The sequence below is a fragment of the Collinsella sp. AM16-21 genome (genome assembly GCF_003471905.1).
GTDB lineage: Bacteria > Actinomycetota > Coriobacteriia > Coriobacteriales > Coriobacteriaceae > Collinsella.
In genome coordinates, this window is sequence record NZ_QRKJ01000003.1 from 115,343 (window position 1) to 161,248 (window position 45,906).

35 protein-coding genes (1 of these 35 running past the window's edge) are annotated in these 45,906 nt (G+C 60.4%); 26 read left to right on the forward strand and 9 right to left on the reverse strand.

Annotation, left to right across the window (positions count from 1 at the left end):
• The 13 genes from DW180_RS02860 to DW180_RS02920 form a co-directional block, all read left to right on the forward strand.
• Positions 1 to 1,262, forward strand: partial view of an L-fucose/L-arabinose isomerase family protein gene (locus tag DW180_RS02860; RefSeq protein ID WP_118237339.1) — the 3' portion only. It extends 139 nt beyond the left edge of the window; only the last 1,262 of its 1,401 coding nucleotides appear in the window; the start codon falls outside the window, past its left edge; the stop codon is at positions 1,260 to 1,262.
• Between the two features lie 2 nt (positions 1,263 to 1,264).
• A complete protein-coding gene (locus DW180_RS02865) occupies positions 1,265 to 2,101 on the forward strand; it encodes a transketolase (protein WP_197736868.1) in 837 nt (278 codons plus the stop codon).
• Positions 2,094 to 3,032, forward strand: a complete 939-nt coding sequence (locus tag DW180_RS02870; RefSeq protein WP_117800087.1) for a transketolase family protein — start codon at positions 2,094 to 2,096, stop codon at positions 3,030 to 3,032. Before DW180_RS02865 ends, DW180_RS02870 begins: the two co-directional genes overlap by 8 nt.
• 171 nt (positions 3,033 to 3,203) lie before the next feature.
• Positions 3,204 to 4,694: a glycerol kinase GlpK gene (locus tag DW180_RS02875; RefSeq protein WP_118237341.1), complete on the forward strand. Its 1,491-nt coding sequence runs from the start codon at positions 3,204 to 3,206 to the stop codon at positions 4,692 to 4,694.
• A gap of 152 nt (positions 4,695 to 4,846) precedes the next feature.
• Positions 4,847 to 5,335, forward strand: a complete 489-nt coding sequence (locus DW180_RS02880; protein WP_117770240.1) for an S-ribosylhomocysteine lyase — start codon at positions 4,847 to 4,849, stop codon at positions 5,333 to 5,335.
• A gap of 200 nt (positions 5,336 to 5,535) precedes the next feature.
• Positions 5,536 to 6,375 carry a PRD domain-containing protein gene (locus tag DW180_RS02885; protein WP_118237343.1) on the forward strand — a complete coding sequence of 280 codons (840 nt, stop codon included), beginning with the start codon at positions 5,536 to 5,538 and terminating at the stop codon, positions 6,373 to 6,375.
• Between the two features lie 68 nt (positions 6,376 to 6,443).
• Positions 6,444 to 7,814 (forward strand): PTS transporter subunit EIIC, encoded by a 1,371-nt coding sequence (locus DW180_RS02890; protein WP_158565462.1) that lies wholly within the window; start codon positions 6,444 to 6,446, stop codon positions 7,812 to 7,814.
• 105 nt (positions 7,815 to 7,919) lie between these two features.
• Positions 7,920 to 8,900, forward strand: coding sequence for an alpha/beta hydrolase (locus tag DW180_RS02895; protein ID WP_118237345.1), 981 nt, complete (start codon positions 7,920 to 7,922; stop codon positions 8,898 to 8,900).
• 123 nt (positions 8,901 to 9,023) lie between these two features.
• Positions 9,024 to 9,668 carry a DUF4867 family protein gene (locus DW180_RS02900; RefSeq protein ID WP_118237347.1) on the forward strand — a complete coding sequence of 215 codons (645 nt, stop codon included), beginning with the start codon at positions 9,024 to 9,026 and terminating at the stop codon, positions 9,666 to 9,668.
• Between the two features lie 351 nt (positions 9,669 to 10,019).
• A complete protein-coding gene (locus DW180_RS02905; RefSeq protein WP_089573537.1) occupies positions 10,020 to 11,450 on the forward strand; it encodes a 6-phospho-beta-glucosidase in 1,431 nt (476 codons plus the stop codon).
• A 425-nt stretch (positions 11,451 to 11,875) separates the two neighbouring features.
• Positions 11,876 to 13,675, forward strand: coding sequence for a histidine kinase N-terminal 7TM domain-containing protein (locus DW180_RS02910; RefSeq protein ID WP_233545159.1), 1,800 nt, complete (start codon positions 11,876 to 11,878; stop codon positions 13,673 to 13,675).
• A gap of 2 nt (positions 13,676 to 13,677) precedes the next feature.
• On the forward strand, positions 13,678 to 15,171 hold the full coding sequence (locus tag DW180_RS02915) for a sensor histidine kinase (RefSeq protein WP_118237351.1): 1,494 nt from the start codon (positions 13,678 to 13,680) through the stop codon (positions 15,169 to 15,171).
• On the forward strand, positions 15,168 to 15,791 hold the full coding sequence (locus tag DW180_RS02920; RefSeq protein ID WP_055252147.1) for a response regulator transcription factor: 624 nt from the start codon (positions 15,168 to 15,170) through the stop codon (positions 15,789 to 15,791). Before DW180_RS02915 ends, DW180_RS02920 begins: the two co-directional genes overlap by 4 nt.
• 191 nt (positions 15,792 to 15,982) lie before the next feature.
• Here DW180_RS02920 and DW180_RS02925 read toward each other — a convergent pair whose 3' ends face one another.
• The 6 genes from DW180_RS02925 to DW180_RS02950 all read right to left on the reverse strand — a co-directional run bounded on the left by DW180_RS02925 (position 15,983) and on the right by DW180_RS02950 (position 23,728).
• Complete coding sequence (locus tag DW180_RS02925) at positions 15,983 to 16,825, reverse strand: hypothetical protein (RefSeq protein WP_118237353.1); 843 nt, start codon at positions 16,823 to 16,825, stop codon at positions 15,983 to 15,985.
• 80 nt (positions 16,826 to 16,905) lie between these two features.
• Positions 16,906 to 18,147 carry an SPFH domain-containing protein gene (locus DW180_RS02930; protein ID WP_089573532.1) on the reverse strand — a complete coding sequence of 414 codons (1,242 nt, stop codon included), beginning with the start codon at positions 18,145 to 18,147 and terminating at the stop codon, positions 16,906 to 16,908.
• Between the two features lie 48 nt (positions 18,148 to 18,195).
• Positions 18,196 to 19,518 (reverse strand): hypothetical protein, encoded by a 1,323-nt coding sequence (locus DW180_RS02935; protein WP_118237355.1) that lies wholly within the window; start codon positions 19,516 to 19,518, stop codon positions 18,196 to 18,198.
• Positions 19,519 to 19,542: 24 nt separating this feature from the next.
• Positions 19,543 to 20,280 (reverse strand): DUF4428 domain-containing protein, encoded by a 738-nt coding sequence (locus DW180_RS02940; RefSeq protein WP_022094560.1) that lies wholly within the window; start codon positions 20,278 to 20,280, stop codon positions 19,543 to 19,545.
• Positions 20,281 to 20,611: 331 nt separating this feature from the next.
• The gene (locus DW180_RS02945) at positions 20,612 to 22,102 is read right to left on the reverse strand and encodes a nucleoside hydrolase-like domain-containing protein (protein ID WP_233545160.1); all 1,491 of its coding nucleotides are present in this window, start codon (positions 22,100 to 22,102) and stop codon (positions 20,612 to 20,614) included.
• Between the two features lie 288 nt (positions 22,103 to 22,390).
• Positions 22,391 to 23,728 carry a prolyl oligopeptidase family serine peptidase gene (locus tag DW180_RS02950; RefSeq protein ID WP_118237359.1) on the reverse strand — a complete coding sequence of 446 codons (1,338 nt, stop codon included), beginning with the start codon at positions 23,726 to 23,728 and terminating at the stop codon, positions 22,391 to 22,393.
• A 490-nt stretch (positions 23,729 to 24,218) separates the two neighbouring features.
• Between DW180_RS02950 and DW180_RS02955 the strand changes: the two genes are divergently transcribed.
• From DW180_RS02955 to DW180_RS02985, 7 genes are all read left to right on the forward strand, one after another.
• Positions 24,219 to 25,646, forward strand: a complete 1,428-nt coding sequence (locus DW180_RS02955) for a PTS transporter subunit EIIC (protein ID WP_117736925.1) — start codon at positions 24,219 to 24,221, stop codon at positions 25,644 to 25,646.
• A gap of 209 nt (positions 25,647 to 25,855) precedes the next feature.
• Positions 25,856 to 27,169, forward strand: a complete 1,314-nt coding sequence (locus tag DW180_RS02960) for a DUF4038 domain-containing protein (protein WP_117637213.1) — start codon at positions 25,856 to 25,858, stop codon at positions 27,167 to 27,169.
• Between the two features lie 338 nt (positions 27,170 to 27,507).
• Complete coding sequence (locus tag DW180_RS02965; RefSeq protein ID WP_233545161.1) at positions 27,508 to 29,052, forward strand: helix-turn-helix transcriptional regulator; 1,545 nt, start codon at positions 27,508 to 27,510, stop codon at positions 29,050 to 29,052.
• A gap of 145 nt (positions 29,053 to 29,197) precedes the next feature.
• Positions 29,198 to 29,647: a hypothetical protein gene (locus tag DW180_RS02970; RefSeq protein WP_117806556.1), complete on the forward strand. Its 450-nt coding sequence runs from the start codon at positions 29,198 to 29,200 to the stop codon at positions 29,645 to 29,647.
• A gap of 20 nt (positions 29,648 to 29,667) precedes the next feature.
• The gene (locus DW180_RS02975) at positions 29,668 to 31,227 is read left to right on the forward strand and encodes a zinc ribbon domain-containing protein (protein WP_147357369.1); all 1,560 of its coding nucleotides are present in this window, start codon (positions 29,668 to 29,670) and stop codon (positions 31,225 to 31,227) included.
• Positions 31,228 to 31,303: 76 nt separating this feature from the next.
• The gene (locus DW180_RS02980; RefSeq protein WP_118237365.1) at positions 31,304 to 32,041 is read left to right on the forward strand and encodes a hypothetical protein; all 738 of its coding nucleotides are present in this window, start codon (positions 31,304 to 31,306) and stop codon (positions 32,039 to 32,041) included.
• 35 nt (positions 32,042 to 32,076) lie between these two features.
• Entirely contained in the window at positions 32,077 to 32,763 is a 687-nt protein-coding gene (locus DW180_RS02985) for a hypothetical protein (protein WP_118237367.1), read from the forward strand.
• A gap of 79 nt (positions 32,764 to 32,842) precedes the next feature.
• Here DW180_RS02985 and mgtA read toward each other — a convergent pair whose 3' ends face one another.
• A complete protein-coding gene (gene mgtA, locus DW180_RS02990) occupies positions 32,843 to 35,611 on the reverse strand; it encodes a magnesium-translocating P-type ATPase (RefSeq protein ID WP_118237369.1) in 2,769 nt (922 codons plus the stop codon).
• A gap of 435 nt (positions 35,612 to 36,046) precedes the next feature.
• On the opposite strand from mgtA, the gene pyrE reads away from it, so the two are divergent.
• Positions 36,047 to 36,730, forward strand: coding sequence for an orotate phosphoribosyltransferase (gene pyrE, locus DW180_RS02995; RefSeq protein ID WP_006236284.1), 684 nt, complete (start codon positions 36,047 to 36,049; stop codon positions 36,728 to 36,730).
• A gap of 367 nt (positions 36,731 to 37,097) precedes the next feature.
• Positions 37,098 to 37,718, forward strand: coding sequence for a helix-turn-helix domain-containing protein (locus tag DW180_RS03000; RefSeq protein ID WP_055250846.1), 621 nt, complete (start codon positions 37,098 to 37,100; stop codon positions 37,716 to 37,718).
• A 142-nt stretch (positions 37,719 to 37,860) separates the two neighbouring features.
• Here DW180_RS03000 and DW180_RS03005 read toward each other — a convergent pair whose 3' ends face one another.
• Both DW180_RS03005 and DW180_RS03010 read right to left on the reverse strand, forming a co-directional pair.
• The gene (locus DW180_RS03005) at positions 37,861 to 38,715 is read right to left on the reverse strand and encodes a MurR/RpiR family transcriptional regulator (protein WP_117797330.1); all 855 of its coding nucleotides are present in this window, start codon (positions 38,713 to 38,715) and stop codon (positions 37,861 to 37,863) included.
• A gap of 99 nt (positions 38,716 to 38,814) precedes the next feature.
• Positions 38,815 to 41,406 (reverse strand): glycoside hydrolase family 2, encoded by a 2,592-nt coding sequence (locus tag DW180_RS03010; protein ID WP_117797328.1) that lies wholly within the window; start codon positions 41,404 to 41,406, stop codon positions 38,815 to 38,817.
• 114 nt (positions 41,407 to 41,520) lie between these two features.
• Between DW180_RS03010 and DW180_RS03015 the strand changes: the two genes are divergently transcribed.
• The 4 genes from DW180_RS03015 (at position 41,521) to DW180_RS03030 (ending at position 45,610) form a co-directional block, all read left to right on the forward strand.
• Complete coding sequence (locus DW180_RS03015) at positions 41,521 to 42,513, forward strand: helix-turn-helix domain-containing protein (protein WP_117797326.1); 993 nt, start codon at positions 41,521 to 41,523, stop codon at positions 42,511 to 42,513.
• A 167-nt stretch (positions 42,514 to 42,680) separates the two neighbouring features.
• Positions 42,681 to 44,129 (forward strand): glycoside hydrolase family 1 protein, encoded by a 1,449-nt coding sequence (locus DW180_RS03020; RefSeq protein ID WP_118237371.1) that lies wholly within the window; start codon positions 42,681 to 42,683, stop codon positions 44,127 to 44,129.
• Positions 44,130 to 44,280: 151 nt separating this feature from the next.
• Complete coding sequence (locus DW180_RS03025; RefSeq protein ID WP_117634515.1) at positions 44,281 to 44,817, forward strand: PTS glucose transporter subunit IIA; 537 nt, start codon at positions 44,281 to 44,283, stop codon at positions 44,815 to 44,817.
• Between the two features lie 235 nt (positions 44,818 to 45,052).
• Positions 45,053 to 45,610 (forward strand): hypothetical protein, encoded by a 558-nt coding sequence (locus tag DW180_RS03030; RefSeq protein WP_117634513.1) that lies wholly within the window; start codon positions 45,053 to 45,055, stop codon positions 45,608 to 45,610.
• The last annotated feature ends 296 nt before the right edge of the window (positions 45,611 to 45,906 follow it).

A 45,906-nucleotide genomic window follows, 5' to 3' on the forward strand; every position in this document is an offset into this window, starting at 1 on the left:
ACGAGGGCCTGCTGTTCGACGACAGCCATATCGCGCCTATCGTCGAGAAGTTCCGCGCCGAGGGCGTCGACGGCATCATGCTCTGCCACGCCAACTTCGGTACCGAGTATGTTTGCGCCCGCCTTGCCCGCGAGCTCGGCCTGCCCGTGCTGCTGTGGGGTCCGCGTGACGAGCGCCCCGAGCCCGACGGCACCCGTCTGCGCGATAGCCAGTGCGGCCTGTTCGCCACCGGCAAGGTCCTGCGCCGCTTCCAGGTTCCCTTCACCTACATGACCAACTGCCGTCTGACCGATCCCGAGTTCGAGCGCGGCGTCTGGGACTTTTTGGCCGTGTGCAACGTGGTCAAGACCTTCAAGCACACCCGCATCCTGCAGATGGCCACCCGTCCGTTCGATTTCTGGTCGACCATGTGCAACGAGGGCGAGCTGCTCGAGAAGTTCAACATCCAGCTTTCGCCCATCCCCATGACCGAGCTTGTCCAGGCCGTGCGCGACGCCCAGGCTGACGAGCAGGCCATGGCAGCCATGCTCGCCCACATTGGTGACAGCTTTGAGATCTGCATCCCCGAGGACAAGGTTCCTGCGGTCGCAGGACTCGCCATTGCCATGAAGCGCCTGGTCGAGAAGTACGGCTGCAACGCCGGCGCCATCCAGTGCTGGAACGCCCTGCAGGACGAGCTGGGCATTATGCCCTGCGCCGCCAACGCCATCCTCAACGAGATGGGTATCCCCGTCGTGTGCGAGACCGATATCCACGGCGCCATCACCGCGCTGATGGTCGAGGCGGCCGACCTGGGCCGTCACCGCGGCATGTTCGCCGACTGGACCGTGCGCCATCCCGATAACGAGAACGGCGAGCTGCTGCAGCACTGCGGCCCCTGGCCCTGCAGCTGTGCGGCCGTCAAGCCTAAGCTCACCTACCCGCTGGCCTTCGATCACCCCGGCGCGCTGACGGCCGAGGCCAAGCACGGCGACCTCACCCTTGCCCGCTTTGACGGCGACAACGGCGAGTACTCGCTGCTGCTGGGCAACGCCCGCGGCATCGACGGCCCGGCCGGCATGGGCACCTACCTGTGGGTCGAGGTCGACAACCTCAAGCGCCTCGAGGCCAAGATCGTCGAGGGTCCCTACATCCACCACTGCGTCGCCATTCACGCCAACGTGGTGCCGGTGCTCTACGAGGCGTGCAAGTACATCGGCATTGTCCCCGACCTGTACGACCCCATCGAAGAAGACGTCAAAGCTTACCTGCGAGGAGAGTAGAAATGGCAACTATCGAAGAGCTTGAATCCCTGCGTTGGGACCTTCGCCGCGATTGCGTCGATATCATCATGGCTGGCGCCGGCGGGCACATCGGCGGCGACATGTCGGTCATCGATGCGCTGATGACCCTCTACGCCAACCACCTCAACATTTCGCCCGAGACCGTCGACGATCCCAACCGCGATCGCTTCGTGCTCTCCAAGGGCCACGCCATGGAGGCCTACTACGCGGTGCTCTGCCACGAGGGCTATCTGGACCTCGACGACGTCAAGGCCCGCTTCTCTAAGTTCGGCAGCCCCTACATCGGCCACCCCAACAACAAGCTCAAGGGCATCGAGATGAACTCGGGCTCGCTGGGCCATGGCTTGCCCGTGGCCGTCGGGATGGCGCTTGCCGGCAAGATGGATGGCCGCGACTACCGCGTCTACACCATCATGGGCGACGGCGAGCTTGCCGAGGGCTCGGTCTGGGAGGGCGCCATGAGCGGCGGCAACTACCAGCTCGATAACCTGTGCGCGCTCGTGGACCGCAACCGCCTGCAGATCAGCGGCAGCACCGAGGACGTCATGAAGCAGGATTCGCAGGAGGAGCGCTGGGCCGCCTTCGGTTGGAACGTGCTGTCCATTCCGGGCAACGACGTCCAGGCCATCGACGCCGCGCTGACGCTGGCCGCCGAGACCAAGGGTAAGCCCACGGTCATCATCCTCAACACAGTGAAGGGCTATGGCTCGCCCGTTATGGAGGACAAGGCCGCCTGGCATCATCACCTGCCCAACGACGAGGAATATGCCCAGATCATCGCCGATTTCGCTGCCCATAAGGAGGCCATCAATGGCTAACAAGATCGCCAACCGCAAGGTTATCTGCGACACGCTGCTCGAGGCCGCCGAGACCGATAAGGACATCGTCGTCCTGTGCTCCGACTCCCGCGGCTCCGCATCGCTCACGCCGTTCTTCGATCAGTATCCCCAGCAGTCCATTGAGGTCGGCATCGCCGAGCAGGACCTGGTGAGTATCGCCGCCGGCATGGCTTCGTGCGGCAAGAAGGCCTGGGCCGCCTCGCCGGCGTCCTTTGTGACCACGCGCTCGTATGAGCAGTGCAAGGTCGATGTCTCGTACTCCAACACCAACGTCAAGCTTATCGGTATCTCGGGCGGCGTGTCCTACGGCGCCTTGGGCATGAGCCATCACTCCGCACAGGATATCGCTGCCATGAGCGCGATTCCCAACATGCGCGTATATCTGCCGAGCGATCGTTTCCAGACCGCCGAGCTCGTGCGCGCCCTGGTTGCCGACAACAAGCCGGCCTACATCCGCGTGGGTCGCAACCCGGTCGAGGACGTGTATACCGAGGACGAGTGCCCGTTCCAGATGGACCGTGCCACCTGGGTACGTCGCGGCACCGATGTGACGATTGTCGCCACCGGCGAGATGGTCCGCCATGCCGTGGACGCCGCCGATCTGTTGGCCGAGCAGGGAATCTCGGCAACGGTGCTCGACATGTACTGCGTCAAGCCGCTCGACGCCGAGGCCGTGATCGAGGCCGCCGGCGCCACGCGCGCCGTCGTGACCGTCGAGGAGCACAGCCCCTTCGGCGGCCTGGGCTCCATGGTCGCGCAGGTTGTGGGCGAGCATTGCCCGCGTCCGGTTAAGTGCCTAAGCCTGCCCGACGCGCCGGTCATCACCGGCACGAGTCCCGAGGTCTTTGCGCACTACGGCCTGACGGGTGCCGGAATTGCAAAGACGGTCGCCGAGTTCCTTGGCAACTAGTAGAAACAGACGCTGCGCGGCCGCCAAGCACCGCACCTTGCCGTTCAAACCGTCGCTTGCGTACACAGAGTACGCGGCGCTCCTCTTTCACGGCAATCTGTGGCACTTGACGGCCGCTCGCTCCTTGTCCGCCAGGTTATCTTCGATTTGACGGAAGGAATGGGAGAGTACATGAGTAAATACATCATCGGTATCGATCAATCCACGCAGGGCACCAAGGCGCTGCTGGTGGACGAGGGCGGCCACCTGATTCATCGTGCCGATCGCTCGCATCGCCAGATTGTCAACGAGGCCGGTTGGGTGAGCCATGATCCAGCCGAGATCGCCGCTAACGTGCTGGCCGTGGCGCGTGCCGTGGTGGAGGAGACCGGGGTCGACCCGGCCGACGTCGCCGGCATCGGCATCTCCAACCAGCGCGAGACCACCGTTGCCTGGAACCGCACAACGGGCGAGCCGCTGTGCGACGCCGTGGTGTGGCAGTGCGCCCGCGCCCGCGAGCTGTGCGACAAGCTGGCCGCGCGCGAGGGTGTGGCCGAGCTGGTGCGTGATACGACGGGTCTGGTGCTCTCGCCCTACTATCCGGCGGGCAAGATGGCTTGGATCCTCGCGAACGTTCCGGCGGCTGCCGAGGCCGCGGCGGCGGGCGAGCTGTGTCTGGGCACCATCGATGCTTGGGTGGTCTGGACGCTCACGGGCGGCGCGGAGTTCCGCTGCGACTGGTCCAATGCCAGCCGCACGCAGCTCTTCGACCTGCGCCGTGGCTGCTGGAGCGAGCCGGTGTGCGAGGCTTTTGGCATCGATCCGGCCTGCCTGCCGCAGGTGACCGATTCCGACGGTCTCTTTGGCACGACGGACCTGGACGGCTTTTTGCCGGCACCCGTGCCCATTCACGGCGTGCTCGGCGACAGCCATGCCGCCTTGTTTGCGCAGGGCTGCCATAGCCGCGGCATGGCCAAGGCGACCTATGGCACCGGCAGCTCGGTCATGATGAACGTCGGCGACGAGTTCGTCGCCAGCTCGCACGGGCTTTCGAGCTCGCTCGCATGGCGCATGGACGGCGTGACCGAGTACGTGCTCGAGGGCAACGTGAGCTACGCCGGCGCCGTCAAGACGTGGCTGCGCGACGATCTGGAGCTCATCAATAACCCCGAGGAAGTTACCGACCTGTGCTACGCCGCCAATCCGGCGAGCCGCGTCTACTTTGTGCCGGCGTTTACCGGTCTGGGCGCGCCGCACTGGGCGAGTGACGCCGAGGGCTGCGTCTTTGGCATGACGCGCACCACGGGTCGCGCGGAGTTCGTGAAGGCCGCCGACGAGTCGATCGCCTATCAGATCTTTGACGTGATTGATGCGATGGTCGAGGATTCGGGCGCGGCGCTGGCCGAACTTCGTGTTGACGGCGGTCCCACGCGCGATGCGTACCTGATGCAGTTTGAGAGCGACTTGGTTGGCTCGCCCATTCGCATCGCGAGCAACGACGAGATGAGCGGTCTGGGCGCGGCCTGGGCCTGCGGCATTGCGCTGGGCATGTACACGCGCGACGTCGTCGACGTCTACGGCGCCCGCGGCATCGTGGAGTCCACCATGTCCGCCGACGAGCGCGCCAAAAAGATCGCCGGCTGGCGCCATGCCGTGAAATCTACAATCGCGTACACCGCCTAGCATGATTATTCTGAGACGGGGATTAAAAACTCATTGATCCCCGTCCCGGGCAGCTCATTTGGGACGGGGCTTTTTTGACTGGTATGATTGGTGCGACCATTCGAACCAGCTAAAAGAGCCCCGTCCCAAATTGACTACCGAGAGGAACTGCCATGGAGCGCATTGCAAGTTTTTCCGTTGACCATCTGCTGCTTGAGCCCGGCGTGTATGTGAGCCGCATCGACCGCGATCCGGCGACCGGCGCCGCCGTCACCACCTTTGACCTGCGCCTGACCACGCCCAACAAGGAGCCAGTCATGAACACGGCCGAGTGCCACACCATTGAGCATCTGGGCGCCACCTTCCTTCGCAACCATGCCGAGTGGTCGAGCCGTATCGTCTACTTTGGGCCCATGGGCTGCCGCACGGGCTTTTACCTCGTCGTGTTTGGCGAGGTGACGAGCGAGGAGATCCTGCCGCTCGTGCGTGAGCTGTTCGAGTTTGTCGCCGGCTTTGAGGGCGATGTTCCCGGTGCCGCTCCCGAGGAGTGCGGCAACTACCTGGACCAGAACCTCCCCATGGCCAACTGGCTTGCGCGTCGTTATCTCGACCGCGACCTGGCCGATATCGACGAGAAGCACCTGCACTATCAGCAGGCATAGGGCCGCCCTCTGCCTCCAAACCGTTCACACGGAGATATCGACCGTTTAACTGTTTAGAAGTGTTTATTCGAGGTCATTAGCACTAGCTCGCTTAAACTAGTCCTCAGAGTGATATTCAGGCAAGGCTCCTGAAGCAGCATCTGTCGACATTGATTGTCGGATTCTGCTTCGGGAGCCTTGTTCTGTTTAGGGGGGGACACATGGAAATTGTTAAACGAATTAATACCAGCGCTGTCCTCTGCGTCGATGGAAATGGCAGACAGTTGGTTGCATTCGGCCGTGGTCTGGGGTTTAAGAATGTCGAAGACGAGGTCCCTCTTTCGGAGATTCAACGAACGTTTTATAACGTTAGCTCTCGCTACATCGCTCTCGTTGACGAGGTCCCCGACGAGCTTCTCGAGCTTACCTCGGATGTTATTGATATGTCGACAGGTTTGCTGTCTTATGAGGTGAGCCCTAATTTGCCGTTTATCCTTGCGGACCATATCGCGTATGCGGTTAAGCGCAAAGAGCAAAATATCGTTGTCCGCATGCCTTTATCGTTTGATGTCCGCCAACAATATCCCGTCGAATTTAGAATCGGCGAGTATGCACTTAAGATAATCAGGAAACGTCTTAACGTTAGGCTTCCAGCTCATGAGGCAGTTGGAATTGCCATGGCGTTTATCAATAACATGGCCGATTCGGACTCATGCGAAGTAGTTAAAGAGTTTAGCGCGGATATCTACGATCGTGTTCTGGAGGAGTCAACCGTTGCTGTTGAAAATCGGCTTGGCATTCAAGTTGATCGGGAAGGTTTCGATTACGCAAGGTTCGCAACCCATCTTCAGTACTTATTCAATAGGTTGAACTCTGGCGAAAGCATCGTGAGCGACAACCGCAAGATGTACCTCTCGCTCAAAAAAGAATATCCGGTGGCATCAATGTGCGCCGATGATATTGCTTCTGTTCTCAGCCGACTGACGGGGCGGGAACTTATAGACGAAGAAAGACTCTACCTCATGATGCACATCAATCGAATTGCATCGAAAACAAGGTAATTAGTTGGCAAAGGCGCGCGCTTTGCTGATGGTTACATATAAAACTCAACATGGGAGAAATGGTATTTATGGCAGATACAACCAAGCTCGCTGCCGAGATTCTCGAGATGGTGGGCGGCGCAGACAACGTTACATTTGTAGCTCACTGCATGACTCGTTTAAGGTTCAACCTTAAGGACGAAAGCATCGTAGACGATGCAAAAGTCAAGGCGATTGATGGCGTGATCGACATTCGCCATTCCGCGGGGCAATATCAGGTGATTGTGGGACCTAAGGTCGATAAGGTCTATGAAATCGTTGCCAAGGAAACCGGGATTGATGCCGGAGATTCCGAGGCAAGCGAAGGAGAGACTAAGGGCTTTCTGGGAAAGCTAATGAAGCTCATCAGCGGCATCATGATGCCCGTTCTTCCTGCCTTGATCGCATGCGGAATGATAAACGCCGTCCTTAGTATTCTGACGACGGCGGGTGCTGTTTCCGCCGAGAGCGGAATATACACTCTGCTGTACGGCATGGGAAATGCCTGCATGTATTTTCTGCCCGTTCTTGTCGGATCATCTGCTGCTCAGTTCTTTGGAACCGATCGATATATCGGTGCGGTACTCGGTGCAATCCTGATTTATCCGACTTTCGTTGCTGCGGCCGGAGCGGGCGATGCGCTGGATTTGCTCGGCATGAAGTTCACAATGGTGAGCTATTCCTCCACGGTGTTTCCTGCTATCGTGGCGGCTTGGTTCGCATCCGTTCTTAATAAGTGGCTGCGGGCGGTTCTTCCCGATGTTGTGGCATTTGCGCTCGTCCCGTTCCTGACGGTTGCTGTTGCCGCCCCCGTCTCGCTCCTTGTGATCGGCCCCGTTATTCAGCAGGCGAGCTCTTTGCTTGCGACTGCAGTGCTGGCGGTCTATCAGTTCAGCCCCGTCCTTTGCGGCGTTATTCTCGGGCCGATATTCGGTCTCGTTATGATCCCCCTTGGACTCCATTGGGCCCTGATCGTGCTTTCCATCAACAATATTATGACCGTCGGCTCCGATCCTATCCTTGGACTTCTCTGCTGCAGCATGGGTGTTGTCGGCGCTTGTTTGGCGTTTGCCCTCCGCTCGAAGGACCCGAGTGAAAAGAGTCTTGGGTTCAGCTGTGCCATTACGGGCTTTTTCGGGATTACGGAACCGGCGCTGTACGGCATCATCTTGGAGCACAAGAAGATCATTATCGCTTCCATGGTCGCCGGAGCAATCAGTGCTGTTATCCCGGCGATTTTCAACACCTGTACGTTCGTTATGACGTCGAGCGGCATTTTTAGCTTCCCCGGTTATATGGATCCTTCTGGTGATATGAGCAGCCTCATCGGCGCAATTCTTTGCAATGTCGTCGGTTTAATTCTTAACTTCGTTCTCGTTTACATCCTGTATCGCCCTGATGAAGAGGCAGTAGTGGAGTAGACAATTATTTGGGATGTAAGCTGCCGAAAACCCCGCGGCAGATTGCATGTGGTGGGCTTGCCGTTGATTCACGCGAGCCCACCCTCATTTTTGGAGTGACTAGCTATGACAATTACAGCCGATATGACGTTTGGCGAAATCGCGCTCCTTCCTGAGTTCGCTGGCTTTGGCGAGCACCTTATGCTTTGCCGGCCTTCAACTTGGGAGCGCATGTGGAATAAACCCATCGCGTCTCATATGAATTCTGATGCTAATCCATATGAAACTACTCGCGTTTTGCGTGGATTGAATCGGATTGTCGAGCTCGTGGATGACGGGAGGCAAGTTGCCTACGATATATGGGATGAAGCCGACTGCATCCGTGATCCGACTCGACGCAACACGAAACTGTTCTTCTTTCCCGGGAGACCCGGGGCTCCCTTTATCATTGCGGTTTCGGGCGGAGGTTATCAGAGCGTTTGTCATCAAATGGAAGGCTTTCCCGTTGCCCCCGAGCTCAACGATGCGGGCTATAACGTGTTCGTGCTGTCATACAGGGTGAGGGTCGAGCCTTTGATGCCGCGTCCAATCGACGATTTAAATCGAGCTGTCCGTTTTGTCTTTGAGAATTCAGCGAAATTAAATGTCGCAAAAAGTTATGCAGTTATCGGCTTTTCTGCTGGTGCGCATTTAACTGCCGAGTGGGGGACGGACAACAAGGGATTTGCGTCCTACGGATGCGAGGCACCCAAAGCCTTGGTCCTGTGTTATGCACCGATTGATCTTCGTGGCTTTGAGAACGCATCAGACAATAGATTTCTTGATTCGGTGTGCGGCGGGGCTGGTCGCGACTCGCTCGATGATTTCTGTATTAATCAGCATGTGTGGGAGCGGTATCCTCCGACATATCTTTGGCAATGCGCTGACGATGATATTGTATCGCCCGACAATTATGAAAAGATGGTCGATGCTCTGGATGCAGCTGGAGTACACCATGAGGGAGTCATGTATTCAGAAGGGGGGCACGCATTGATGAAGCCCCATGCGCCGGAGACCGACTACTGGTGTATGAGCGTTATTGAGTTTCTTAAAGATTATCTCGACTAGGAAGCTGCATGTCGCTTTTTGAGCGGGTGATTTCGTCATGCAATGTTTTCGGTATTGATCGTGGTCGTGGATGAATGATGTTCTAGAATGTTCATACTGTCACATAAACGAACAGGAGCGAACATGCATATCTACTCTGTATCAGATCCCGAGTTCAAATCCTATGGTCGCGTGTGGGACGACGTGCCGTCCAACCTGACCGCCCCGCTTGTCGAGGCGCTTGCGGCTACTCCCATTCCCGAGGGCACCAAGTACGTGGCCTCCGCACCCGAGCTCGAGCAGGTTGAGGGTGTCGACACGCTCGGCCTGCTCATGTACGGCGGCCGTCCGTTCCAGCCGGGCTGGTGCAACGGCCACAACACGCGCCTCAACTGTCTGGAGTATCACCGTGCCAGTGAGTTTAATTTGGGTGCGCGCGACTTTATTCTGCTGCTGGCCAAGCGCGAGCAAATTGTCGACGGCAAGCTCGACACCGCTCAGGTCAAGGCCTTTCGCGCGCCCGCCGGCACGCTCGTCGAGGTTTACGCCACCACGCTTCACTACACGCCCTGCATGGTCGACGACGGCGGCTTTCAGGTGATGGTGGCGCTGCCGGCGGGCACCAACGGCCCGCGCCCCGAGGCTGCAGCCGACATGCCTGCCGTCGGTGACAGCTACTGCTACTGGAAGGCCGACAAGTGGGTCCTCTGCCACGCCGACAGCCCCAAGGCGGCCGAGGGCGGTTACGTGGGCCTCATCGGCAAAAACCTCGACATCACCTGCGACTAGGGGCTTCCTGTTTGTCTCGATCTGTAACATCTAGCGGGCTAAATCGTCTCTACCTGTTACAGATTTAGACAAACCGTAGAGGGCTGCCCGAAAGATCTCGATCTGTAACACCAGGCCCGGTTTTGGCGGCCTACCTGTTACAGATCGAGACAAACCGGGCCCAAACCACCACAAAGGTGCCTGTCCCCTTTGTGGTGGTTTGGGGCGGCGGTATCAAAAAGTGTCAGACGGGGGCGGCTGCGGGGCGCCTGTGCGCGAAAAGAAGTGTCGGCCTGCGCCGCTGTCGTTGAGCAGCGCGCTGTTTGCGGGGATACTGAAGCTACGACAAGCAGCGTATGAAAGGATCGATGTATGGCTTTCCGTAAAGACTTCCTGTGGGGCGGCGCAACGGCTGCCAACCAGTGCGAGGGTGCCTACAACGTGGACGGCCGCGGCTTGGCCAACGTGGACGTGGCGCCGCACGGCCCCGAGCGCTACGCGGTGGTCTCCGGCCAGCGCAAGATGCTCGACTTCGAGGACGGTTATTACTACCCCGCGCAGACCGGCATCGATTTCTACCACCACTACAAGGAGGACATCGCCCTCTTTGCCGAGATGGGCTTTAAGACCTTCCGCATGAGCCTGGCGTGGACCCGCATCTTCCCCAACGGTGACGAGACCGAGCCCAACGAGGCCGGCCTGGCCTTCTACGAGGACGTGTTCCGCGAGTGCCAGGCGCACGGCATCGAGCCGCTCGTGACCATCACGCACTTCGACTGCCCGATTCACCTCATCAAGGAGTACGGAGGCTGGCGCAACCGCAAGCTCATCGACTTCTACAAGAACCTCGCGACCACGATCTTCACCCGCTACAAGGGCCTGGTAAAGTACTGGCTCACCTTTAACGAGATCAATATGATCTTGCACCTGCCGTTTATGGGTGCCGGTCTGGTCTTTGAGGAGGGCGAGAACAAGGAGGCCGTCGAGTACCTGGCCGCCCACAACGAGCTCGTCGCCAGCGCTTGGGCAACCAAGATCGCCCACGAAATCGACCCCGAGGTCAAGATCGGCTGCATGCTCGCCGCAGGTAGCTACTACCCCTACAGCTGCCGTCCGGGCGATGTGCGCCAGGCGCAGATTGACAACCAGAGCAACTATTTCTTTGTCGACGTCCAGAGCCGCGGCTACTATCCGGCCTATGCCGTCAAGAAGCTCGAGCGTCTAGGCATCGATGTGGGTATGACGGACGAGGACCGCGAGATCCTGGCCGCCAACACCGTCGACTTCATCAGCTTTAGCTATTACAGCACCCGTTGCTCCGCCGGTGCCGATAACCCCGATGTCGAGCGCACCCAGGGCAACGCCTTCGCCGGCGCCAAGAATCCCTACCTGCAGGAGAGCCAGTGGGGCTGGGCCATCGATCCGCTGGGCTTCCGTATTACGCTCAACGACCTGTACGACCGTTATCAGAAGCCGCTGTTTGTGGTCGAGAACGGCCTGGGCGCCAAGGATGTTGTCGAGGAGGATGGCTCCATCAACGACGACTACCGTATCGACTACCTGCGCCAGCATATCGCCGCGATGCGCGATGCGGTGACCGAGGACGGCGTTGACCTGCTGGGCTACACCACCTGGGGCCCAATCGACCTGGTGAGCGCCGGCACGGGCGAGATGTCCAAGCGCTACGGCTTTATCTATGTCGACCGCGATGATGCGGGCAACGGCACCCTCAAGCGTTCCAAAAAGAAGAGCTTCGACTGGTACAAACACGTCATCGAGACGAACGGCGAGGACCTGGCCTAAGGCTTCCCAACAACCATAGCCTCCTAACCAAAACGCCCGGCGAGCAGTTAATGCCCGCCAGGCGTTTTGTTAAAAGAAGTGAAAGCGCTCATTGGGGACGTACTTAAATGAGTGCCCGCAGAATGAGAGTGGATAATCTCCCGTTTTTAGCCTGTTTGTGGGCTCAAAGTGGGAGATTATCCACTCTCGCCATTTGGGCGTCCAAAAATCCTCGCTCGTTTTGTCTTAGTCATTGGGGACGTTCTTAAACGACTAGTCGCTGGCGACGTCCCTCGCCGTCGGCGGATTTTGGGACATGTGGCCCGCTTTTTGGGCCCGCCTGTCGGTACACTAAAAGCACTATGGGTACCCGCGAGCGACATATCGGCCACGCGACCGCCCGATCCGCGCCCGTGGCGGATCTTAGGGGCGGCAGGCTCTTCGCCATGCCGCGATTCCTTGTTGGCATATCGCATGGCGTGTATCGCCACCGCGTCTTTGTTATCGCCGGCGCCATTACCGCGCTGTTCCTTATGCTTTTGGCAGTCTTGCCGGCACTGTTCGCCTCCGACCCCAAGCTTTCCAACACCGTGCCCGCCTATAGCGAGGTGTCCGAAGAGGTCGTGGATGCGCTCGTCCACTCGAGCTCTCTCCCGCTGCTTGTCGCCGCAATTGCATTTTCAATCTGGGGTGTGTTGGCGTACCTACGCTGCTTGGACTACGTCTTGCGCCGCCGCCTTGTTGCCATCGCCGCCATTTGTGCCCTGTGGATGATCGAGGTCATCCTCAAATATAAGTCGTTCACGCCGTTCTATGCCACCGTGCTGTGGTACCTGTACTACGTGCCCATGACGCTCATTCCGCTGATCTACCAGCTGTGCGGTCTGCGCCTCGCGGGTTTGGAACAGCATCGTATGGGGCGTCGGTACCGCACCGTTTTGTGGGTCATGGCTGTCCTGCTTATCGGCTTTGTGCTTACTAACGATGTTCATCAGCAGGTCTTCCATTTCGATCGATCGAGTGGAACCTGGAGCAACGATTACACATATGGTTGGGGCTACGGTACCGTTCTGGTATGGACAGCCTTTAACTTCGCGGCCTTTTTTATCCTGGTGGGTCGGTCCTCGTCCTTTCGCATTCAGCGCTTTTCGGGCACGGCGGCGCTTGTTTTGTTGGGTGCTGCGTTCTTTGCCATCTCGTATGCTCTGCGTGTGCCCTGGGCATGGAGGCTCAACTTCTCGCTCGTCTATTGCGTCTTGTGCGTGGTGGCGATGGAAATCTGTCTCGATTGCGGTGTCATTCCGTCATATCACGACATCGCCGGCATCTTCGATACCTTGCCGCTCGACCTCAAAGTTCTAACGCGCGACCTGCAGGAAGTCTATGCCACACCGGTGTCGAAGCCAATGCCGGCGGGCGTGTGCGAAGAGCTTCGGGCCCAGGAACACGGGCATGCCCATGCCTTTGCCGTGGCGTCCGATCCCGATGTAATGTATCGCGCCTTTCCACTGCTGGGCGGATCGGCCCTGCTTGCCCAAGACGTGTCGGAGCTCAACGAGCTTAACCGTGAACTGGCACATCGTCGCATGGAGCTGCAGCGCCAAAATGAGCTGCTTACGGCCGACTACGATCTTAAGACGCATCTGGCAGATCAAGAGGCCGAGACCTTGCTGGTCCAAGACGTGGACCAGGCACTCGCCCGCGCGCTCGAAGAGATGTATGACCTGCTGAGCTCGCTGCCGCCGTTGACCGACGAAGCGTCTTCTCACGAGCGTTACCGCATGCTACAGCGCGCCAAGATGCTCGTCGCCTATTGCAAGCGCAAGGGGTCGCTCACACTGGCGCAGCACGGGGAGAGCGGCTTTGATCGCGACCGCATTCAGCTCATTGCCAACGAGCTCGCAAGCGACCTGCGCACCATCGATGTCGATTGCGCCTCGATTATCGCCATACGGCGCCCGATGCACGCCAGTACGGTAAGCGCCCTGTACGACTGCGTGTATGACTTTGCGTTTTTTGCCTACACCACCGACCACCCGGCGCTCATGTATCACTTGGGTGACCATGACCGGTGCAGTGTCGAGCTGCGCGCCACGCTTTTTTCCAACGATGATGAAGATCTTTCGCAGACGCCCGCTGCGCAAGAGCTCGAAAGCGCTCTGCAAGGGCGCAACGTGGCATACCGCCTTGAGGGCGAGCCCGGCCAGCTGCGCATGATCGTCTTGATGCCGAGGGCGGGTGAGTAACGATGCAGATTTCGCTCATCCTTCCCCAAATCGTTGCGCTCGATGTTGTCTTCGCCCTGGCTGCGTGTCTACAGACGATCCACGTCCCGCTCATCGCATCGCGCCGCTCGTCCTATAACCGTAAGGTGATTTGCGCCTACGAGGCGAGCCTTGTGCTTCACTTGGTCATCTCGGCTGTCATTTTGTTCGCGTCGTCTGGCTCATATCTGGTGGCGCCGCTTGACGTTTGCGCCGGGGCAATGGGCGGAGCGCTGTGGCTCAATGCCGCGATCTTTGCCTACGGCGTAGTGCTTATGGTGCACTATCGTCGCCCCGTCATGCTGGCCGAGCTGCTGCTTGTTGCCGCCGTGACACCGCCGGTGGTTTTTGCCCTGGGCTCGGCGTGGGCCGTTGTCCTTATCGCAGAGGGAGCGTTCTTCCTGTTCCGTTCCATCGCGGCGCTCTTGATGGACGTCCGTAACCGCCAGGAGGATATCACCGCGTTCTCGACGATCGAAACCATCAACGTGATTCCCGTCGGCATCCTGTATCTGGATTCAAAGGGCCATCCGTTGCTCATGAACCGCTGCATGCGCAAAAACCTCGCTGAGCTTCACATGCCCACCGACTTGCACGATATGAGCGGCACATGGAACGGCCTTCGAAAGCTCAGCGCCCAGATGCCCGAGAGCAGCAAAGACCGCGTTCGAATTGACCTGGATCGCTTTGGTGAGACACGCGCGGTGGTCGAGGTTTCTCCCTCCGAGATTCGCCTGTTTGTGTGCGACGACGTTATGGTTTCGGGTCGCCCCTTGGAGCGCATCATCGGCTTGGACGTGACGGAGTACGCACATGCCCATGACCGCCTGGCGCAAGCCAACCACCTGCTTGAGCTTGCGGGCCAAGAGCTCCAAGCCCAGATCGAAGAAGTCAAAAAAGTTGCTGATAATGCGGCCTATCTGCGTATGCGCGCCCGTGTGCACGATGTGATCGGTCAGCGCCTGTCCATCCTCCATCGTTATCTTGAGGAGGGGCGCTTGGACGACGAGTCGCTCGAGCAGATCGACCCGCTGCTGCGCTCAATCGCTGCCGATCTGCGCAGCGGGGGCGACACCGAACCGGCAGAGCAACTGGGCGATATCGTCCATGCTTTTGGCCTGGTGAGCGTGCAGATCGATGTTGAGGGTGCGCTGCCTGAGGACGCGCGTGTCGCCGCTGCCTTTTTGCAGATTATCCGCGAGGCCTCGACCAACGCCACCAAGCATGCGCAGGCGCATCGGGTCCATGTGCGCTTGTGGCAGGAGAGGACGGATGCTGACGCCGTCGCGCACATGACGATTTCTAACGACGGGTCCCCGGCCCCCGTATCGTATCGCGAGGGAACGGGAATCCCAGGTATGAGGCATGTCGCGCAAGATCTGGGTGGCAGCCTAGAGGTCCACGCCACCCCGCCCTTTACGCTTACGGTATCCATTCCGCTTAACGCCAACGACACGTCCCAAAGGAGAAACTCATGATCCGCGTGTTAATTGTCGAAGATCAGGCCATCCTGCGCGAGAGCCTGGCGCGCTCCGTTGGCGACCAGCCCGATATGACCGTCGTTGCCGCGATCGCCGATGCCTCCGAGGCCTTGGGTGTCGCGCTCAAGGAGCGCCCGGACATGATACTGATGGACGTGTGCACCGAACACGATTCAAACGGCATCGTGGCGGCGGCACGCATCAAGGAGCAGCTGCCCGAGTGTCGCATCATTATCATGACAGGCATGCCCGAGATCACCTTTGTCGATCAGGCCCGCGAGGCGGGCGTCGACAGCTTTGTGTACAAGAACGTCGGTATCGACGAGCTGTTCGCCGTGATGCGCTCCACGTTGGCTGGCTACTGCACGTTTCCCAAGCCGCCCGAGAGCATTTTTTCGGGTACAGCAGCCCTCGACGATGTCGAGCTATCGATTTTGCGCCTTGCCTGCGAGGGCAAAAGTCGTCGCGAGATCGCGGCCGAGCTGTTTATGAGTGAGGGCACCATCAAGCGCCGCATCTCGGAGATCCTGAGCAAGACCGGCTACGACAACATCATGCGCCTGGCCGTGCATGCGGTGACCGAGGGTAGCATCGTTCCCAACATGGAGCGCCCGTAATCGACGCGCTCACCCGTGTTCCGGCACCGCAAGGATAGGCCGCCCACCGTTTCGCATCTAAAAACGGCGGGCGGCCTGCTTGTATGGGCAGTGCTGTCGGCATAAAGCGACGGGGCCGCAGGATCATCTCCTGCGGCCCCGTCTGGTGTGCGCGGATGTGTCCGCCAATCCGCGGCTGATGTTACGTGCCGCTACGCGATGGTTGCGCTGTAGGAGGCGACGTCCTCGTAGGAATCGGTCAGGTAGGCGTCGATGCCGATGGTCGTGTTGACCAGGTCGTCAAGGCTGTCAAGCTCGCCGCTCGAGAACGTGAATTCCTCGGTGGCGTTGGTGCCGGGCATCAGGTGAGCCGAGAACCAGGGTTCCTTCATGGTGCCGTTGACGTTGGTCTTGCCGCTGGGGGCGTAGAAGGTCAGGTCCTTGTCGCTCTTGTTGGTGATGTTGACGACAAAACCGATGTCGTCCCACTCGTCCTTGAACTTCTCGGTGATGGTGATGGTGCACAGGTCGTCATCGGCAACGGTGACGGCGGGGGAGATTTCAATCTTCTGGACGTCGTCGTCTTCGACGGCCTCGTCGATCTCTTCTTCCTTCTCGGCCGCCTCGCGATCCTTCTTCACCGTGCCGGACAGGTCCTTGTCGGACTTGGTAAAGACAAGATTGCCGTCATCCTCTTCGAGGATGAGCTTGCCGTCCTTGAGCTTCATGTCATGCGACTCGTCTTCGGCGGTGATGGTTACGGTGGTGGCGTCCTTTGCCTCCCATTTAAGGTCGACGACTTCAAGGAACAGGTCGAGGGCGCCTGTACCGTCCTCATCGAGAATCAGGACGCAGTGCACACCCCAATCCTCGAGCATCTTCATGTACTCATCGGTCAGTTCTTCGCCCTCCAGGGTTCCACCCGAGAGTTCCCAGCTGCCGACGAAGTTGGCCTTGGGGTCTTTGCCGCCGCCGCTGCAGCCCGTCAGGGCAAAGGCGAGCGCAAGGACGCATGTCAGAAATGCGAGTACGGACTTTTTGAACGTTGTCTTCATGGTGTCCTCCTTTATCGAACGAAACCCATAGAAGCAAATGCGGGGGTGGCGGATCCCCCGCCAATTACCAGATAGAGGGGCTAGGGCCTGGGCGTTCCGCAGTTGCTGCAGAACTTGCCGCCGTTTTCGCTGCCGCAGTTGGGGCAGAACCACTTGGCCGGTGCCGGGGCGGGTGCGGGACTGCCGCACTCGGAGCAGAACTTGCCGGTGTTGGTGGCGCCGCAGCTGCAGGTCCATGTGCCGGCCGCGGGAGCAGCGGCAGGAGCCGGTGCGGGAGCGGGTGCCGGAGCCGGCTGCGGGGCGGCCTGCTGCTGTGCCTGGCCGGCGGCGAACAGCTGGCTGGCGTTCATGCCGCCCATGCCACCTGCCATGCCCATGCCCATAAAGCCTGCCATCGCGCCGTTGGGATTGGCGGCTGCCGCGCGCATTGCGTCGCTCTGGGCGCTGGCAATGTTGGCTGCCGCCATGGTGGGATCGCGCATGACGGCGGCCTTCTGCAGGTCCTTGATCATCTGCTCGTCTTCTTGCGAGGCTGCGATGGAGTTGACGCCAAAACTCACGATCTCGACACCACGCAGGTCGCGCCAGTCGGCAGAGAGGACCTCGTTGAGCGCACGAGCGAGCTCGGTGGTGTGGCCGGGGATGGCGCTGTAGCGGATGCCCATCTCCGAGATCTTGGCGAAGGCGGGCTGCAGGGCGGTGAGCAGCTCGGACTTAAGCTGGCTGTCGATCTTGTCGCGCGTGTAGCTATCGGTCACGTTGCCGCACACGTTGGTGTAGAACAGCAGCGGGTTGGTGATGCGGTACGAGTACTCGCCGTTGCAGCGCACGGAGATGTCAACGTCCAGGCCAATGTTGTTATCGACCACGCGGAAGGGCACGGGCGAGGCGGTGCCGTACTTGTTGCCGATGATCTCCTTGGTGTTGATGAAGTAGACGCGCTGGTCCTTGCCCGCGTCGCCGCCAAAGGTAAAGCGGCTGCCGATATTGGCGAAGGTCTCCTTGATGGAATCGCCCAGGTTGCCGCTAAAGACGCTCGGCTCGCTGCCGGTATCGAAGACGAACTCACCAGGCTCCAGCGCGACTTCGATGATCTTGCCGTTTTGCACCACGAGCATGCCCTGGCCGTCGTTGACGGCGATGACGGAGCCGTTGGAGATGACGTTGTCCTCGCCGCGCGTGTTGGAGCTGCGGCCACCGGTACGTTTGCTGCCCTTGCAGGCCAAGACGTCAGCAGGCATCGATTCGCAGTAGATAAATTCCTTCCACTGGTCGGCCATGACGCCGCCGGCAGCTCCCAATCCAGCTTTCAAGAGTCCCATGGTGATCTTCCTTTCTCGTCAAAGGCCGGGTGGTATTGGTTGGATTGCTTAGTCGTCCTTGTCGTCTTTCATGACAACGGTGGTCTCGGTGTGGCTGAAGGTGTCGTGCTTCTCGGTCAGGTCGAGCTCGCCGCAGTACTCGTCGGCGTGGGTGGCCTCGTTGGCCGTCTTGAGCTGGCCTACCAGCAGCACGTCTCCGATAATCACGATGATCAGCGGCGCGATGATGTTGATGAGGATGCCCTCGATATCAAAGGCGAGGTAATCCGGATCGAAGGCGTTCTCACCCATAAAGAGAATCTGGGAGAGAACAAATCCGATCACAAAGAACAGCACCGAGGCAATAGCGAGCTTGGGCTTGGAGCAGGGGAGCTCGCCGACCAAGCGGCCGGTCTGGCCGTTCATGGCAAACAGGTAGCTCTTGCCGTTCCACGAGGTGGAGAGCATCCAGACGGGGAACAGGGCGTAGTCGCTGTCTTCCCAGGTGTAGTCGAGCTGCTTGCTTTCGACCGTGGCATCGTCGTATTCGTCGACGACAGTCTCGCGCAGGGCCGAGATCGCGCTTTCTTCCATACGGCGCTCGGCGCGCGCCTTGCAGGTCTCGCAGTCCTCGTCGTAACGGTTGGCGATGTAGCCGGGCATATATACGACCGAGAACGGACGCAGCGCGTCGTAGTCAAACGGCTCGATGGCGTCCATGTGGCCGTCGGGCATCTTGGACGATCCGTCGACGGGCACGCGCCTAAACGAGATATTGCCCTTGCGATAGGCATCGTAGTGGTCGGTGGTCGTGACGGTGCGGTCGGATTCCTCGGTCACGGTCTCGTTGGTCGCGTCAAAGTACACTTCGCCGTCAACGCGGGCACCGTAGAGCCAAAACGGCACGTAGACACCTTGGACCTCGTCGATGTGGTTGCCGGTGACAAAGCTCTTGGGCAGCAAGATTTTGTCCTTGTAGTGTTCCTTGAGTGCGGCCGTGACGTCGTCGCGCCCGAGCTTAAATGGAATCACCAGGTCGGGCGAGAAGTCGCCAGAGAGCTGGCCAGGCGCCACGGCGGAGTTGCCGCAGTACGGGCAGGTGGTGACGGCGACGGTGCCGTCGGACATGAGCTCGGCGCCGCACGACGAGCAGATGTAACCGGCGTTTTGGGCGAGCTCCTGCACGGCATCGTCGGCAGCAGGTTTGGGAGCTGCGGCTGCGGCATCGGCTTTGGCATCTGCCTTGTCCTGGCGCTCGCGATAGAGAGCCTCGACTTCTTCGACTTCAAAACGCGAATCGCAGTAGTCGCAGACGAGTTTTTGCTCGGCGCTTGCAAAATGCAGGGGGCCACCGCAGGCAGGGCACTGATAGTTGACGCTCTCGAAGGCCATGATCGGTCCTTTCCGTGCCGGAGGCTATGCGCCGATGGCGCCGCCGCAGTATTCGCAGCGCCCACTGGCATCGGGAATGGTGGTGGCTCCGCAGAAGGGGCAGGTCACCGCGGTCTTGGGGGCCTTGGCGGCCACGACGCTGTCGCGCGTCTCCTGGCGCAGCTGCACCAGCGCGTCGCGGACCTCGGTTGCCTGGCGCTTGGCCTCGCGGTATTCGATGGAGCCGCGCTGATCGATGGTGGAGTCGTTTACGCGCAGGTTGATCTCGGTAAAGTACGGCGTGTTGACGTGAATGGTCAGATTAAAGTCGTAATCCAGGTCGTAGCGCGGCGGGTTGTAGCTCTCGCGCTCGCCGTCCTTGGTCTCGCGATAGATTTCGGTGCGATGCTCGTCGATATCCATATCGCAGCCGAGTACCTGCGAGAACTCGATGATGTCGGGATTGGCGTCGCGCCAGCGGCTCTGCGAGGTGATGATCAGCAGGCCCGCGTCCTCATCGAGCATGATGTTGGTGCGCCCGGCAGAAAGCGTGCGCGTGGGGTTGAACGACGCCAGGCGCTCGGCATTGGCCTCGCGGTAGGCGAGCTGCTCGCGGATATCGTCCGCGGTGCTGGAGCGATAGCCGTGAAAGTAGGGGGAGAGCTTGCCGGCGCACTCTTTGCACAGGTAGCCTTCATTGATTTTTGTCTTACCTAGAAGTCCCAGCTCGGTACCGCAAATCGCGCACTCTTTCTTCTCGAACATCTTGTCAAAGAAGCCCATGGCTGCCTCCCATCAACTGGTAGCGTGTGTCACTTTTGATGATGGGGGAGTGCGCGATCTTTCACGATACCCAGATGGCTCAACGAGTCTCCTCAACTGGGACACATGGCCCATTTTTCCTACTCATTGGGGACGTACTTAAATGAGTGAAACTACTCATTTAAGTACGTCCCCAATGAGTGCTCGCAGAACGAGAGTGGATAATCTCCCATTTTTGGCCTATGTGCAGGCTCAAAGTGGGAGATTTCCACTCTCGTCATTTGGGTGTCCAAAAATCCCCGCTCGTTTGGCGCCTGGGGACACTCTTTGTCGAATGTGGGCGTCGCCCTTGCTATGCCACAGTCACGGCGACCTGGGCGTAGCGGCTGCAGGGGCGCTCGGCGCGCGTCTGCACGGTAAGCGTGAGTACGAAGCGGTCACCGGGCTGCGCGTCGGCGGGCACGATGAAAGCGGTGTCCACCGTGCATTCTTGCCACATCGACAGATCCTGGACGCCTGCATAGCTCGATGGGTCTACGGCCACATCCCAATGTGCATCGAAGCCCTTGTCGTCGGGGTCGACGATGGTTGCCGCAAGGGCGACGCGCTCGCCGGCTGCGGCGCTGCGGTCGGCCGTGACCTCGACAACATGTGCCGGATGCGAGCAGATGGCCGGATCATGGGCGCACCATTGCGCGCGGACGGCAAAGTCTTCCTGATAGGCGCGCAGGTAGGGATTGAGATTGTCGTCTGCGGGCGTGCCGAGGGCGGCAAAACCGGCGGGCGCGCTCGCATCGGGGTGTCCATCAAGAAACATGCGGCCCAGCAGCGTATCGAAGTCGCGGTCGTCGATGCCGCGCAGGCCAAACGGCAGCAGTGGAATATAGGTCATGCTGTCGCCTTCGGCCATAAAGTCGCCGCGCTCAAACTGCACCGCGGGCATGCCTTCCAGGCCCCAATCCAGGCGGGCATGCTTGCCAAACTGAAAGCGCTCGGGTTCGTTTTCGTAGACCTTACCATCGCCATAGAGCATATAGCGTGCCATGAGGGGTTCGTTGCCCTGCGTGAGATTCTGCTCGGGCCAAGGAGCCTTAAACAGCGGAAGCGTATCGGGCTGAGCTGTTTTGGCGTCGAAATAGTTGCCATACATATAGGGCGTACGCCAAAAGATGAGCTCGGGAAAGAGCTCACGCCCATGGTCGAGCCACGAGTTGTCCTGTCCCACGACATCGGCAACGCCCATCACGCGCACCTTCTGATAGACCCGCTGCTGTACGGCGGGCCACTCGGGTGTGGCGCGATAACGCTCGGCAATACTCATGAGGGCGCGAACGATCGTATTCATACCACCCCAGCTGAGCAGCCACAGCGTGCGCGGGTCATCGTCCATGATGGCATCGGCGATGACGTGAGACCCTTCAGTCTCCTCGCGCACATCACCCTCAAAGGCAACATTTCCCACAAAGGTGCGCTCGATTATCTGGGCGGGCGTGGGAAACGGCGGCTCACCGGCAGCGGCCGCATTTGCCTGCAACTGCGGCCAAGCCTGGGCATATTCATTGCTCCAGAGGCTCTCAATCCAATGCTCGGGAAACGGACGATACTCACGAAGCTCCCCTGCCAGTGGATCGGGTTCATGAGGCACAACAGCCCACTCATAAGAGCGCCGCCCTTTGGTCCGCCAATGCGAATTCACCTCGCCGAGCGTATGAACCCCATCCCCAAGAAAGTGATACTGCGAAGCCGTATACACCACAGCCTGAACATCAAGCAAGTTGAGATACAGAGCCAAATGAACAAGCGAGTTCATATCATCGACTTCCATATCAGTGGTAACAATCACCCGAGTCAACTTCTGGGACATAGGAACAGCTCCAATCAAAATCAATTCAGCCAGTTACGCGCAAGGCAAGACGGGACCCACGCCCCCATCGCCCGCGACCCGGCGGCCCGCCGGAAGCGGCCGACCAGCGTTTCGAACAACGTTAACTTAGGGGGGCTCTGACCTTTAGTTTTGTAAACATTCCGCAGCGCGAGCCCCGCTTATCCGATGCTCCGAAGGAGCAGGATAAGCGGGGCTCATGCGCGAGGACGTTTACAAAACTAAAGGTCAGAGCCCCCGATGGGATGGTTACCTCGAAACCCTGGCCGACCACTCCCAGCAGCCCACCGGCTCGCCGTCGATGAGTACGTTGCCCCCGTCGAAGTCTTGATAACACAGGTCGTTGAATTGGTGGATCCACACGCCGTGGTTGAACGTCTTTTTGGCCGAGCCGTCGGCCTCGCGATACACGCCGGTCAGGTCCTCGACATGGCTAAAGTAGGTGAGATGCACGTTGGCGCCGGCACCGCGCAGGCGCGCGAACAGCGGCAGCACGGTCTGTTGCGGGTGCACGAGCTCGTCGCCCTTGGAGTGCGTAAACCACAGCGGCGTCTTGGCGAGCGCGGCCACGTCCTTGTCCGTGGCGTTGTACCACGGGGCGCAGCAGGGAAGGCCCGCGGCGAAGAAATCGGGGTAGTCGGCGCACAGGCGCAGGGTCATAAAGCCGCCGTTGGAAAGACCGGCGACCACGATGCGGTCGGTGTCGATGCGGTCGACATGCTCGGCGACAAACTCGTCGATAAGCGCCTTGAGCACGGAGGAGTAGATGCTCTGGTTGGAGCGACCGAGTTGCTCGACGCCGTTGTCCATCCAAAACGTGGGCGACTGCGGCACGAGCACCCAGGCAAAGCCGCCAAAGTAGCGCTGGATCTGCGCCTGACTAATGGCCGTCACGCGGTTGCCGATATAGGCGCGCGTAGCGCCTTCGCCTTGCGTGGCGCCCTTGCCCTCGCCGGCGCCGTGCAGATACACCACGAGCGGTGCTCTTTGGGGCACGACCGTCGCCTCGGGCGCAAAGGGGTTGAAGCATGCCGAGTCTTCGGCCTTAAAGGTGGGCTCAAAGAAGCCGTATTCGAGCGCGATGCCGTCGACGGCGGTCTTTTGCGTGGCGTTGCTCCAGCCTTTGAGCGCGGGGCAGATATCGCCACGGCAGGTGTCGAAGACCAGGCCGCAGGTGGGATCGTCGCCGTCGTTGCCGGGAAGAGCTGTGAGCTGCGTGATGCGCAGCTGGTCATCGAGCATGCGCGAGCCCATGACGCCGCCTTCGATGGTCTTGGTCAGGCGCTGCTCGGCGACCTCGAGCGCCACATGGGTGCCCACGGCGAGCTTACGTCCGTTCTCGTCGCACGGATATGCGGCGAGAATGTCGATGTAACCCACGGAGGGCGCGGCATGGTCGGCGCCGCGCTCCTTGCGCATCAGAACCTCGCCCGAGCGCTCGTGACGCTCTACATATATATGGAAGGTGTTCGCGTCGATGTCGTTGGCGCGCACGGTGCAGGGCAGGTCGAGTACGACCTTGCTGATCCAGGGGCCAAAGTCGCCCAAGGTGGTGACGGTTGCGTAGGTACACAATTTGAGCTCCATGAGCTGCCTCCCTTACGCCGCGAATGCCTGGCATCTGCGGCAATACAAACTAAACATGTTTAGTGTAATCTAGAATTGAAGAATAACCAGATGAACTCGGTAAACGGCAAAAATGAACACGTCGTGAACTACTAAACGTATGTTTACTAGCTTCTAGCAGGGATTCTGTTGATGAGTTAACAGATCAGTGAGGTGTTCATCAAAATAAAATCCCACGTAAATGGCTATATATCAATAGATGGTCAAAGAGACCATCTCCCGCCATTCAAATACGTTCACCCCCGATTTCCTACCGTTCACCGGACTGTAGACGGCAAAATTGCCATAAATTCGGCGCTCCGTGTAAACTAAAGCCCGTAAACGTTCAGTAAACACCTTGTTTACAAAAGCGTATCCAAGGGTCCGGCAACCGTAAGGGGTTATAGTCGCCGGGCCAAAGGCGTGCCTAAGCCCAAGGGGGCTGGCACACGAAGATATGGGGAGGGGTCCCATGGCAGTAGATAACAAGCAGATTGCCACCGATGTCCTCGAGCTCGTGGGCGGTGCGGAGAATGTTTCCGTTGCCACCAACTGCATGACGCGCCTGCGTCTGACGCTCAAGGATAACAGCAAGGCCGACGTGGAGAAGATCAAGAAGGTCAAGGGTGTTCTGGGTTGCCAGTTTGCCGGCAGCCAGCTCCAGGTCATCATCGGCCAGAACGTGCCCAAGGTGCTCGCCGAGTTCGTCGCCATCTCCGGTGTCAAGCAGGGTGAGGCCGTCAACGAGAACCTCGATGCTCCCAAGGAGAAGTTCGAGCTCAAGAACCTGCCCAATATCATCCTCGACTATCTGTCGGGCTCCATGACCCAGCTCATCCCGCTGCTCATGGCCGGCGGTCTGTTCCGTACCATCGCGGCCGTCCTCGGCCCCACCATGCTCGGTGTGCTCTCGGCCGACGACCCGACCTATACGTTCCTCTACACCACGCTGTACGAGGCCACGTTCACCTTTATCCCCATCTACCTGGGTTATGCCGCGGCTAAGAAGCTCGGCGCCAGCCCGGTGCTCGGCATGCTGCTCGGTGGCGCCCTCATGGCTCCTTCCGTGGTGAGCGTCGCCACCCAGGAGGGCGGCGGCATCATCTCCGTCTACGGCATCCAGATCGCTGCTGCCAACTATCAGCAGTCCGTCCTGCCGATCATCCTTTCGGTGCCTGTCCTCTACTTCGTCGAGAAGTTCTTTAAGAAGGTCATGCCCGACGTGCTCTCCACGGTCTTCACGCCGTTCTGCACCATGATCGTCACGATCCCCATTGCCTTCATCGTCCTCGCTCCGATCGGCAACGAGATCGGTACACTGATCGCCAACGCCCTCTTCGGCCTTGCTGACCTTGGCGGCATCGGCATCCTGATCGTCATGGCCGTCCTCGGCGCCTTCTGGCAGCTCTTCGTGGTCTGCGGCATGCACATGCCCGTCATCCTGCTCGCCCAGGTTCAGATCATCGCTGCCGGTTACGATCCCTTCGTCTTCGTTTCCACCAACTGCGCTATGGCCGCTGTCTGGGGCTGCGCCTTCGGTGCCTTCCTCAAGATGAAGAACCCCGACGAGAAGTCTCTCGCCATCGGTTACGTCATCTCCGCCATCGCCGGCGGCGTCACCGAGCCCGCGCTCTTCGGCATCCTCATGCGCTTCCGTCGCACCATGTTTGGCATGTTCATCGGCGGTGCCATCGGCGCTGTGTTCTCCGGCCTCATGGGGGTTACCTACTACCTCGCAGGCGGTGCCTCCAACTTCCTGGTCTTCACCAACTACCTGCAGGGTGGCCAGATGAACACCGTCTGGGCTATCGTTGGTATGGCAATCTCCTTTGTCATCGCCGCTGCCGTCGTCTTTGTCTCCGGCTTCTCCAAGGAGGAGCTCGCCGAGATGGAGGCCTAAGGCCAAACCGTTCGGTCGCATAAGACCTCACCTACACGACAGGGCCCCGTCAGGCGTAAGCCCGGCGGGGCCCTTCTTGCAAGGTAGACTGATGGAGGCGGGTGAGATTCGCCCGCGAGGGTTTGCCAAGCGCCGGGGGCTTTCGCGCGGGGTTATCGCGAAAGCCCCCGGCGGTTCGCAAATCCTTTATCAAACGAAAGGACATGCAGATGAGTTTGGGAAAGCTGACCGCCAACGGTCGCCAGGACGGCTTTTTGTGCGAGGGCAAACCGTTCTTCTGGTTTGCCGATACGTGCTGGAGCGCATTTACGAGCATCGCCGAGAACGACTGGGATTACTACCTGACCCGCCGTGCCGAGCAGGGCATGAACGTGCTGCAGATCAACACGTTGCCGCAGTGGGATCGCTGCTGTCCCGACCTGGGCATTTGGCCCTATGCCAGCGAGGATGGCGTGCACTTTGATTGGTCCTGCCCCAACCAGGCGTATTGGGATCGTGCCGCCGCCATGTGCCGCGCGGCCGTCGAGCACGGCATTCGTCCGGCGCTCGTGCTCATGTGGTGCAACTACGTGCCCGGTACCTGGGGTGCCAAGATCGCCGAGCGTTGCGGTGCCGAGATTATGCCGCGTGAGGAGGTTCGCGCCCACGTTGCCCGCGTCGTCGAGAACCTGGGCGAGTTCGACCCCGTCTACGTGGTGGCGGGCGATACCGACTTTGCCGGCGACGAGGCGATCGCCTATTACGAGGACGCCCTCGACGAGGTCGTCAAGCGCGCGCCCGAGGCACTGCGCACCATGCATATCAACCGCGGTAACCGCACCATTCCGGCGCAGTATTTGGACCGTCTGGACTTTTATATGTTCCAGCCCGGCCACAACTACGAGGGCCAGCCCGAGGCATGGCGTCTGCCGCAGGACTTTATCGCCAACTATCCCAAAAAGCCGATGGTCAACTCCGAGCCTTGCTACGAGCAGATGGGTGCGTCGCGCAACGTCTACTGGCGTTTTACCGCGCAGGATTGCCGCGCGAGCGTATGGTCGTCGATTCTTGCCGGCGCCAGTGCCGGCGTGACCTATGGCGCACACGGCGTGTGGAACTGGCAAACATCGCGCAGCCAGGGTTCGGTCCTGGGCGAGGGCTTTGACATGCCCTTCCGCTGGCAAGAGTGCCTGCAGTTTGCGGGTGTGTGGGACTTTGGCGCGATCGAGCACGTGCTTGCCGCCCTAGGCGCTACGGCTGCCGACGATGCACTTGCCGTGGTTCCGGCGCAGGAGCTCCTCGACGACGCGCGCGAGTCCATCCGTGTGGCGCGCGTTGGCGATCGCATCGTCGCGTACCTGCCGCGTACCACGGCGCTCAAGTTTAAGCTCGACGGCGCGCGTGGCTGGACGGCGACGGTCCTCGACATGGAGGACAAGCGCATCGCAAAGCTGCCCGTCCGTGACAACGGTGACGGCACCGTGCGCGTGGCGCAGCATCCCTTTGAGCACGACGCGCTGGTGATCCTGGCCCCCGGGCGCTAACGGCTCTTCTCCAACATTTACAACCCAGTCCCTTTCATTAGGCTGCGACGGAATGGTTCCTGCATGACGGCTTCAAGCTGCCAAGGGGAGCCATTCCGTCGCACCCTTTGCTTACTCATTGGGTACTCATTGGGGACGTACTTAAATGAGTGGCAGTTGGGGGATACTCCTTGCCGAGTTGGAGCTTGCGCGCGCCCCTTCTGGGTCATGCGGCTCAAAATCGCGGCGTCATGCGGACGGCTGGGGTCGAATTTGCAACATTTCGAACTTGGCTTCGATATTGAGATTGGTTCTTTATGAAAATGGTGTTCCGGACAACAAAGCGGGTGGGGGTTACCATGAGGGACCTGGGAGACACAACCGCATATTTGCGCCGGGGCATGCGGGAGATTCTGTGCCTAGCGCTGTTCTTCTTCACGTTTTTGGCGTGCGAGTATTTCTTTGATGCGCGCATGGCCGAGTTCGTGCCATCGAGTGAGGTCGTCATCTACGAGAGCATCGTTGTCGGCGCGAGCGTGATTGGCTTTTTCGTGCGCCCATTTCTGTACTATCGCCGTCCCCAGACGATCGATGCGACGAGCGATATTACGGGCGTGCTGTTGGTATCGGCGTTGCTGCTGATGATTATGGCAATGCGGTTTGAGGTAGTAATTGCCGGCGGCCTGGTGGCGTGCTGCGCCCTGGGCTATTGCGGATCGACCGCCCATGCCAATCTTGCGCGGCGTTTTGCGCAGACGCCCTGCCTGGCGCGCACCGTGGCGGTTTCCTATGCTGTGGACATTTTGGTGCAGGTGCTCAACCATATGGTGATGCCTGCGGGCATTCCCCAGCAGTCTGTTCTCATTGCCTGTGCGATTGCGCTGGTGGGGCTGCTTCACGGTGTCCGCCGCGCTAAATTGCGTGATGAGCCTGCGCCCGAGTTCGAGGTCGAGATTGCCGAGCTATCGGTCGATGCGTCGGAGCGTGGCGCCAGGTGGCACGATGACCCCGAGGCAAAGGCGGCCTTTCAGGGTGCCGTGGTGCGTCTGACGGTGGCGACCGCTTGCCTCACCGGCGTGTTCGCGGCCCTCAATGCCGGCCTTACGACCTCGCATGCCGCTGGCGCTATCGATCTGGGCGACTGGCCGCGCTTGCTGCTGGTTGTGAGCGCCCTTGCCGCCGGCGTCCTGTATGACCTGCGTGGGCGTTCGTATATGAATATCATCATGACGTGCGCCGCCATGCTGTCCACGCTCTCGTTCTTTGTACTTATCACCGATGGCAACGGTGGCAACACGCTTGCCGCCACGATTATCTTTTACCTTGGCACGGGCTTTTTCGTGGTGTTCTTCACCGCGAAGTTCGCCGCGATTTCGATGTATGCCCGCTGGGCGTATCTGTGGCCGTGCATGGGCCGTGTTATCAACAACGTTTGCTCGATGCTCGTGACGGCTCCGGCAGTGGCGATTATCTCGAGTCAAAACGTGCTGGCGGCAGTGAGCGTCGTGCTCGTGCTGTTTGTCGGCATCGCGATTTCGCTGTTGGGACAGTTTGGACAAGACGGTGAGGGCGAGGCGACGCGCGGCAGGCTGGCGCTTGCCACCGACGATCTTGGCGTGAGCTGTGAGCCCGGCCAGGCCGACACGGTGCCCCTGGAGGCGCCGGAGCTTTCGTTTGACGATCGGCTCGATGGCTTCGTTGCCGCCTTTGGGCTCACCAAGCGCGAGCGCGATGTTCTGGAGGCACTGGTCGTTTCGGACGACAGCGTGCAGGACGTGGCGGCGGCACTCTTCCTTTCGCGTTCCACGCTCTATCGCCACATCGCTTCGATTAACAAAAAGACAGGTGCCTCCTCGCGCGTAGCCCTCATCAACTTCTTCTGGTCCTGGACACCCCAAGACTAGCTAACCACCACAAAGGGGACAGGCACCTTTGTGGTGGTTTTTTACCTGCAAAAATATGAATATGAGACATTTGTCACCTGCCGTTTTGGTGCTCAAAGGCATATGAATGTGATGCTGAGCAGAGCAGAACGGAGGGGGTGCACCTATGGCGTCTCGGGGTTGCGCGTCTAATAAAATTGCGGGCGCGCTTATCGCCGTGGTGGTCTTTGCCGCGGCGGTGACACTCATGCGAGTTTACGTTGCCGGCGACCATGGCGCTCAGGGAAAGACTGCCGCGCAAGTGTCGCTCAACGATTGCGCTGCCGTTCCGGTGGCGGTCAAGCTTATCGAGGACGGGGAGGCGCGGACGGCCTATGAGACCGACGATGCCGAACTGGTCGCATCGACTTTTGCCGCGCTCGATGGCTGCACCGTGGGGGATGCGGTGGATGAGCGGACGAGCGATGCCGGCCGAACGCTCGTCTTTGTCTATACGGATGGCTCGGAGCAATCGGTAGAACTTGAGGGCAAAAACATCGTGCTCGATAAGACGGCGTATCGACTTAACGGTGCCGATGAGTTATGGCGGCAGCTTGCCGCAATCAAAAACAGCTAACGAAATTAGGGATGTACGGGATGAGTGACTTGAGATTCTGCCCGGCGTGCGGGGCGCAGCTGCCTCGGGTCGCCGGCGTGCCGGTGCGATTTTGCCCGGGGTGCGGCGTCCGACTTGAGGGCGTTGTGGGCTACTCGGGCGCCGTGGGGGCTACAGATGGGGCGACTGCCGATGACGATGCGGACGAAGGCGGCGACCCGAGTGTGGACGCGCCGGCCGATGCGCCGGTGGAGACTGCCGGCGTCGCGTCGTCTCGTGACGCAGCCACGACGGATGCGCCTCACATCGGTGACCTTGAGCTTCATGCCGCATGCGATACCTCTGGCGGCCAGGCACTCGCGCAGGTGGTGCTGCCGCGGGGCTGGCATATCGAAGAAGCGCATCTTGAGCGCAGCGGCAGTTTCGACTGCCCGATTTCGGTTGGCGTGACGGCGGCGGGTCCGATGGGTGAGCGGATTATGTACCGCTCCGAGCTCTGCTACGTGGATGCGGGCGCCGTTGCCAAGCGTATCCCCACGCAAACCGAACGCAAGGTGTTTGTGCACGTGGAGGCAGCTTGCGACGAGCTGGCTCAGGCCTGTGCAGCACGGCTGGGCGCGCGGGCAGAGGTTGTTGCCGAGCAACCGTACCCATCGAGCGCGGCGGTCGATATCGAGCGCGAGCGTGCCCGCGTAAAGCGCGAGGCGGCAAACGACTTTGCAATCCAGGGCTTTTCGATGGAACCGAGTGATGTGGTCTATGAGTGCCGCATGCGTCGATATCGGCTCACGGGCGCTCCGGTGCCCACCGAGCTCGCGGTGGCGGCCAAAGTCGAGGGCTATATGTTTTCAATCGGAGGCGTCGCGGGTTCTATGGGCAAAGGTGTTGCCGCTGGGGCCGAGGCGCTGCTGGGCGCGAGCCTTTCGAGTGGGCTGATCGGCGGTGTTTTGGGCAAGCGCCTGCGCGAGCGCAAGGCGGCGGCAGCGGCGGGACAGGGCGTCGCGCAAGAACAGCCCACGGGTCGAGGCGGTTGCCCGGACGGAGCGTCGTTCGAGCTGGGTGCGGCCGACCTGCTGCAGTGGCGTATCAGGGACAGCTTCTGTTTGGCTGCGCCAGAAGGTCGCCTGGACGAGGCGGCCTCCACGGCGCTTGCATCAATGGCGTCGACTCTGCGGCTCAATCCAGCGATTGCACGCGAAGCGTCAGCTCAAAAGCAACAGATGGTGCTTGAGCAGCGCCAACGCACGCAGATGAACATTGCCCAGCAGCAACAGCAGTTTGCAGCCTGGCAACAGATGCATGCCTCGCAACAGGCGGCATTCGACAGCTACCAGCAGGCGTGGTTCGATCGCAGCGACCGTCAGCACGCCGCGAATATGGCTGCCAGCGCCGCCAATTTTTCCAGCGCGGGCGTGGGGACGGGCACCGCTTCGTATTTCGATGCCATTCGTGGGGTCAACCATTACACCAGACCCGACGGCACCGATGTCGAGGTCTCGGTGATGGCCGACCAGGCCTGGGTCAACGGTTCGGGCGATGTGATCGGTACACGCGATGGTTTTGAACCTGGTTTTGGCTGGACGGAACTGCCTCGTCAATAGCGTGGGGTGGCTTATGTGTGAATCGATGCCGGGTGTGTTTCTCGGCATTGTGCTAAAGAACGGGAAAGGAACAATGATGAGGGAGACGGTACTTTCGCGCACGGCATTTGTCGCGGCGGCGGGAACGGCGCTGCTGACGCTTGTGGGGTGCGGCGGACAGCGGACGCAGGATGCGACGGATTTTAACGACGACCGCCCGGTAAAGGACAAGATGGACGCGGGTGCGACGTCGGGCGATTCCGGCGACGCGGACAGCGGCTCGGCGGATGCGTTCGATACGTGGTCGGAAGATTGCTGGGACGCGCACCGCAACATCAGCATCGCGGCGCTCCTCGAGCTTAAGGGCTGGCAGTTGCAGGAGTTTGCCTCGCAGCAGGGCTATACCTGGCAAGACGCGCTCGAGATGTACGAGGACGAGGCGGGACACGTGCTCAGCGTCTGCAATATCAGCAAGGACGGCGCGACCGAATGGCTCGGCGAGGACGAAATCGGAAAGCTCGACAAGGGCGGCACCGGAAGCACCGTGATGTTCACGCTACAACTTTCGGGCTATTCGAGCTGCGAGGATGTTATCGCGGGCTTTTCTGTGCCGGTCGAGGACCGGGCGCAGATTACTTCGGGCTCATGGATCGCGTGCGTATGCGGTTCCAACATGGCGCGGCACGTCGCCATGACGAGCCCGATGGAAAACGGTGACTACCGCTTGGATCTCATTACCGAGGAGGCTATCAAGACCGGTAGGTTTACCCAGGGCGGCGGTGCTCCGACGATAGACGAATTTTGGCAGGAAAAGACTGGACGCGCGCTCGGCTAGGTGCGACGTGGCCAATACCATAGCGAGGAACGAACATGATGAATGAAGTGACGATGAACCGTGCGGCCTTTGTGGCAGGCGCGGGTGCGTTGGCTTGTGCGCTGGCTGGCTGCTCGGGCGGATTGGGCGGCGCGAGCGGTGCCAAGAAGGCGACCACGGCGGACGCCGCCTGTGTAGACGACAACGCCAACGTGACGGTCTATGCTGCGATCAACTTGGATGGCGCCGACCTGGTGCGCCTGCTCAAGCATCAAAACTATGAGTGGCAAGGCGAGAGCGTGGGCTACGGTGCCGCCGATGATGCGGGACTTTTCGCCTTTACCTTTTCTAAGATTTCGGATGACGTGGACGAACTTGCGAACAGTGCGATACCGCTTTCGGAGTCCGAGTACGAGGAACTTGAGCCGGGCGGCGGAGACGATAGCGTGGCGATTTTGCTCTCGGTGGGCGGCTATACGACGGGCGATCGTGCGCTCACCGGCGCAATCGGCGATGCGTCGATAGTGCAGGAGAAGTGCACAATCGACGATTCCGTGTATTGGCTGGTCAAGGCGCTCGACGGCAGCCGTTACGTGATTTCGGCCTACGACACCGAAGATGATGGCGACAGCGCGCATGACATCTATATCTATAGTGAGTCTTTTATTCACACCGGTTATCTGAGCGGCGGCGACCAAATCGATATTGACGAACTCTGGAGCCGCCTGACCAATGCCTCGTAGCGCACCAAAACCACCACAAAGGGGACAGTGAGGCGGGACTTTTTGACCGCCTGATGGGTCGAGCGTCACAACTCGTGCGTTACAGCAGCTCGCCGTGGCGGGCGATGTAGCGGCGCTTGGCCAGTTGGGTGAGCGCGATGTAGGCGGCGACAATGCCGATGAGCAGCGCGAAGAAGATTGGCGGCAGCGGCATGAGACCCAGCGCATCGGCGATGGGGCTTGCCGGCAGCCAGGTGACGAGCACCAGGCCCAGCACGGTGAGGAGGCACAGCGCGGGCGCGGCGTGGTCGCGCGGGCGTGGCAGGCGCGGGGAGCGCAGCATGTGGACCACGAGCGTCTGCGACCACATGGACTCGACAAACCAACCGCTCTGGAAGAGCGCCGTAAAGGCCGCCATGCCTGCGACGTCGCCTATAGCGGCAAGCTCTGCCCAGCTTGCGCCCACGGCGGCGGGGCACACCACAAAGAAGAGCGCGGCGAAAGTCGCGATATCAAACAGTGAGCTCACGGGGCCCAGCTCGAGCATAAAGCCCTTGATGGACGCAGCGTCCCAAGCGCGCGGGCGGGCAGTCCAGGCGTTGTCGACGGTGTCCCACGGCAGTGCGATGCACACGATCTCGTAGACCAGCGACAGCAGCACCAGCTGCAGAGCGCTCATGGGCAAAAACGGCAAGAACAGGCTCGCGGCGGTTACGGACAGCACGTTGCCAAAGTTGGAGCTCACTGTGGTCTTGAGGTACTTAAGCAAGTTGCCGTAGGTGCGGCGGCCTTCGATGATGCCGCGCTCGAGCACGCCCAGGTCCTTCTGAAGCAAGATGATATCGGCGGATTCCTTGGCAATGTCGACGGCCGAATCGACCGAGATGCCGCAATCGCTCGCACGCATGGCGGCGGCGTCGTTGATGCCATCGCCCATAAAGCCCACGGTGTGGCCGAGCAGCTCGCGCATGACGCGCACCAGGCGCGCCTTCTGCAGCGGCGAGAGCTTGGCGAACAGATGGGTTTTCTCAGCGCGCTCGGCAAGTTCGGCGTCATCGAGTGCATCGATCTCGGAGCCGAGCAAGACGTTGCTCGCGTCGATGCCGATCTGTTCGCAGACGGTGGCGGCGACGCGGTCGTTGTCGCCGGTCAGGACCTTGACCGCCACGCCCTTGGCCTCGAGGGTGGCGACGGCGCCCGCGGCACTTGCTTTGGGCGGATCGAGGAAGGCCAAAAAACCCATCAGCACCATGTCGCACTCGTCGGCGATGCCAAACTCGCCCACGTAGCGCGGATTGGTCTTCTGCGCCACGGCAATCACGCGCAGGCCCTCGGCGTTGAGTCCGGCGACCTGCTTACGAATCTGGGCGAGCTTATCTTCGGTGAGAGGCTGGGCGATGCCATCGACCTCGACAAAGGAACAGATCTCGAGCATTTCCTCGGCAGCGCCCTTGGTGACCATCTGGGTTTTGCCTTGGGCATCGGCGACAACTACGCTCAGGCGACGGCGTGAGAAATCAAAGGGCACCTCGTCGACCTTGGTATAGCGGTCGCGCAGGCTCTGGCCCAGCATGGAATCGGGCGCTGTGGCCGAGGGCGTCACGTCGGCACGGTCGATGACGGCCAGGTCGATAAGGTTTTTGAGGCCGGTCTGGAAGAAGCTGTTCAAAAACGCATGGCGCAGCACGCGTGCATCCTCGTTGCCGTCGGTGTTGAGGTAGCGCTCGAGCACGATGCGGTCCTCGGTGAGGGTGCCGGTCTTGTCACAGCACAGGACGTCCATCGCGCCGAGGTTTTGGATCGCCGGCAGTTCCTTGACGATAACCTGACGACGGGCGAGGTCCTTGGCGCCCTGCGACAGGCTCGTGGTCACGATGACGGGAAGCATCTGCGGCGTGATGCCAACGGCTACGCTCGTGGCGAACAGCAGCGCGTCGATGACGTTGCCCTTGGTGGCGACGTTGATGGCAAAGACGGCCGGCGCCATAACGAGCATGAGGCGTACGAGCAGCATGGAGACGCTCGAGACGCCGCGGTCAAACGCGCTCTTCTCGCCGCGCCCGTTGAGCATCTTGGCGATGCCGCCCAGGTAAGTGTCCGAGCCGGTGGCAACGACGAGCGCCATGGCGGTGCCGTTTTGCACGGAGGTGCCGGTAAAGACGATGTTCTTGCAGGCAGAGAGTGACAGCGCGGAGCCGTCGGCACCCTCGACGACGGTGATGGCAGCGGTCTTCTCGACGGCCTCGCTCTCGCCGGTGAGTGCGGACTCGATCACAAACAGATCGCGTGCGGTGATGATGCGGGCGTCGGCCGGCGCCATATCGCCGGCAGAGAGGCGGATCACATCGCCGGGGACGAGCTCGTCGAAGGGAATCTCGATGCGCTCGCCGTCGCGCAGGGCACAGCAGGTGTTGGAGACCAGGTCCTTGAGGGCCTCGGCCGCATTGCCGCTGCGGGCTTCCTGGATAAACTTCATGCCGCCCGATACCAGCAGCATGATGCCGATGACGATGACCGTGGAGGGGTCGCGCTGCGGTTCGGGCACGGCGAGCACGTCGATGTAGAGCGAGACCAGCGCGAGAGCGGCGAGGATGCCGGCGAAGGGGTCGACAAAGGCGTCGGCGATGCGGCGGGCGAGCGTCTTGGTCGGCGCTTCGATGGTGTTGGGGCCGACGGCGCTCAGGCGCTCGGCGGCGTGCTCGGCGGTGAGGCCGTCGGCTGTGGCGTCGAGCAGCACGAGGGCATCCTCGGCGCTATGGGTGGCGGCGAATATGGTGTTCTTGGACATGCCGGTATGAGCGGCGGGGCGCGCCGTGCGGCGGCGCTTGGAGATGGCTTCGAGTACCGTGGCGGTTTTGAGCATCAGCATAGGGTCCTCCTTGTTGAAGGGAGTTAGCGTACGTGTCGTATGTGCTTCAAAAAACCTAGATGTCGCTCACGTCATGCTTTCGAACCACCACAAAGGGACAGGCACCTTTGTGGTGGTTTTGACGATCGGCTGTTGGCGCTTATGCGTGCGCGGAATCCTCGCGGCGTGCCGAGGGCGACATGCAGGTTTTTCGACTATGACTGCCTTCCATGGCACACCTCCTTAAGGCCGGGCGCGGCGCGCTTTGGGTATCTCGTACCCGTTACAATCCGCCCGTATTCTTGATGAGGGGGTTTGCCGTGTCAACCCCAATGTTTGGAAAACCATTGCCCCTGACAAAGCCTTTACAGAATGCCGAGGCCCCAAAGCGCGCCCGCAACGCGCCCTGCCTGCGCTAAACTGGAAGGCACGTACGCGATTACGAGAGGAGCCCGCATGGAGGCTTACAAGCAAGAGTTCATCAAGTTCATGGTTGAGTCCGACGTTCTTAAATTCGGCAGCTTTACGCTCAAGAGCGGCCGTCAGTCCCCGTTCTTTATGAACGCCGGCGCCTATGTGACGGGCTACCAGCTCAAGAAGCTGGGCGAGTATTACGCCCAGGCCATCCACGATAACTTTGGCGACGACTTTGACGTGCTGTTTGGACCGGCCTACAAGGGTATTCCGCTGGCCGTCGTGACCGCAATTGCCTACCACGAGCTGTACGGCAAGGAGGTCAAGTACTGCTGCGATCGCAAGGAGGCCAAGGACCACGGCGCCGACAAGGGCAACCTGCTGGGCTACGAGCCCCAGGACGGCGACCGCGTGGTCATGGTCGAGGACGTCACTACCAGCGGTAAGTCCATCGACGAGACCTATCCCAAGGTCAAGGCTGCTGCCGATGTCGAGATCAAGGGCCTCATCGTGTCCCTCAACCGCATGGAGGTCGGCAAGGGTGGCGTGACCACCGCGCAGAAGGAGATCGAGGCCAAGTACGGTTTCCCCGTCGCGAGCATCGTCTCCATGGCCGAGGTCGTCGAGACCCTCTACAACCACGAGATCGACGGCAAAGTCGTCATCGACGACGAGCTCAAGACCGCTATCGACGCCTACTACGAGCAGTACGGAGCTCGGGAGTAGTTACGCGGGTTTACCAACCCGCGTAACGGCTCGACGCTGCAAACCCGCCAGAGCGGCAATCTGCCTTTCAACTTCGGCGGCATGATCGAAAGATCAATGCCGCCTCGTTTCAAGGCACCTTGCTCGCTCTGGCGGGTTTTCGCTGTCGTTGCCAAAACATCGGCGTTGCCTTGGTAGTCATTGGGGACAGACATAAATGAGTAGTCATTGGGGCGTTCTTAAATGACTACTCAGGATGAGCGTCCAAAAATCCGCGCTCGTTCGATTGGCGCATGTCTACGCAGCGTAGGTTGTCGAGCCTGGCCTTCAAATGGATACTGACTGTCGAACCGGTTCACTCCATTTCTTCAATTTGATTGGACAGCCCATGAACCAGACACGGCAAACCAATGCCTCCCATACTTTTTTGGCAGCGCATGCCATCAAGCAGCTGCGCGAAGAGCGCGGCCTCACCCAGCGCGCCCTGGCGGAAAGCCTTGGCGTGACCGATAAAGCCGTCAGCAAGTGGGAATCCGGCCGCGGCCTTCCCGACATTTCCCTCGTTGAGCCTTTGGCCCAGAGACTCGGCATAAGCGTGGCCGAGCTTTTGGCTGGTGACATTCGGGCCAACGCCAACCGTGCAGGCAATATGCTCAAAGGCGTCTTTTACGTTTGCCCTATCTGCGGAAACGTTGTGCACGCGCTCGGAGAAGGCAGCTTTAGCTGCTGTGGCTCCACGATGTTTCCCCAGGAGGCCGAAGAGCCGGACGCGGACCACGCCTTTTCCATCGAGCGCATCGAGGACGATTGGTACGTCACGCTCGATCATCCCATGACCAAGGATCACTACATTAGCTTTGTGGCATATGCGACTATGGACGGCATCTGCTTTAAGAAGCTCTATCCAGAGCAATCGGTGCAGCCGCGCTTCCATATTACCGGGCGCGGCAGGATATATCTTTACTGCAACCAACACGGACTCTTTACGTCGCTGACGCCTCGCAAATAACGGCTGTCTTCCGCCCTCCTCATGCGTTCCCAGGGGACCCAAAATGAGCGTGGATAATCTCCCGGTTTTGGCCTGTGTGCGGGCTCAAAGTGGGAGATTATCCACGCTCGTTATCTGAGTGTCCAAAAATCCACGCTCGTCGCTACTTGAGTCCGGGCAGGCGGGTGTAGGGGAACGAGCGCTCTAGGAACTCGGAGCAGCGGGCGTAATCTTTGGCAAAGTAGCTGCTATAGAGCGAATCGAGTACGTATTGCACGGCGATATGGCTGGCGAACTGCGTGATGCGGTGCGTCATGCTCTCGTGGTCGCTTACCGTGAGATAGGCGGCAAAGCCGGGGTGAATGCGGGCACAGTACGGCGTGCCGATGACGATGACCGGGACATGTCGACTGCTGAGGATTGGCAAGATCTCCCTGAGGTTGGGGGCAAGGCCGCTGTAGGAGATAACGATTGCCACATGGTCGGGGCCCGAGGCGAGCGCCGTACGCACCTGCGCCTCGACACTGTCGTGGCACGTCGCGCTTTTGCCGGACGAGAGCAGGCGATCGCGGAACATTCCCGCTGGATACAGGTTATGCGAGCCCGTGTAGATGTCCACGGTGCCGGCGCGCATGATGAGCTTGGCGGCGTGGTCGAGCTGTGCAGAGTCGAGCAGCTCCTGCGTTTCGGCCAGCGTGGTCTGGTAGAGCCCCTCCATGCGCTCCATCACCTGCGCAGGGGTGGAGGTTGCATCGAAGGGAAAGTTGATATCCACCTCGGCGGCGGAGTCTGCGCGCAAGGCTGCGCGTACCAGCTCGACCTTGAGCTCCTTAAAGCCCTCAAGGCCGAGCTTTTTGCAAAAGCGGTGGATGCTCGCGACGGAGACATTGGTCTGGTGCGCAAATTCCTTGATGGAGAGCCCGCGAACGTTCTCACCCATGGCGAGAACCGTCTGCCCGAGCTGCTGCTCGGTGGGGGTGAGCCCCTTGCCCTGGGTGATTTTGCGCTTGATATCCATATGGCTCCCATGCATTCGTATCGCGATGTATCAATCATAACGGTAAATAAAACGCCCGGCTAAGCCGGGCGTCTCGTAAGGGGCTGTTGCGCGGGGTCGCTACCCGAGCACGCGGACGGGACCGAGTAGGCCGCTGGGATCGGAGGGTTCTGTCATGCCGAACATGTCGGGGACGGCGTGGTCGAGGGTGTTGATGATATCGATCGTAAGCGCGTGCTCGCCGGCCAAAAGCGCGCCGGCCTCAAAGCGGTAAGGCGGACAGATGCGTGTGCCGAGGGATTTGCCGTCGAGGGTGACGGTTGCGGTCTCAAAGACCTCGCCAAGGTCGATGACGGTGCGGGTGGCCGCTTCGCCCAGGACAAAGGAGGCCCGGTAGCGGAATGTGCCGGCCTTGCCGGGGAACTCGGCCGAGGAAAGGTCGCGCAGGTCTGCAAGCTCAACAGACTCGCCAAAGGCATCGGTGCCAGGGGCAGAGAAGGCAACCGCCCAGGGCCCGTCGACGCATGTGGCTTCGTCTTCGGCGGTTGCCACAGCAACGGAACCTGTAGCCCCAAGGACCACGATGCAGCTCTCGTAGGGAGCCAGCTCGAGCGTGCCGTCAAAGGCGGCGGGCTCGGTGCCGTTGAGCAGGTCGAGGCGCGCGCCTGCAACGGGTGTGCCGTCGGCAAGCGCAATCTGAGTGGAGATACCCTGCTTGGGATGCTCGTTGACGAGCATCAGATAGCTCTCGCCCGCCCGCTCGTAGCGCAGTGCGCGCAGCCAGGACTGGGGCTCGGCGCAAACCACGGTCTGCATGCCGGTATTGGCAAGTGTGTCTGCGAGCTCGGTGGTCGCCAGGAGCTTGATGTCGGCGACCGCGGCTGCATCCAGGGAGGCAAAGCCCTCGCGGCCTGCAGTGTCACCGTCGTAGCGCTTGTTCGGCAACTCATCCAGCGCGTACACGGCAACACCTGCGGCTGCGGCGCGCGCGGCAAAGTCGAGCACGGCTCCGCCGACAAACTCGGCTCCGGGCATCACCAGGCAGCGGTATGCCTGGCCGTTCACGCTAAAGCCGCTACCGTCTGCGGCAATTTCAACGGCATAGCGCCCTGCGTCCTCAAATGCCTCTGCCGGCACGATGTCAAAGTCGACCTGCGCGCGCAAAAGCTCGGAGGCGGCATGCTGCATAAAGTTCGCCTCGCCTGCCCACTCGGCGTCCGCATGGTAGAGAAGCGCCACCGGGGTCGTTGCGCGCCCGCCGCTCAGCAGGCTCGCCGTACGGTTCATGTAGCTCATGAGCTGCCCAAAGTGTGCAAACTGGGGGTTTTGGCCATGCGCATAGAAATGCGGCGGGCAGTCCCAGTCGGGGAAGGCGGCCATGCTAAAGGCATGCGGCACAAACCAATTGACGCCGCGCACCAAAAAATGATCGGCGATCCACTTCATCTCGCGTAGGCCTTCGTGCCATCCAAATGCGCCAAAGACCTCGGCCATGCAGCGCCCCTGCTTTTTGGGATCGAGGTGTGCTGCCGAGGAGCCCAGCTTGGGCAGCACGTAGTTATAGAACTCGAGGTCCCACACGCCGCGTCCGTAGCTGTGAAGGCCGCGGTCCATGCCGGGTACCAGCTGGTTGATCACGATGTCGACGCCCGCCATGTCCTGACCGCCCACGGCGCGGAAGTAGTGCCCGGCGCCCACGCCCAGGCGCGCGTGGCAGTCCTTGTCCTCGATAACGTGGCCGATGTACTGCACGCCGCGCGCGCGGCACCAGTCTCCGAGCTGGTCGCAGAAGCACTCCTTATAGAGGGTGCTCGCGATGTCCATATAGACGTGGCGTACGTGCGCGCCGGCCGGCTCGCGGTCCCACAGGTGCGGGAGCTCGGCCAGGTAGCGCTCGCCCAGTGCCGCGCGTAGGCGACGCTCAAGCTCGGCCGACCAGGGTAGGGGCGCGGTGGCCTTGCCGATGAGCGTGTCCGAGATGCCATCGGGGCCCGTGGTGCCCTTCTCGTTGGCAAATCCGGGCTCATCGGAGAAAAAGCCCAGGATCGTCTTGCCAAACTCATCGCCCAGATGCTCAAAATGCGGCTCGTAGACAGCATCGATGAGCTGCGCCACCGAGGCGCGGTCGACCATATTGATGTAGTCCTCGTTGTAGGAGGTCTTGCCGCTCGTGAACATCACGCATGCCTGCGTGAGGCCCGCAGGTGCATCGAAGACCAGGCGGCTGGGGTTGCCGTCTGCATCGTCGATTACTCGGTAAGCGACGTCGACGGGGCTGCCGTCCTGCATAAATGTCACGCCGTGGAAGCGCTCCGTTTTGTCGAGCATGTTGGCGAGCGCGATGCTCGCGGCGGACGTGGAGCCCACGATGTCGAACGTGCGGTGCGTGAGCACGATCTTGCGGAGCTCGGGCACGGCCTCCTTGACGGCGCCGTTGGCAAAGCCCGTGGGGAAGTGCGCGTCGTCCAAGATCCAGAGCTTAAGGCCCAGCTGCTTGCACTCGTCAATGACAAAGCGCAAGTCGCGCCACCAGCCCTCGCCGCAAAAATCGGGGTGTGGGCGGCTTTCGAGACAGACCTCGTGGATGTCGGCGCCGGCGATCTTTTCCAGATACTCGGCAATGGTCTTATGGCTCTCGCCCTTCATCCACAAAAACGGAAGCACGTGGTTGTCGTATGTGCCCTCGAGCACCTGCTGATAGTACGCGGTCATGGATCCTCCTTGGCTCGATCGATCTGCTGCATAGCACAGATTATGGACGCGTCGGCGCGTTCTGCTAATATCTGAATCACGACGAACTATGACCAAATCAACGATTGGCAAGCCATGGAGATCGACGAGCTCGAGCGTAGGCTCAGCGAACTGAGCACCAGTGAGATCGCTTATAAAGACGGCATGGCATTTGATTGGTCGATTATGACCGAGCATGTCGAAATCGACGGATGCCCAGTGCGCAAGATTGGGCAGCCAGGGTTTGCCTATGCCCAGCCCGGCATGCCGCGTGGCCTGACGATAAGGAAAAACTCGCGCTTTAATGCAGTTCCCGAGCACGTGCATGATTACGTGGAGCTGAGCTATGTGTATCGCGGACGCTGCCCGCAAACGGTGGCGGGGGAGAGGCTCGAGCTGGGCCGCAACGAGGTGCTTTTGCTCGACGCCCTCTGCCCGCATGCCGTGGCGGCGCTTGGTGAGGACGACATCATGCTAAGCATGACCGTTTCACGCTCTTTTTTGCGCCGGAGTCTCGAGTCGAGCCTCTCGCGCGAGAGCGCGGTCTCGCGGTTTTTGTTCAACGCGCTCAACAGCGAGACGGACCATCGGGGCCATGTCCGTTTTCATTGCGGCGAGAGCCGTCGGATTCGGCGCTACATGCAGGAGATGCTCTGCGAGCTGTACGACCCGAGCCCCAACGGTCCCGAGATCGTCTTGCGTCTGTTTCAGCTGTTTTTGGCCGAGCTCATGGATTGCTACGAGCGCGAGCTGGTGCGCGGCGCGGCGGACGGCGCGGCGGGGCCCACTGCCCTGGTGACGGGAATGCTCGGCTATATCGATCGCGAATTCGCCGCGTGCTCCCTCGAGGGGATGGCGGCGGAGTTTGGCTTGAGCCCTAATTATGCGACGGCGCTCCTCAAGCGGCATGTGGGCAAGACCTTTAGGCAGCTTGTGCAGGAGCGACGCCTGGTACGTGCGGCCGAGCTTCTGTGCGGCGGCGCCACGGCCGGGGCGGCTGCGCATGCGGTGGGCTATGAAAACATGAGCTTCTTCTACCGTAAGTTTCACGACAAGTATGGCTGCACCCCCGCGGCATACCGCCGGTAAGCGCGGAGCGGATCGTCTTCGCTCCTTCGGTGTCAAAAAGTTTCAGCTGCAGCGCTGTTGCAGCGCGCGTCTGCGAAAAGAAGTGTCGGGTTTGGCACCCCTGCCCCTGTCTGTCGCGTGCGTGGGCGATACTCGGCTTATCGAACCGCGATGCAAAGGAGATGCTCATGGCAAACATCAAGTTCCCCGAGGGCTTCTATTGGGGTGGCGCCACCGCCGCCAACCAGTTTGAGGGTGCTTGGAACGTGGACGGCCGCGGCCCTTCCGTCGACGACCACTTCCTGGGCGGCAGCTACAAGGAGCCGCGTCAGATTACGATCGACATCGACCCCGACCGCTTCTACCCCAATCATGACGGTATCGACTTCTACCATCACTACGAGGAGGATATCGCGCTGTTCGCCGAGATGGGCTTCAACATGTTCCGCATGTCCATCTCTTGGAGCCGCATCTTCCCCAACGGCGACGACGCCGAGCCCAACGAGGCCGGCCTCGCCTTCTACGACCGCGTCTTCGACTGCCTGCGCGCCCACAATATCGAGCCGCTCGTGACCCTGTCGCACTACGAGATGCCCTATCACCTGGTCGAGAAGTACAACGGCTGGGCGAGCCGCGAGCTCATCGGCTTCTTTGAGAAGTACTGCCAGACCGTCTTCGACCGCTATCAGGACAAGGTCAAGTTCTGGCTCACCTTCAACGAGATCAACTGCGGCACCCAGGACATGGGCAATCTCTTTGGGACCAGCATGATCCAGGGCTTTGAGGGCCCGGCTTCGGCGGTCCACACCACGCCGCAGGCCCGTATGCAGGCCCTGCATCACCAGTTTGTCGCCAGCGGCCGTGTCGTGCGCTATGCCCACGAGCACTACCCGCAGTTTAAGATGGGCAACATGGATTGCTTCATCCTTTCCTATGCCGCCACGTGCGATCCGGCCGACGTGTTCGCAACGCAGCAGGAGATGAATGCCATGAACTGGTACTGCTCCGACGTGCAGGTGCGCGGCAAGTATCCGTTCTATGCCAAGCGCTTCTGGGCCGAGAACGACGTTGAGCTTGTGGTGGAGGACGGCGACCTGCAGGATATCGCCGACGGCAAGGTCGATTTCTACACCTTTAGCTACTACATGTCCGGCACTGTGGGCACCCACAAGGATCACGAGATGACCGAGGGCAACATGACCTTTGGCGGCAAGAATCCCTATCTGGAGTCCACCGACTGGGGCTGGCAGATCGATCCGCTGGGTCTGCGCATCGCCCTCAACGAGATTTACGCCCGCTACGAGATTCCGCTGATGGTGGTCGAGAACGGCGTGGGCGCCTACGATGAGGTCGAGGAGGACGGCTCCATCCACGACCCGTATCGTATCGCCTACTTGCGCAGCCACGTCAAGGCCATGGGCGAGGCCATTGCCGACGGCGTCGACCTGATTGCCTACACCTGGTGGGGCCCCATCGACCTGGTGTCCGCCGGCACGGGCGAGATGCGCAAGCGCTACGGCTTCATCCACGTTGATAAGTACGACGACGGTACCGGTACTTACGAGCGCCGCCGCAAGGACAGCTTCTTCGCATACCAGAAGATCATCAAGTCCAACGGCACCGAGGGTCTGGCTTAATCGACAATATGAGTGCCAGTGGGGAAAAGGTTTTGGGAAGGGCTTGGAAGGGCTCTCGATTCGAGCCCTCGCCTTAGCATTTGAACCATTTGGCACTATAATCACCATAGGCATGCGCATAACGTTGCGCTTAATCAAGAGGAGAAAACGTATGGGTCTGTTTGACATGTTCAAGAAGAAGGCTGAGCCCGCGGCTGCCGCTGCTCCGTCCTCCATCTCTGCTTCTGCCGGCGCCGACGTGCTGTGCTCGCCCGTCAAGGGCAAGGTCATCAAGATGGCCGACGTGCCCGATCCCGTCTTTGGCGGCGAGGTTCTGGGCAAGGGCTGCGCTGTGTGGCCCGAGGACGATCTGGTCTACGCTCCCTGCGACGGCAAGGTGACCGTCACCATGGGTCACGCCGTGGGCCTGCAGTCCGATAGCGGCATCGAGGTCCTGGTGCACGTTGGCGTCGATACCGTCAACATGAACGGTGATGGCTTCGAGGGCTTCGTCAAGGCCGACGACGTCGTTAAGGCTGGCCAGCCCATGCTCAAGATCGACCGCGCCAAGATCGCCGCTGCCGGTTACAAGGACTGCGTCGTTGTGGCCGTGTCCAACACCGCCGAGTTTGCCGATGTCGAGCTCGCCGTCGAGGCCGACTCCGCTGTCGCCGCCGGTGACGCCATCGTCAAGGTCGTCCGCAAGTAAACTGCGGCAACATAAGGATGTACAAGGGTGGTCGGGTTATCCGGGCGCCCTTTTTTATTACAATGCGGCGGAACGTTTTATTGCGCGTTGGGCGGAACGGTAAACCGTTCGGACGTTAAATCGAGCCGACTGCGCTTTTGCTTTGCCCGGGGTGTTCGTTAGCGGCTAGTATGGCCTTATTGTTACGACGTGCACCGCGCCGGGAAGCGCGGTGCCGCTTGTTGGGAGGAATGTCATGAAGAAGAAGCTGCTGCTTGCGCCCCTGATGGCTGTTCTGGTCGCGTGCGTGGTTGTGCTTTCCGGCTGCGGAGGCCCTTCGGTTGAGGAACTCATCACCGAGGATCTTACGACGCAGTTTGACGAGGTCAAGAACGGTGGCGACGACTTCCTCGCCGGCCTGGAAGAGGCCTCGGGCGACGAGTTCGAGCAGCTGGGCATCGATCCCAAGGAGTATGCCAAGAGCTATCTCGAGGGCTTTGACTACAAGATCGGCGACGTGACGGTCGACGAGGACAAGGGTACCGCAACTGCCGAGGTCACCATTACCTGCAAGTCCATGAACCAGATCGTTGAGGATTTTGCCACCCAGTACCAGGAGAAGGTCGCCGCGCTCGATTCGATGCCTTCCGATGACGAGCTGTACAAGATGGCCGGTCAGGTTATGGTCGATGTGACCAAGGCTGCTAAGACCAAGGACACCAAGGTCACCTTCAAGTACTCCTGCAATGACGACGGCGAGTGGTCTGCCGACGATTCTGCAACCAACGAGATGATGAATGCCATGATGAGCTAGGGGGGTTACGCGGTAGTTTGTTACGGCGTTTTACCAAACGCCGTAACTGCTCGACGCTGCAAGCCCGCCAGAGCGGCAATCTGCCTTTCAACTTCGGCGGCATGACCAGAAGGTCAATGCCGCCTCGTTTCAAGGCACCTTGCTCGCTCTGGCGGGCTTTCGCTGTCGTTGCCAAAACAACGGCGTTTCCTTGGCTGGCTTAGGTGGCACTTGTACCTGTGGCGTTGCCATCGCTGCCGAAGATGGCAGTTGGGGACGTTCCTTTTAATATGAGCAGGACATTGTCAAGAGGCAAA

What these genes read in the sequence shown, in the direction of transcription:
- DW180_RS02910 (WP_233545159.1), top strand. Translation starts at nt 11,876, where the DNA reads ATGCCGCGATTCCTTGTTGGCATATCGCATGGCGTGTATCGCCACCGC.
- DW180_RS02985 (WP_118237367.1), top strand. Translation starts at nt 32,077, where the DNA reads ATGATGAATGAAGTGACGATGAACCGTGCGGCCTTTGTGGCAGGCGCG.
- DW180_RS02915 (WP_118237351.1), top strand. Translation starts at nt 13,678, where the DNA reads ATGCAGATTTCGCTCATCCTTCCCCAAATCGTTGCGCTCGATGTTGTC.
- DW180_RS02925 (WP_118237353.1), bottom strand. Translation starts at nt 16,825, where the DNA reads ATGAAGACAACGTTCAAAAAGTCCGTACTCGCATTTCTGACATGCGTC.
- DW180_RS02890 (WP_158565462.1), top strand. Translation starts at nt 6,444, where the DNA reads ATGGCAGATACAACCAAGCTCGCTGCCGAGATTCTCGAGATGGTGGGC.
- DW180_RS02935 (WP_118237355.1), bottom strand. Translation starts at nt 19,518, where the DNA reads ATGGCCTTCGAGAGCGTCAACTATCAGTGCCCTGCCTGCGGTGGCCCC.
- DW180_RS03015 (WP_117797326.1), top strand. Translation starts at nt 41,521, where the DNA reads ATGGAGATCGACGAGCTCGAGCGTAGGCTCAGCGAACTGAGCACCAGT.
- DW180_RS02885 (WP_118237343.1), top strand. Translation starts at nt 5,536, where the DNA reads ATGGAAATTGTTAAACGAATTAATACCAGCGCTGTCCTCTGCGTCGAT.
- DW180_RS03030 (WP_117634513.1), top strand. Translation starts at nt 45,053, where the DNA reads ATGAAGAAGAAGCTGCTGCTTGCGCCCCTGATGGCTGTTCTGGTCGCG.
- DW180_RS02870 (WP_117800087.1), top strand. Translation starts at nt 2,094, where the DNA reads ATGGCTAACAAGATCGCCAACCGCAAGGTTATCTGCGACACGCTGCTC.
- DW180_RS03020 (WP_118237371.1), top strand. Translation starts at nt 42,681, where the DNA reads ATGGCAAACATCAAGTTCCCCGAGGGCTTCTATTGGGGTGGCGCCACC.
- DW180_RS02920 (WP_055252147.1), top strand. Translation starts at nt 15,168, where the DNA reads ATGATCCGCGTGTTAATTGTCGAAGATCAGGCCATCCTGCGCGAGAGC.
- DW180_RS02900 (WP_118237347.1), top strand. Translation starts at nt 9,024, where the DNA reads ATGCATATCTACTCTGTATCAGATCCCGAGTTCAAATCCTATGGTCGC.
- DW180_RS02930 (WP_089573532.1), bottom strand. Translation starts at nt 18,147, where the DNA reads ATGGGACTCTTGAAAGCTGGATTGGGAGCTGCCGGCGGCGTCATGGCC.
- DW180_RS03000 (WP_055250846.1), top strand. Translation starts at nt 37,098, where the DNA reads ATGAACCAGACACGGCAAACCAATGCCTCCCATACTTTTTTGGCAGCG.
- DW180_RS02940 (WP_022094560.1), bottom strand. Translation starts at nt 20,280, where the DNA reads ATGGGCTTCTTTGACAAGATGTTCGAGAAGAAAGAGTGCGCGATTTGC.
- DW180_RS03005 (WP_117797330.1), bottom strand. Translation starts at nt 38,715, where the DNA reads ATGGATATCAAGCGCAAAATCACCCAGGGCAAGGGGCTCACCCCCACC.
- DW180_RS02880 (WP_117770240.1), top strand. Translation starts at nt 4,847, where the DNA reads ATGGAGCGCATTGCAAGTTTTTCCGTTGACCATCTGCTGCTTGAGCCC.
- DW180_RS02895 (WP_118237345.1), top strand. Translation starts at nt 7,920, where the DNA reads ATGACAATTACAGCCGATATGACGTTTGGCGAAATCGCGCTCCTTCCT.
- DW180_RS02955 (WP_117736925.1), top strand. Translation starts at nt 24,219, where the DNA reads ATGGCAGTAGATAACAAGCAGATTGCCACCGATGTCCTCGAGCTCGTG.
- DW180_RS02980 (WP_118237365.1), top strand. Translation starts at nt 31,304, where the DNA reads ATGAGGGAGACGGTACTTTCGCGCACGGCATTTGTCGCGGCGGCGGGA.
- DW180_RS02960 (WP_117637213.1), top strand. Translation starts at nt 25,856, where the DNA reads ATGAGTTTGGGAAAGCTGACCGCCAACGGTCGCCAGGACGGCTTTTTG.
- DW180_RS02965 (WP_233545161.1), top strand. Translation starts at nt 27,508, where the DNA reads ATGAGGGACCTGGGAGACACAACCGCATATTTGCGCCGGGGCATGCGG.
- pyrE (WP_006236284.1), top strand. Translation starts at nt 36,047, where the DNA reads ATGGAGGCTTACAAGCAAGAGTTCATCAAGTTCATGGTTGAGTCCGAC.
- DW180_RS02865 (WP_197736868.1), top strand. Translation starts at nt 1,265, where the DNA reads ATGGCAACTATCGAAGAGCTTGAATCCCTGCGTTGGGACCTTCGCCGC.
- DW180_RS02875 (WP_118237341.1), top strand. Translation starts at nt 3,204, where the DNA reads ATGAGTAAATACATCATCGGTATCGATCAATCCACGCAGGGCACCAAG.
- DW180_RS02975 (WP_147357369.1), top strand. Translation starts at nt 29,668, where the DNA reads ATGAGTGACTTGAGATTCTGCCCGGCGTGCGGGGCGCAGCTGCCTCGG.
- DW180_RS02905 (WP_089573537.1), top strand. Translation starts at nt 10,020, where the DNA reads ATGGCTTTCCGTAAAGACTTCCTGTGGGGCGGCGCAACGGCTGCCAAC.
- DW180_RS03025 (WP_117634515.1), top strand. Translation starts at nt 44,281, where the DNA reads ATGGGTCTGTTTGACATGTTCAAGAAGAAGGCTGAGCCCGCGGCTGCC.
- DW180_RS03010 (WP_117797328.1), bottom strand. Translation starts at nt 41,406, where the DNA reads ATGACCGCGTACTATCAGCAGGTGCTCGAGGGCACATACGACAACCAC.
- DW180_RS02950 (WP_118237359.1), bottom strand. Translation starts at nt 23,728, where the DNA reads ATGGAGCTCAAATTGTGTACCTACGCAACCGTCACCACCTTGGGCGAC.
- DW180_RS02970 (WP_117806556.1), top strand. Translation starts at nt 29,198, where the DNA reads ATGGCGTCTCGGGGTTGCGCGTCTAATAAAATTGCGGGCGCGCTTATC.
- mgtA (WP_118237369.1), bottom strand. Translation starts at nt 35,611, where the DNA reads ATGCTGATGCTCAAAACCGCCACGGTACTCGAAGCCATCTCCAAGCGC.